46 protein-coding genes (1 of these 46 cut by a window edge) are annotated in these 57,671 nt (G+C 61.4%); 23 read left to right on the plus strand and 23 right to left on the minus strand.

Translation table 11 applies throughout. From position 1 onward, the window contains the following. Window positions 1–325: 325 nt before the first annotated feature. Together BLL36_RS03625 and BLL36_RS03630 are read left to right on the plus strand one after the other, a co-directional pair. Window positions 326–637 (plus strand): DUF2288 domain-containing protein, encoded by a 312-nt coding sequence (locus BLL36_RS03625; protein WP_076950086.1) that lies wholly within the window; start codon window positions 326–328, stop codon window positions 635–637. A 250-nt stretch (window positions 638–887) separates the two neighbouring features. After that, a complete protein-coding gene (locus BLL36_RS03630) occupies window positions 888–1,979 on the plus strand; it encodes a hypothetical protein (RefSeq protein ID WP_076950088.1) in 1,092 nt (363 codons plus the stop codon). A 36-nt stretch (window positions 1,980–2,015) separates the two neighbouring features. Here BLL36_RS03630 and BLL36_RS03635 read toward each other — a convergent pair whose 3' ends face one another. The 3 genes from BLL36_RS03635 to BLL36_RS03645 form a co-directional block, all read right to left on the minus strand. Continuing rightward, on the minus strand, window positions 2,016–4,193 hold the full coding sequence (locus tag BLL36_RS03635; protein WP_076950089.1) for a hypothetical protein: 2,178 nt from the start codon (window positions 4,191–4,193) through the stop codon (window positions 2,016–2,018). Window positions 4,194–4,398: 205 nt separating this feature from the next. After that, window positions 4,399–6,654: a putative bifunctional diguanylate cyclase/phosphodiesterase gene (locus tag BLL36_RS03640; protein ID WP_076950091.1), complete on the minus strand. Its 2,256-nt coding sequence runs from the start codon at window positions 6,652–6,654 to the stop codon at window positions 4,399–4,401. A 138-nt stretch (window positions 6,655–6,792) separates the two neighbouring features. Beyond that, window positions 6,793–7,158: a YkgJ family cysteine cluster protein gene (locus tag BLL36_RS03645; RefSeq protein WP_076950092.1), complete on the minus strand. Its 366-nt coding sequence runs from the start codon at window positions 7,156–7,158 to the stop codon at window positions 6,793–6,795. A 250-nt stretch (window positions 7,159–7,408) separates the two neighbouring features. Between BLL36_RS03645 and BLL36_RS03650 the strand changes: the two genes are divergently transcribed. Further along, window positions 7,409–8,755, plus strand: coding sequence for a spinster family MFS transporter (locus tag BLL36_RS03650; protein ID WP_076950093.1), 1,347 nt, complete (start codon window positions 7,409–7,411; stop codon window positions 8,753–8,755). Between the two features lie 357 nt (window positions 8,756–9,112). Here the strand turns inward: BLL36_RS03650 and rapA are convergent, their stop codons facing one another. After that, entirely contained in the window at window positions 9,113–11,959 is a 2,847-nt protein-coding gene (gene rapA / locus BLL36_RS03655; RefSeq protein ID WP_076950095.1) for an RNA polymerase-associated protein RapA, read from the minus strand. 219 nt (window positions 11,960–12,178) lie between these two features. Here rapA and BLL36_RS03660 point away from each other — a divergent pair, with 219 nt between their 5' ends. From BLL36_RS03660 to ccoM, 3 genes are all read left to right on the plus strand, one after another. Further along, the gene (locus tag BLL36_RS03660) at window positions 12,179–12,520 is read left to right on the plus strand and encodes an aspartate-semialdehyde dehydrogenase (protein WP_076950096.1); all 342 of its coding nucleotides are present in this window, start codon (window positions 12,179–12,181) and stop codon (window positions 12,518–12,520) included. A 102-nt stretch (window positions 12,521–12,622) separates the two neighbouring features. Next, window positions 12,623–12,784: a hypothetical protein gene (locus tag BLL36_RS30955; RefSeq protein WP_090219949.1), complete on the plus strand. Its 162-nt coding sequence runs from the start codon at window positions 12,623–12,625 to the stop codon at window positions 12,782–12,784. A gap of 143 nt (window positions 12,785–12,927) precedes the next feature. Beyond that, window positions 12,928–13,044: a cytochrome c oxidase subunit CcoM gene (gene ccoM, locus BLL36_RS31455; protein ID WP_003172387.1), complete on the plus strand. Its 117-nt coding sequence runs from the start codon at window positions 12,928–12,930 to the stop codon at window positions 13,042–13,044. 444 nt (window positions 13,045–13,488) lie between these two features. Here ccoM and BLL36_RS03665 read toward each other — a convergent pair whose 3' ends face one another. Both BLL36_RS03665 and BLL36_RS03670 read right to left on the minus strand, forming a co-directional pair. Further along, entirely contained in the window at window positions 13,489–14,964 is a 1,476-nt protein-coding gene (locus tag BLL36_RS03665) for an inorganic phosphate transporter (protein ID WP_076950098.1), read from the minus strand. Window positions 14,965–15,277: 313 nt separating this feature from the next. Beyond that, on the minus strand, window positions 15,278–15,478 hold the full coding sequence (locus BLL36_RS03670) for a hypothetical protein (protein WP_003189295.1): 201 nt from the start codon (window positions 15,476–15,478) through the stop codon (window positions 15,278–15,280). 550 nt (window positions 15,479–16,028) lie between these two features. Between BLL36_RS03670 and pcaR the strand changes: the two genes are divergently transcribed. The 11 genes from pcaR (at window position 16,029) to pcaC (ending at window position 26,730) form a co-directional block, all read left to right on the plus strand. Further along, window positions 16,029–16,871, plus strand: coding sequence for a pca regulon transcriptional regulator PcaR (gene pcaR / locus BLL36_RS03675; protein ID WP_076950100.1), 843 nt, complete (start codon window positions 16,029–16,031; stop codon window positions 16,869–16,871). A gap of 147 nt (window positions 16,872–17,018) precedes the next feature. Next, window positions 17,019–18,359 (plus strand): MFS transporter, encoded by a 1,341-nt coding sequence (locus tag BLL36_RS03680; RefSeq protein WP_076950102.1) that lies wholly within the window; start codon window positions 17,019–17,021, stop codon window positions 18,357–18,359. Between the two features lie 178 nt (window positions 18,360–18,537). Then, window positions 18,538–19,395 (plus strand): CoA transferase subunit A, encoded by an 858-nt coding sequence (locus BLL36_RS03685; protein ID WP_076950103.1) that lies wholly within the window; start codon window positions 18,538–18,540, stop codon window positions 19,393–19,395. Then, window positions 19,395–20,174, plus strand: coding sequence for a CoA-transferase subunit beta (locus BLL36_RS03690; protein ID WP_076950105.1), 780 nt, complete (start codon window positions 19,395–19,397; stop codon window positions 20,172–20,174). The genes BLL36_RS03685 and BLL36_RS03690 overlap by 1 nt, the downstream gene beginning before the upstream one ends. Then, window positions 20,171–21,373: a 3-oxoadipyl-CoA thiolase gene (gene pcaF / locus BLL36_RS03695; protein ID WP_197678476.1), complete on the plus strand. Its 1,203-nt coding sequence runs from the start codon at window positions 20,171–20,173 to the stop codon at window positions 21,371–21,373. The genes BLL36_RS03690 and pcaF overlap by 4 nt, the downstream gene beginning before the upstream one ends. A gap of 23 nt (window positions 21,374–21,396) precedes the next feature. Continuing rightward, the gene (gene pcaH / locus BLL36_RS03700; protein WP_076950107.1) at window positions 21,397–22,101 is read left to right on the plus strand and encodes a protocatechuate 3,4-dioxygenase subunit beta; all 705 of its coding nucleotides are present in this window, start codon (window positions 21,397–21,399) and stop codon (window positions 22,099–22,101) included. 1 nt (window position 22,102) lies between these two features. Further along, window positions 22,103–22,669, plus strand: coding sequence for a protocatechuate 3,4-dioxygenase subunit alpha (gene pcaG, locus BLL36_RS03705; protein WP_076950108.1), 567 nt, complete (start codon window positions 22,103–22,105; stop codon window positions 22,667–22,669). Window positions 22,670–22,857: 188 nt separating this feature from the next. Beyond that, window positions 22,858–24,153 (plus strand): MFS family transporter, encoded by a 1,296-nt coding sequence (locus BLL36_RS03710; RefSeq protein WP_076950110.1) that lies wholly within the window; start codon window positions 22,858–22,860, stop codon window positions 24,151–24,153. Window positions 24,154–24,163: 10 nt separating this feature from the next. Further along, a complete protein-coding gene (locus BLL36_RS03715; protein ID WP_076950112.1) occupies window positions 24,164–25,519 on the plus strand; it encodes a 3-carboxy-cis,cis-muconate cycloisomerase in 1,356 nt (451 codons plus the stop codon). Between the two features lie 10 nt (window positions 25,520–25,529). Beyond that, the gene (gene pcaD / locus BLL36_RS03720; protein WP_076950114.1) at window positions 25,530–26,321 is read left to right on the plus strand and encodes a 3-oxoadipate enol-lactonase; all 792 of its coding nucleotides are present in this window, start codon (window positions 25,530–25,532) and stop codon (window positions 26,319–26,321) included. Window positions 26,322–26,331: 10 nt separating this feature from the next. After that, window positions 26,332–26,730: a 4-carboxymuconolactone decarboxylase gene (pcaC, locus tag BLL36_RS03725; RefSeq protein WP_076950115.1), complete on the plus strand. Its 399-nt coding sequence runs from the start codon at window positions 26,332–26,334 to the stop codon at window positions 26,728–26,730. Window positions 26,731–26,920: 190 nt separating this feature from the next. Here pcaC and BLL36_RS03730 read toward each other — a convergent pair whose 3' ends face one another. The 10 genes from BLL36_RS03730 to BLL36_RS03775 all read right to left on the minus strand — a co-directional run bounded on the left by BLL36_RS03730 (window position 26,921) and on the right by BLL36_RS03775 (window position 43,679). Continuing rightward, complete coding sequence (locus BLL36_RS03730; protein ID WP_083735255.1) at window positions 26,921–28,438, minus strand: M91 family zinc metallopeptidase; 1,518 nt, start codon at window positions 28,436–28,438, stop codon at window positions 26,921–26,923. A gap of 132 nt (window positions 28,439–28,570) precedes the next feature. Then, window positions 28,571–30,058 carry a M91 family zinc metallopeptidase gene (locus BLL36_RS03735; RefSeq protein WP_083735256.1) on the minus strand — a complete coding sequence of 496 codons (1,488 nt, stop codon included), beginning with the start codon at window positions 30,056–30,058 and terminating at the stop codon, window positions 28,571–28,573. Between the two features lie 119 nt (window positions 30,059–30,177). Further along, window positions 30,178–31,077: a polysaccharide deacetylase family protein gene (locus BLL36_RS03740; RefSeq protein WP_076950116.1), complete on the minus strand. Its 900-nt coding sequence runs from the start codon at window positions 31,075–31,077 to the stop codon at window positions 30,178–30,180. Window positions 31,078–31,236: 159 nt separating this feature from the next. Then, the gene (locus tag BLL36_RS03745; protein ID WP_090219951.1) at window positions 31,237–32,652 is read right to left on the minus strand and encodes a M91 family zinc metallopeptidase; all 1,416 of its coding nucleotides are present in this window, start codon (window positions 32,650–32,652) and stop codon (window positions 31,237–31,239) included. A 219-nt stretch (window positions 32,653–32,871) separates the two neighbouring features. Next, entirely contained in the window at window positions 32,872–34,122 is a 1,251-nt protein-coding gene (locus tag BLL36_RS03750; protein WP_076950120.1) for an OprD family porin, read from the minus strand. Window positions 34,123–34,276: 154 nt separating this feature from the next. Then, entirely contained in the window at window positions 34,277–35,887 is a 1,611-nt protein-coding gene (locus tag BLL36_RS03755) for a J domain-containing protein (protein ID WP_076950122.1), read from the minus strand. 11 nt (window positions 35,888–35,898) lie between these two features. Further along, the gene (locus BLL36_RS03760; RefSeq protein ID WP_076950124.1) at window positions 35,899–37,596 is read right to left on the minus strand and encodes a molecular chaperone HscC; all 1,698 of its coding nucleotides are present in this window, start codon (window positions 37,594–37,596) and stop codon (window positions 35,899–35,901) included. 315 nt (window positions 37,597–37,911) lie between these two features. Continuing rightward, window positions 37,912–39,369, minus strand: a complete 1,458-nt coding sequence (gene adeC / locus BLL36_RS03765) for an AdeC/AdeK/OprM family multidrug efflux complex outer membrane factor (protein WP_076950125.1) — start codon at window positions 39,367–39,369, stop codon at window positions 37,912–37,914. Continuing rightward, window positions 39,366–42,527 carry an efflux RND transporter permease subunit gene (locus BLL36_RS03770; protein WP_076950127.1) on the minus strand — a complete coding sequence of 1,054 codons (3,162 nt, stop codon included), beginning with the start codon at window positions 42,525–42,527 and terminating at the stop codon, window positions 39,366–39,368. Before BLL36_RS03770 ends, adeC begins: the two co-directional genes overlap by 4 nt. Before the next feature lie 3 nt (window positions 42,528–42,530). Further along, window positions 42,531–43,679 carry an efflux RND transporter periplasmic adaptor subunit gene (locus BLL36_RS03775; protein WP_076950129.1) on the minus strand — a complete coding sequence of 383 codons (1,149 nt, stop codon included), beginning with the start codon at window positions 43,677–43,679 and terminating at the stop codon, window positions 42,531–42,533. A gap of 286 nt (window positions 43,680–43,965) precedes the next feature. Between BLL36_RS03775 and BLL36_RS03780 the strand changes: the two genes are divergently transcribed. Then, a complete protein-coding gene (locus BLL36_RS03780) occupies window positions 43,966–44,598 on the plus strand; it encodes a TetR family transcriptional regulator (RefSeq protein WP_076950130.1) in 633 nt (210 codons plus the stop codon). Between the two features lie 333 nt (window positions 44,599–44,931). On the opposite strand, the gene BLL36_RS03785 is transcribed toward BLL36_RS03780, so the two are convergent. From BLL36_RS03785 to BLL36_RS03795, 3 genes are read right to left on the minus strand one after another with little or no spacing between them, the layout of a single operon-like run. After that, window positions 44,932–45,987 (minus strand): alkene reductase, encoded by a 1,056-nt coding sequence (locus BLL36_RS03785; RefSeq protein WP_076950132.1) that lies wholly within the window; start codon window positions 45,985–45,987, stop codon window positions 44,932–44,934. A gap of 25 nt (window positions 45,988–46,012) precedes the next feature. Further along, complete coding sequence (locus BLL36_RS03790; RefSeq protein ID WP_076950134.1) at window positions 46,013–47,179, minus strand: MFS transporter; 1,167 nt, start codon at window positions 47,177–47,179, stop codon at window positions 46,013–46,015. Between the two features lie 14 nt (window positions 47,180–47,193). Then, on the minus strand, window positions 47,194–47,520 hold the full coding sequence (locus BLL36_RS03795) for an ArsR/SmtB family transcription factor (RefSeq protein ID WP_076950135.1): 327 nt from the start codon (window positions 47,518–47,520) through the stop codon (window positions 47,194–47,196). A gap of 154 nt (window positions 47,521–47,674) precedes the next feature. On the opposite strand from BLL36_RS03795, the gene BLL36_RS03800 reads away from it, so the two are divergent. After that, on the plus strand, window positions 47,675–48,259 hold the full coding sequence (locus BLL36_RS03800; protein ID WP_076950137.1) for an acyl carrier protein phosphodiesterase: 585 nt from the start codon (window positions 47,675–47,677) through the stop codon (window positions 48,257–48,259). A gap of 110 nt (window positions 48,260–48,369) precedes the next feature. Here BLL36_RS03800 and BLL36_RS03805 read toward each other — a convergent pair whose 3' ends face one another. Next, window positions 48,370–49,161, minus strand: coding sequence for a lysophospholipid acyltransferase family protein (locus BLL36_RS03805; protein ID WP_076950138.1), 792 nt, complete (start codon window positions 49,159–49,161; stop codon window positions 48,370–48,372). Next, complete coding sequence (gene olsB, locus BLL36_RS03810) at window positions 49,161–49,916, minus strand: L-ornithine N(alpha)-acyltransferase (protein WP_076950140.1); 756 nt, start codon at window positions 49,914–49,916, stop codon at window positions 49,161–49,163. The genes BLL36_RS03805 and olsB overlap by 1 nt, the downstream gene beginning before the upstream one ends. 186 nt (window positions 49,917–50,102) lie before the next feature. On the opposite strand from olsB, the gene BLL36_RS03815 reads away from it, so the two are divergent. The 4 genes from BLL36_RS03815 to BLL36_RS03830 all read left to right on the plus strand — a co-directional run bounded on the left by BLL36_RS03815 (window position 50,103) and on the right by BLL36_RS03830 (window position 53,408). Beyond that, window positions 50,103–51,176 carry a serine hydrolase domain-containing protein gene (locus BLL36_RS03815; RefSeq protein ID WP_076950141.1) on the plus strand — a complete coding sequence of 358 codons (1,074 nt, stop codon included), beginning with the start codon at window positions 50,103–50,105 and terminating at the stop codon, window positions 51,174–51,176. After that, window positions 51,173–51,487 carry an amidase gene (locus BLL36_RS03820; RefSeq protein ID WP_076950143.1) on the plus strand — a complete coding sequence of 105 codons (315 nt, stop codon included), beginning with the start codon at window positions 51,173–51,175 and terminating at the stop codon, window positions 51,485–51,487. Before BLL36_RS03815 ends, BLL36_RS03820 begins: the two co-directional genes overlap by 4 nt. A 171-nt stretch (window positions 51,488–51,658) precedes the next feature. Beyond that, window positions 51,659–52,249, plus strand: a complete 591-nt coding sequence (locus tag BLL36_RS03825; RefSeq protein WP_076950144.1) for a YceI family protein — start codon at window positions 51,659–51,661, stop codon at window positions 52,247–52,249. Window position 52,250: 1 nt separating this feature from the next. After that, window positions 52,251–53,408: a phospholipase D-like domain-containing protein gene (locus tag BLL36_RS03830; RefSeq protein ID WP_076950145.1), complete on the plus strand. Its 1,158-nt coding sequence runs from the start codon at window positions 52,251–52,253 to the stop codon at window positions 53,406–53,408. Between the two features lie 30 nt (window positions 53,409–53,438). Here the strand turns inward: BLL36_RS03830 and BLL36_RS03835 are convergent, their stop codons facing one another. Further along, entirely contained in the window at window positions 53,439–56,390 is a 2,952-nt protein-coding gene (locus BLL36_RS03835) for an autotransporter domain-containing protein (RefSeq protein ID WP_162279231.1), read from the minus strand. 240 nt (window positions 56,391–56,630) lie between these two features. Then, a protein-coding gene (gene bglX, locus BLL36_RS03840; protein ID WP_076950148.1) for a beta-glucosidase BglX crosses the window boundary here: on the minus strand, window positions 56,631–57,671 show its final stretch. 1,251 nt of this gene lie beyond the right edge of the window; only the last 1,041 of its 2,292 coding nucleotides appear in the window; the start codon falls outside the window, past its right edge — the gene reads right to left on this strand; the stop codon is at window positions 56,631–56,633.

Consider the following 57,671-nt stretch of genomic DNA (forward strand, 5'->3'; position numbering starts at 1 on the left):
GTTGTATTTTTTATAGTTCTAGCGGCCTTGTGAGCTGCAGAACCGGATCGGATATCCCGGATATCCCCCCGGCAGTGCCCTGGCAACTGTACCGGTACAGTGTAGAGCGCCGGTTGATCGCTTGAAAAGCTGGCTGCTGGGGGCAAAACCCGAGTGTGTCGCTTAAATGAAAGAAAAAGACAGAATTGCGGCGGGGTGATGCCAGAGTTCCAGGCAATCCTTGGCTTTGCTGACACTTTCTCTCGATGACTCAATTGCAACTGGGTTTTTCTACCTCGGCCGCGACGTTATGATTGCGCCGATTTTTTCCCAAGGTGAACTCCCCATGACGCAAGAACCTAGCACCCTCTATGCCAAGCTGCTCGGTGAAACCGCCGAAATATCCTGGAAGGAGCTTGAGCCGTTCTTTGCCAAGGGTGCCCTATTGTGGGTCGACGCCAGCCTGGATTTGATCGAGGCTGCCGAAGGAATGGCCGAAGACAACCGTGACAAAGTCGCTGCCTGGCTGGCCTCGGGCAACTTGGCTGAAGTGTCTGCCACGCGGGCGCTGGACCTGGTGGAGCGCGATCCGAGCTTATGGGCGGTGGTGGTTTCCCCGTGGATCCTGATCCAGGAAAGGGCAGTGCTCGCGCCATAAGCACTGAAATGGTGCGTGATGCTGCGCTTAAAAAGTGTGTAGCGGAGTAACCGCTGCAGCGGTGATGGCATCTTGCCGTGAAGAAAGGTCACAGCGGGGGGTGACGCGCACGTCATGGGAACAGTTTTCTCGTCGCCGAAAGCGCGGAAGAATTGTTTCGCGGTGTGAATATAAGCCGGCAATTGTCAGATCGCAGCGTAGGAAGGGCTGGAATCCGGTAGAGTTCGCCGCCTGTCATCCGGAGCTCGTCATGCCGTCAACGCTGCCCCTCTCAGCGAAACCCTCGCACCAGTTGCTTTACCTTATCTACGGTAAACAGGAAGTTTACCGGCGCGAAGCCAAGTTCAGCATTCTCACCGCCCTGGCGCAGCTCAAACGGGGCGAGTCGCTGTGCATCCGGGTCATGACTGACCGGCCCCAGGACTTCACCGGCTGGCCGGTGGAAACCCTGGCGTTGGACGAGCAGACCCTGGCCCGATGGCAGGGTGACAACGGTTATACCCACCGGCGCAAGGCCTGTGCGATCGCCGAAGGGTTGAAGCTTGCGGACAAGACGCTGTTTGTCGATACCGACACGCTGTTCCTCAAGTCCCCGCATCGTGTGTTCGAACTTATCGCGCCTGGCCAGTATGTGATGGACGAATTCGAGTACGACTGGAGCTATGTCTGCAAACGTCCGGATTACCTCAAGCTGGGCACGCACCTGCATGCCCATGGCGTGTCTGCGAGTAACGGCTTCAAGCTCTACAACAGTGGCTTGTGCGGCGTGTGTGACACGGATACGGCGCTGCTCGACACCGCGATCAGCCTGATCGACGCGTGGACCGAGGGCTCGTTCGATATCCACACCATCGAGCAAGTCGCGATTTCCTTTGCGATGCGTGGCAAGACGGTGCGCGAGTCCAGCAAGTGGGTTCATCACTATTATGCCGAGAAGCGCTTTTTCCACGCCATGCAGGCGCATTTTTTCGGTCTTCACGGCGAGACCTTCGGGCCTGAACTGGTTGCGCGTTGCCTCGACGTGCCCCAGGTCAAGCCTATGCCCAGCGCCTGGCAGCGGCTGCTGATCAAATGGAAGCTGCGTAATCAGCGCAAACATCTGAAAAGGGTTGGCCGCGACTTGCTCTACGGCAGCGCGGCGCCTGAGAACCCTTATTACGACGTGTGTCGACAGGGCTGGTGGGAATCGGCCTCGCGTGAAATCCGCGGCTGGGATGAGGCTGAGCAGAAAAAGTTCTTCGGTACCCACGAGGCTGCGTGGCCCAAGCAACTGCCCCGGCCGGCAAAGTCCGCAGATGAGCAGGCCATCGTCGCCTACCTGCACCAACGACGAGCCCAATAAGGCTGCGACGGCGCCGAAGGGCGCCGCCGCAGGGCTTCAGCCGGTCTTGCCGGTGTGGTTATTCAACGAAATAACCTTGGTCTTGCCGATGCGGTGACGGTAAATCTCCCGCAGGTACTTGATCGCCTTCTTCACGCAGTCCCGTGACAGGCGAATGTCATTGATCGACACAAACTTGTCTTTGTCGTTGATCAGCTCGCGGTACTTCTTCTCATACATCGGCTTGATCGCATACCAGTTGGTATCGAGGATCTTCGCCGGGTTCTCGAACTCGTTGAGCAATTCGTCGATGCGGTCTTCGTCGAAGTCCTCGTGGATGATGAAGTCCAGGATCGAGTTGTCCAGTGTGTCGTCGAAGCGGTACGGGTTGCGCGCAAAGCAGCGTTTGATAAACGCCACGATCAAGGTAAGGAAGTCATCCGACAGGCACGGGCTTTTCGCGATCAGGGTGGTCAGCGACAGGTTGGCCGAGGCGCCGATCACCAGGGCGTAGCGCTTGAGGGTGGTGTTGGGGAACAGGCTGTTGAGGTGAGTCTTGAGCCGGTTCAGGTCCATATAGGACAGCTTGTAGTCCTTGGGCAAGGACACGATGGACACCACCGACGAGCAGTTCTTGAAAAAGTGCAGGTCATGCAGCGCCGCTGCGTCGTAGCCGGAGTTCTTGTACTGCTCCAGGGACGCCTTGTAGCGCTTGGACTCGATCGGCAGCAGGCTGATGCCTTCGATGGCCTGGGTGACCTTGTTGAAGTGCGGCAGGTCGATGGAACGGAAGAACAGGTCATCGATATTCAGGCGCTGTGGCTCTTTTTCGAACACCTTGAATTTGTCGCTCGACGGTGTCGGCGTTTCGGGAACCACGGATTCGGCGTAGGCAATCGCCACTGGGCCGGCAAGGCTCATGAACAGGTCGTTGGCATCCAGGCGGATGGTTTCGCCGATGTCGATACCGGCGCGCCGGAAGTAGTTCTGGTCGTAGTCGGTGGTCACTGCCTGGGCGGTGAGGATGTTGAAGATCTGTTGGGAGATGTATTGGTTGGCGTGTTTTTCCATGGCATTGACATCAATGTTCTGGATGTTGCCGTCGTCGCTTTCTTCTGCATAACGCATGATGTCGTTGGAGATCAGCATCATCGCGTTCCACGGCCGGATACGCCCCTTCACACTGGCTTCACTGCTGTCTTCATTGTCGAAGTTGTATGAGAAATCCCATTCTTCCGAGAGGTATTTGCACAGCAGCCGCCCGGCGTTGATGTGCAGCGCTTCGGACATTTCGCTGCGATGGTCGGAAATATTCGGCAGCACGCAGATGCCGCTGGTGAAAATCGGCTCGAACACAAAGGCGTGGCCGCTCTTGCTGTCGTGCTCGTCGGCGGGCTTGGTGTCGAACGTCTTGTTCATGTACGAATGTTGCTGCGCCAGGCCGAATTCGGAGGCCATGCCCGAGCCGGTACCGCCGCCGGCGCTGAAGATCGAGAAGTACAGGCGCGACTGGTTGGCCTTGATGCCGCAGGAGTCGATCAGGTACGAGTGGATCATCTTCCAGTCGGGGCTGGAAAAACGCTGGGTATCTTTATTGAGGATAATCTTGGCCAGGTACTGGCCCAGGATCGGCGCGTTACCGGCGCCGCCGGCATGGACTTCCGACAGGTCCATGATTTTCATCTTGCTGTAGTCGCGCAGGAAACCGCTTTTTTCGCCCTTGCGCGAGAAGCGAATGCGCCCGGCGATGTCTTTGTCCAGGTCGCCCAGCATCACCAGCGGTTCCACCAGGAACACCGGTTTGCTCGCCTTGCCGCTGCCCAGCCGCAGGTTGTTGCGCAGCCACTGGGCCGGGCTGTAGCCCTTGTCCTGCGACTTGTCTTCGTTGCTGAATTCGTTCAAGTAGAACTTGCGCGCGTTGTACACCAGTTCCGCCACGTCCAGTGCGATGTTCGAGCCGCAACGGCCCAGGCCGATCAGGCATACCGAAGGGAATTCCTGCTCGCTGCGCGGATCGCTGTCGCCTTCCAGATGGGGTGGGCGCGGGAACACCATGTCGCGCAGGCCGTCGAGGTTGTCGAGGATGCGGTCGGTATTGGTTTCGGTGAAGTACAGGTATTGCTGGGTGGCCAGCGGGCGGGCGGTGCTCAATGACTTTGAACCTGAGGGTTTGTCCGCAGGAGCTTTGAGCAACACGTCGGATACCACGGTGGCAGAGTTATTTTTAGAAGTCATTGTGCGCCATGTGCCTGGGCGGATGGCTGAGGAAATCAAGGGGCCATCACGGAATGGGTGTTCGCGACTTTGCAGTGCGTCCTTGTCCTGGACGAGCGGCTTCACCCCTTGAAGTGTTCAGGGAAAAACCTGGCCGGACTCTGATGGATCGGCCGTTCGTCGGCGTTCTTTAGGCAAATGATGGCGAAATGCCAAAGTTTAGGCGTCAGCGAATTGGCCTTGCGATGGAAGTGGGGCTGTCGCGGCTTGGGGAGGACTCTTTTGCCGAGCTGCCGTCCTTGGCAGCCGCCCCGCCATGTGGGTCGCGCAGGTTGATACCCTGGATCACGCCGATGATGTCGTTGGCCGCCACCGCCGGGCTCAGCAGGTAGCCCTGGACGAAATCACAGCCATGCTTGAGCAGCAGCTCGAACTGCGCCTGGGTTTCCACACCTTCGGTAACCACTTGCAAGTGCAAGGTGTGGGCCATGCCGATAATCGCCTGGACGATCTCGATATCGGCAATCGACTTGGGAATATCCTGGATAAACGAGCGGTCGATCTTCAAGGTGTTGAGCGGCAGGCGCTTGAGGTAGGCGAGGGATGAGTAGCCGGTGCCAAAGTCGTCGATGGCCAGCGACACGCCCAGCGCGCGGATTTGCCGCAGCAGTGCCAGGGTGCTGCTGATGTTGCCCATCAGTGCATTTTCAGTCACTTCCAATTCCAGGCGGGTGGCGGCGATGCCACTCAAGCGCAGTGCATCTTCGATTTCGTCCGCCAGCTCATCGCGGGCCAGGTTCAGGGCCGAACAGTTCACCGACATGGTCAGTTCCGTATAACCACGGTCAGACAGCAGGCTCAGGTCATGACAGGCCTGGCGCAGTACCCAGTGATCCAACTCGGCGATCAGCCCGTTGCTTTCAGCAATGCCGATAAACCGATCCGGTCCCAGCAGCCCGTGCTGTGGATGTTGCCAGCGCACCAGGGCTTCCAGCCGCGTGACCTTGCCCTGCTTCATGTCGAAGATTGGCTGATAGAACAGCACCAGTTGATTGCGGGCGCGCAGGGCACCGCGCAGTTCTTCTTCCAATTGCAATTCGAGGGACGCGCGGGTTTTCAGGTTGGAGCTGAAGAAGTTCAGGCTGTTGCGCCCCATGTCCTTGGACTGGTAAAGCGCCAGGTCGGCGGTTTTCAGCAGCTCCTCGCAGGTCAGGCCGTCATCGGGGAACAGGCTGATGCCGATGCTGGTGGTCATCACCATGCGACGGCCGGCCAGTTCGATGGGTTCTTTCATCTGTTGCATGATGCGCTGGGCCAGGTGCCGGGCTTCGTCGCGGTGGTGAATGCTGATCAAAATGCAGAACTCATCGCCGCCAAACCGCGCGACCACATCGGCGTGGCTGCGCACCGAGCCTTTGATATGCCCGGCCAGGACCGTGAGCAACTGGTCGCCGGCGTCATGCCCGAGGCTGTCGTTGATGCGTTTGAAGTGGTCGATATCAAGGAAAATCACCGCCATCATGCCGTGGGAGGCGGTTTTCTCGGCGAGCTTCTCCGCAAAGATCTGGTTGAAGCCCCGCCGATTGAGCAGGCTGGTCAGGGCATCGTAGTGGGCCACTTGTTGCAGCGAGGCGCGAGCCTGGTCGAGTTCGCTGAGCAGGGCATTGACCCGGCGCAAATCGCGTTCCTTGTGTTGCAGCTTCTTGTCGGCCAAGGCGGCGCTGACGCTGCTGCCGATCACCAGCAGGGTGATGACGGCCACCGACAGGCCCAGTTGGATAGGGTTATTGCCCGTCGGTAACGACAGGTCCGCTCCGGTGGGGACGATCATTTGCATCGCCGCCATGCCGGTAAAATGCATGCTCAGAATGCCCGCGCCCAATACGAGGCTGGCGGCATATTTGAGCAGTTGGTGAAACACGCCGGTACCGGTGCGCAAGTAGCTCGACAGCAACAACGCCGCCAGGCTTGAGCCTATGGCGATACCCACCGAGGCCATGAACAGCCCGGGCTCAAAATACACCTGGGCCTGGGAATGCATGGCCGACATGCCCACATAGTGCATCAGGGCGATGCCGATCCCCATCCATACCGACGCGAGCAAATACTGGTGCAAGCGCAGGTTGGCATGACTGAGGGTTTGCATGGCGAACAACGAAGCGATCAGGGCGATCAGCAAGGACGCGAACGTCATTATCAGTTCGTAGTGGATCGCAACGGGCGCCTGGAAGGCCAGCATGCTGATGAAGTGGGTCGACCAGATTCCGCCCGCCAGGCAACCGGCGCCGAGCCAGCGCCAGTTGCGCCGCGCGGTGGGGTCCTCGACATGGCCGACGCGTTCAGCCATGTCCAGCGTACCGAAACCCGCCGCGCACGCGACCAGATAGGCCAACAGCACCAGGAACGGGTTATGACTGCAATTGAGTAATAAATGCCCGTGTTCCGGAAGCTCAGTAAAAAAATGCAGACCCAGCCATTCCATAGCATGCCCTGTCATAGCGTCACGTCACTGCCAGAGGCGATGACCTATGCGGTCGAGTATAGAAGCCTTGCGGGATTTGCCATCGCTAATGGCACTTTGCTTTGAATTATTTTGGCATGCCCGGCATCGCGTCTGGTGCTAAGCGCTGATGGGCAGTTCCAGCTCGAAAGGGGCTTCCAAGGGCGCCAGGCCGAAGGCGGCGCGAGCGGCATCACAGTCGATATTCTGCACGCCCTGGCTCCAGGACGAATCAAACTCGCGGCACACACTGGAGCGTTCATCGTAAATCGTGCAACGGGTCGCTTGGCCCACTTCACCCTCAAGGCTGCAGCAGCGCGCGGGTTTCTGGTCGGTGCCGATCATGGCCACGCGGGTGGGGTTGATCTGCACGACCAGGTCGTCGGGTACCGTGCCCCCTGACGAGGCGCACTCACCCCAGAAGAAAGACACACGAAAGTATGAACAGCAGGCACCGCAATTCAGACACGGACTGGCTTCGGACATGGGCGTCATCGATTAGGAAGGTAAGTAGGGGACTACGGGAAGGCTCGCCATTCTATCCGGGCCATGGCCGTTGGGAAGGGGGACGCGTACTTATATTTTCGTAGGCAAAGTGCCGTAGCGCCCGGTCAAATCATGCCCTATCAGCTTTACGAATCATTACAGACAAGCGCCGTGCGCCTGACTATGTTGCAGGTACCGGGCGGGATGCATCGGGCATCGCAGCTCTCATAACAATAAAAGAGACGGACCCATGCAGAACTCGACCCAAGCGGCGAATGCCTGGCGCATTCTGTTCCTGCTGTTCCTCGCCAACCTGTTCAACTTCTTCGACCGTACCATCCCGGCGATCATCATCGAGCCGATCCGCATGGAATGGCACCTGAGCGACTTCCAGCTCGGCATCATCGGCACCGCCTTTACCATCGTCTACGCCATTGCCGGCCTGCCGCTCGGGCGTTTGGCCGACACCGGCTCGCGCAGCAAACTGATGGGCTGGGGCCTGTTCGCCTGGAGCGGGCTGACGGCGGTCAACGGCCTGGTCGGCAGTTTCTGGACGTTCCTGCTGGTGCGCATGGGCATCGGCATTGGCGAAGCCAGCTACGCGCCGGCCGCCAACTCGCTGATTGGCGACCTGTTTCCCGCCCATCGCCGGGCGCGGGCCATGGGGATTTTCATGCTGGGCCTGCCGTTGGGCCTGTTGCTGGCGTTCTTCACCATCGGCTGGATGGTCAAGGCGTTCGACAGCTGGCGCGCGCCGTTTTTCATTGCCGCCGTGCCGGGGATGATCCTCGCGGTGTTCATGTTCTATATCAAGGAGCCCAAGCGCGGCGCGGCGGAAACCGTGCAAGTCTCCCAGGAACGCGTCGACCGCCCGATTCGCCGCGTGCTGGCGGTACCGACCTTTCTGTGGCTGGTGCTGGCCGGGTTGTGCTTCAACTTTGCAACCTATGCCTGCAACTCTTTCCTGGTGCCGATGTTGCAGCGTTACTTCCTGATGCCATTGCAGGACGCTGCGGTCGCCACCGGGGTGATTGTCGGCCTGACCGGCCTGGTGGGCCTGACCCTGGGTGGCTGGATCGCCGATAAGGTCCACCAGCGTGTCGCCAATGGCCGGCTGTTGTTTGCAGCGTTCAGCCTGATCATTTCCACCGTGACCACGGGTTGGGCGTTGCACGCAGGGCGCATCGAGATCGGGGTGTTTGTGGCGCTGTTCAGTGTGGGGTGGTTGTTTGCCTATAACTTCTATACCTGCGTGTACACGGCGATTCAGGACGTGGTTGAACCGCGTTTGCGGGCGACCGCAATGGCGTTGTTCTTTGCCGGGTTGTACTTGCTGGGCGGCGGGATGGGGCCGATTGTCGTGGGTGGTCTTTCCGATCATTTTGCGCACTCGGCGATGTACGCGGCAGGGGCCGAGCAGATGACCGAGGCTTACAAGGCAGTGGGTCTGCACGACGCCATGTACCTGATCCCGGTGGCGTTGTTCCTCACCATGCTGTTCCTGTTCCAGGCTTCGCGCAGTTTTGTGCGCGATGCCAAGCGGATGAAAGATGGGCTGGGGGCGGTGGAGGTGCCGGCGCAGGCGGTCACTGCTTGAGACCGGGCAGACCCCTTCGCGAGCAAGCCCGCTCCCACATTTTGAAATGCATTCACCCTGTGGGAGCGGGCTTGCTCGCGATGAGCATGGGTACCTACACATCTATGTAGTGAGCGGGCTTGTCCCGCGCTGGGTGGCGAAGCCGCCCCAATCAAGGCATCGCCGAACTAGAGGTAGAACCCGGCCGCCTGGTTTGGGGCCGCTTCGCAGCCCAGCGCGGGACAAGCCCGCTCACTACAGGGAGATTTTTCAGCCTTTAAAAATTGTGTAGATAGCTATGCCGCGATGAGGCCCGTGAAGCCTATAAAGAAGGCCCGCATTGCGCGGGCCTTCTTGTTCAGCAGGGCAGGGCGACAATCAACCCGCCACCAGCACCCGGATCGCTTCCAGCCGCAGCGCGGCCTTATCCAGCATGGCCAAGCCTTGCTCGCGCTGGTTGCGCAGGGCAACCAGCTCGCTGTCGCGCACGGTCGGGTTGACCGCTTGCAACGCGGTCAGGCGTGCCAGTTCCTCGTCGGTATCCGCAGCCAGGCGACGCTTGGCCTCGGCCACGCGCTCGGCGTGGCGCGGGGCGATCTTCTCTTCGCCGGCATTGATCCGTGGCGTCAGCTGGTCACGCTGAGCCTGGATGAACTTGTTGGCGCTGGCCCGTGGCACGCTTTCCAGCTGGTCGTTCAAGGTTTCGAACGACACGCGGCCCGACAGGTCGTTGCCATTGGTATCCAGCAGGCAGCGCAGGGCGGCCGGCGGCAGGTAGCGACCCAATTGCAGCGAGCGCGGCGCAACCACTTCGCTGACGTAGAGCAGTTCCAGCAATACAGTGCCGGGCTTGAGCGCCTTGTTCTTGATCAGCGCCACGGCGGTATTGCCCATCGAACCGGACAGCACCAGGTCCATGCCACCCTGTACCATCGGGTGTTCCCAGGTGATGAATTGCATGTCTTCGCGCGACAGCGCCTGGTTACGGTCGTAGGTGATGGTCACCCCTTCGTCGTCGCCCAGGGGGAAACTGGCGTCGAGCATTTTTTCGCTCGGCTTGAGGATCAGCGCGTTTTCCGAATGGTCTTCGCTGTCGATGCCGAACGCGTCGAACAGGGTTTCCATGTAGATCGGCAAGGCGAACTGGTCGTCCTGCTCGAGAATATCCTCGACCAATGCATCGCCTTCACCCGCGCCGCCGGAATTGAGTTCCAGCAGGCGGTCACGACCGGTGTGCAGTTCCTGTTCCAGGCGCTCGCGCTCGGCACGGGCCTCGTCGATCAGGGCTTGCCACTCGCCGTCGTCGGCGTTTTCCAGCAGCGGCAGCAGGCGCGGGCCGAACTGATGCTGCAAGGCGTTGCCGGTCGGGCAGGTGTTGAGGAAGGCGTTCAGCGCTTCGTGATACCACTGGAACAGGCGCTCCTGCGGGCTGGTTTCCAGGTACGGCACGTGCAGTTCGATCACATGTTTCTGGCCGATCCGGTCCAGACGGCCGATGCGCTGTTCCAGCAGGTCCGGGTGGGACGGCAGGTCGAACAGCACCAGGTGGTGGGAGAACTGGAAATTGCGACCTTCACTGCCGATTTCCGAGCAGATCAGCACTTGGGCGCCGAACTCTTCATCGGCGAAGTAGGCGGCGGCGCGGTCACGCTCGAGGATGTTCATGCCCTCGTGGAACACCGTGGCCGGAATGCCGGAGCGCACGCGCAGGGCGTCCTCCAGGTCCATGGCGGTTTCGGCGTGGGCGCAGATCACCAGCACCTTGGTGCGCTTGAGCATCTTCAACTGGTCGATCAGCCACTCGACCCGTGGGTCGAAGCGCCACCAGCGATTCTCTTCTTCGATATCCGGCTGCGACTGGAAGCTGACTTCCGGATACAGCTCGGCGTGTTCGCCGAGCGGCAATTCCAGGTATTCGTCCGGGTTCGGCAGCGGGTAGGCGTGCAGCTTGCGCTCGGGGAAGCCTTGCACGGCGGCGCGGGTATTGCGGAACAGCACGCGGCCGGTACCATGGCGGTCGAGCAGCTCGCGGACCAGGCGTGCGCTGGCTTCGGTATCGCCATCGTTGACGGCGGTGAGCAGGGCTTCACCTTCGTTGCCGAGGAAACCCTGGATGGTCTTGTGCGCGGCGGGCGACAAGCGGCCTTTGTCCAACAGCTCCTGCACGGCTTCGGCCACCGGGCGATAGTTCTCGCTTTCGGCGCGGAAGGCTTGCAGGTCGTGGAAGCGGTTCGGGTCCAGCAGGCGCAGGCGTGCGAAGTGGCTGTCCTGGCCCAGTTGTTCCGGGGTGGCGGTGAGCAGCAGCACGCCGGGGATCACTTCGGCCAGTTGCTCGACCAGCGAATACTGCGCACTGGCTTTGTCTTCATGCCACACCAAATGGTGGGCTTCGTCGACAACCAACAGGTCCCAACCCGCGGCAAACAGCGCGTCCTGGGCCTTCTCGTCGTCCACCAGCCATTCCAGCGCAACCAAGGCGAGCTGGGTGTCTTCGAACGGGTTGGTGGCATCGCTCTCGATAAAACGTTCTTCGTCGAACAGCGCAACCTGCAGGTTGAAACGGCGGCGCATTTCCACCAGCCATTGGTGCTGCAGGTTTTCCGGAACCAGGATCAGCACGCGGTTGGCGCGGCCCGACAGCAGCTGGCGATGGATCACCAGGCCGGCTTCGATGGTCTTGCCCAGGCCCACTTCGTCGGCCAGCAGTACCCGTGGTGCGATACGGTCAGCGACTTCGCGGGCAATATGCAATTGGTGCGCGATGGGCTGCGCACGCACGCCGCCCAGGCCCCACAACGCGGACTGCAACTGGCGGCTGGTGTGTTCCAAGGTGTGGTAGCGCAGCGAGAACCAGGCCAGCGGGTCGATCTGCCCGGCGAACAGGCGGTCGCTGGCCAGGCGGAACTGGATGAAGTTGGAGAGTTGGGTTTCCGGCAGGGTGACCTGTTCGTTCTGCCCATTGAGGCCGTGGTAAACCAGCAGGCCGTCGACGTCGTCGACTTCCTGCACGGTCATCTTCCAGCCTTCGAAATGGGTGATGCTGTCACCTGGCGAAAACCTCACGCGGGTGAGGGGCGCATTCCGTAGCGCATACTGGCGAGTGTCGCCAGTGGCCGGATAGAGCACGGTCAACAAGCGGCCGTCCTGTGCCAGAACGGTGCCTAACCCCAGCTCCGCTTCGCTGTCACTAATCCAGCGTTGCCCCGGTTGATACTGCTGCGCCATGCTGCCTGACTCCCGCCGTGAAAAAGCCGACTATGTTAACGGAACAAGGCCCCACGCCCAAGGACTCTGACAAAAACTACTGCCTTCGGGGCGCGTATGCAGCGGTGGATCGACGGGCGGCGGGCACTTGCGAGTGTCGACTGGGTCACAGCTTGGCAAGCCTGCGCTCAAGTCGCCCTGGCACCCGCCGACAGCCTGTTGATCAGGAGAATAACCATTATGCTGCCACCCATGCTGCCCGTCAGCGTTGTGCCGGTCACGTCACAACTTGATCCGGTGCGCCAGAAGCCGGATATCCCGCCGGTGGTGCCCGTTCAGCCGGGCTCCAACGAAAGCACCATTGACCTTAAGAAGGGCGATGCCGAGACTTCTACGTTTTTGCTGCGCGAAGAACAGCGCCGCCAGCAGGAACAGCAGAAACGCCGGCGTGAAGCCGATGACGACCCGGAGCAGCACCTGGCTATTCCCGGGGATATGCTCAATGCCGACAATACCGTTCCGGTTATCCCCTTGATCGAAGACGCACCGCGCCAGGGCTTGTGGGTAGACGTCGAAGTTTAGTCGCACACAACGCCCTCACCTGCCTTTTGTCGCTCGCTGATTTGCCGTTGAACGGAGCAGGCCGCATTATTGGGCTATCTCCTCCACGACGTAAGCCAAGCCATGAGTGAAGACGACAAGCTGATCGACCTGAATGCCGAACGCGCCAAGCGCGTGCATGACCTCAATGACAAACGCCTGAATGAAGTACGCCAGGCGTTTGAGCAGGCGATGCCGCTGGGCAAGGCGAAGAAGAAATCGAAGAACAAGCCAAAAAAGCGTTGAAACAACCTGCATCCCTTGATGCAGGTCAGTTATTGCCCTTCTTTACGCCCTGTCGTGGGCGACATTGACCCCGGTCAATTTTCCAATCCGCCTTCTCTATTAACTTAGCCCTATCGCAACAGGGCAAGTGCAGGAGGCCGGTCATGTTCATCGATAATGTGGTATTTGCCGGGGTGCTGACTGTAAGCCTCATGGTGTTGTTTTTTGTAGGATTTGGAATTTTTATCTGGAAAGACGCGAACAAGCGTAAAAAACCTTAGGTTTTTCCAGGTTGCACGGGCACGCAAGGCATTTTGGGCGACTTCGGTCGCCTTTTTTTTCGACTGCTATTTGATAGATGAAAATCAAAGTGTGGGAGTCGGGCTTGCCCTAATGCCAGTCAGTTAAGGTTTTTCGTAGGAGCGAGGGGGGCGCCTAGCTCTTGCTCGCGAAGAACTCACAGGCGCCGCGTTCACTCAGGAAATACGCGTTATCGTTGACGTTTTTCGCGAGCAAGCTCGCTCCTACAGAGGGCGATGTACGCTTAACTGACTGGCATTGGGGCTTGCCCGCGATAGCGGAGTGTCAGTGTATGAATGCAGTGGCCGACCCACCGTAATCGCAGGCAAGCCAGCTCCCACATTCTGACTGCGGTGCTTTTGAGACCGGCATAAAAAAAGGTGCGACCCTCGCGGATCGCACCTTTTTTTGTTGCAGTCGGCTTATCAGCTGCCGAGTGCCATCGACGCCAACCAGAACAACCCGGCCGACAGGGCCACGGTGGCGGGCAGGGTCAGCACCCAGGCCATCAGAATGGTCTTCACGGTGCCGCCTTGCAGGCCGCTCTTGTTCGCGACCATGGTGCCGGCCACGCCCGAAGACAGCACGTGGGTAGTGGATACCGGCAGCGCGAAGATATTGGCAAAGCCAATCATGGTGGCGGTGGTGATCTGCGCCGACATGCCTTGGGCATAGGTCATGCCCTGCTTGCCGATCTTCTCGCCGATGGTCAGCACCACGCGCTTCCAGCCCACCATGGTGCCCAGGCCCAAGGCCAGTGCGACGGCGAGGATCACCCAGAACGGTGCGTATTCGGTGGTGGCGGTCAGGTCTTTGCGCAGCTTGTCGAGGTCGGACTTTTCACGTGCCGGCAAGCCTGGCAGTTTGCCGACTTTTTTCGCGGTGTCGTCGAGGCAGAGCAGGTAGCGACGCACTTCGATGCGATGATCGGCCGTCAGCGAATGGTAGTCGGAGACGCCTTTCAAGGTGCCCAGCAGTGCGTTGATGGTCGGTTCGGTCTGTTGCGGGTTGCAACGGAACTTGCCCGGCAGATCGTCCTTTACGCTCTTGCCCAGGGACAGGAACTCACCGAGGGTCTCGTGGTTGCGCTGGTAGAACTGGTTCAAATGCAAGGTGGCGTCGCGGGTACGTTCGATCTGGTAGGTGGTGCTGCCCAGGTCGAGTACGAACTGCGCCGGCACGATACCGATCAGCACCAGCATGATCAGGCCGATGCCTTTCTGGCCATCATTGGAGCCGTGCACGAAACTCACGGCCATGGCGGAAATCACCAGCACCAGGCGGTTCCAGAACGGCGGGTGTTTCTTGTCGTCGAGCTTGCGGCGCTGGTCCGGGGTCTTGTGCATCTTCGACAACGGGCGCCACCACTTCAGGCCGAGCAGCACCAGGGCAGCGACCAGGAAGCCGGCCATTGGCGAGAACACCAGGGAGGCGCCGATATCCACCGCTTTCTGCCAGTTCACACCGTCAGCCAGGGGGATGTCGTTGATCAAGGCGTTGGCCAGGCCGACACCGAGGATCGAGCCGATCAAGGTGTGGGAGCTGGAGGCGGGGATACCGAAGTACCAGGTGCCGAGGTTCCAGGTGATCGCCGCCGCCAATAACGAGAACACCATCGCCAGGCCATGGCCGGTGTTCACATTGATCAGCAACTCCACCGGCAGCAAGTGCACGATGGCGTAGGCGACACCGACACCACCGAGCAACACGCCGAGGAAGTTGAACACCCCGGAGAAGAACACGGCCAGGTGCGGCGGCATGGCTTTGGTATAGATGACTGTGGCCACCGCGTTAGCGGTGTCATGAAAGCCATTGATGAACTCGAAGGCGAGGACAAAGGCCAGGGCGAGCAACAGGCTCACTAGAACCCACGCATCCAGTCCGCTGAATAAATCGATCATGAAGGTTTTCTGACCCGGTCGTAAGGGGGCGCGATTATGCCAGAAAACCTCGGTAATCGATGCACTAGCTGCTCATCGGTCACAATCTTCCCGGAAAAAAACACTGGCATCGGGGCGCATCCCAGGGTTTACGGGGCTTTGGCAAGTCTTTGATTTATAAAGCGCAGGCTGCTTGCGGCGGGGTATTGTCACAAAACTGTCACCCCTGAAACATTTGTATGAAATTTTACCGCTGATGGTGCGATGCAAGCTGGCCGGATGCTAGCTATGCGCCAGCAGCCGGAGCCGAACCTGAGATTCAAACCCAATCCGCTTATGGCTCTTCGGTCTTGAGTTCCTGTTCGATTTTTTGGATTTCCTGGGCAAATGCCTGGTCGAGGAGGCTGGCTCGCTTGCGCCATGGCTTGCGTTCAGGTTCAGGCTGGGCGGCGTAGGTGGTGACTTCCCCGCCGTAAACGTCCTTGTAACGTTGCTCCTGGCGCTCGAGTTCTGCGCGCAGTTCATCTTTCGTCACATTGTTACCTAATTGAGTTGAGTGTAAATACGTTGCAGCGTTGTGCCGGAATGCGCCCTCGGGCATTTCAAAGTTGAACTGCAGAAACGTTCAAGTTTGGAGCAGGCAAAGGCAGCCACTTATTGAGTGCCGTGATTCCAGGCAGTAGTTCCGATAGGCAACGCACGGCTCGTGCATTACCTGGCGAGATCCGGTTCCGATGATCAAACCGGGTGGACCCGCGCATAGCGTGCATTATAGCGGCGCATTTGAATAACACTATCTGTATAAAGTTAAAAACAGTCAACTTGTGTGAGCATTGCGTTACGCGCGCCTGTGGGTGATTGCGGGGTTTGCGACCTCATAAAATGCAAGCAAACTTCAGCCGTTAATCAAGCCGTTATTTGCACAGTACGGTACGCCCGCGGTTGGCAGCGCAAATTGCGATAATCGAATGTTCGTCCGATAATCGCCCAACGTTGTCGGCGCTGCCTTGTGCATCCAGGCCGACGCGGCTTGTAATACCCGCCAAACCTTCCCTGCGGTTGACAATAAGACAAAGGATCCCGACATGAACGATCAATTGCGCAACTCTTTCGCGTCAGTGGCGCCACCGATCGTCGCTTCCCCGGCCAAGCGTATCCAGGCATTTACCGGTGATCCCGACTTCATGACCTCTCTGGCCCGTGGCCTGGCTGTGGTGCAGGCCTTCCAGGAACGCAAGCGCCACCTCACCATCGCCCAGATCAGCCACCGTACGGAAATCCCCCGCGCCGCCGTGCGCCGTTGCCTGCATACCTTGATCAAGCTCGGCTATGCCACCACTGACGGGCGTACCTATTCGCTGTTGCCCAAGGTCCTGACCCTTGGGCATGCGTACCTGTCGTCCACGCCACTGGCGGTGTCGGCCCAACCTTACCTGGACCGCATGAGCGAGCAGCTCCATGAAGCGTGCAACATGGCCACCCTCGAAGGCGACGACATCCTGTACATCGCCCGTTCGGCCACCACCCAGCGCCTGATTTCCGTGGACCTGTCGGTGGGCGGGCGGTTACCCGCCTATTGCACCTCCATGGGCCGCATTTTGCTTGCAGCGCTGGATGATGCCTCGCTGCAGGATTACCTCGACCACGCCGACCTGCAAACCAAGACGAGCCGCACCCTCACGACGCCCGAGGCGCTGTTCGAATGCCTGCAACAGGTGCGCGGGCAGGGCTGGTGCATCGTCGACCAGGAGCTCGAGCAAGGCCTGCGCTCCATTGCCGTGCCGGTGTATGACGCGTCGGGCCAGGTGCTGGCCGCGCTGAACGTCAGCACCCACGCCGCACGGGTCAGCCGCAGCGAACTGGAGCAGCGCTTCCTGCCGAGCATGCTCAGTGCCAGCCGCGAGCTGAGTGCGCAGCTGTTCGCCTAAGCTGTTCGGTGACCGCACAGATCCTGGTCTGATCAATTGACGGTGTTTCCCCTGGCTTATTAATGTGCGGCAGCGCTGTGAGCGCCACCAAAATAATAAACGACGTCCCCAGGCCGTCAGCCCGCCATCGGTGTGGAAATAAAAATAATGAATCAGCCCTCTGTCGGCACCCCGCTGGACGTCCAGTCCTTCATCAACGCCCAACCATTGTCACGTTACCAGTGGCGCGTGGTGGTCCTGTGTTTCCTGATTGTATTCCTCGATGGCCTCGACACTGCCGCCATGGGCTTCATCGCGCCGGCGCTGTCCCAGGACTGGGGCATCGACCGCGCCAGCCTTGGCCCGGTGATGAGCGCCGCGTTGATCGGCATGGTCTTCGGCGCACTGGGCTCCGGCCCGCTGGCGGATCGCTTCGGGCGCAAAGGGGTGCTGGTAGGCGCGGTGCTGGTGTTTGGCGCGTTCAGCCTGGCGTCTGCCTACAGCAGCAATGTCGACCAGTTGCTGGTGCTGCGCTTCCTGACCGGGCTGGGCCTGGGGGCCGGCATGCCGAACGCGACGACGCTGCTGTCTGAATACACGCCCGAGCGCCACAAGTCGTTGCTGGTGACGAGCATGTTCTGCGGCTTCAACCTGGGCATGGCCGGCGGCGGGTTTATTTCCGCCAAGCTGATCCCGGCGTTCGGCTGGCACAGCCTGCTGCTGATCGGCGGCATCCTGCCGTTGATCCTGGCGCTGGTACTGCTGGTGTGGCTGCCGGAATCGGCGCGTTACCTGGTGGTGCGCAATCGGGGTAGCGACAAGGTGCGCAAGGCCTTGTCACCCATCGAACCGACCATCGTGGCCCAGGCCACCGGCTTCAGCGTGCCCGAGCAAAAAACCGTCAAGGCCCGCAATGTGTTCGCGGTGATCTTCTCCGGTACCTACAGCGCCGGCACCTTATTGCTGTGGCTGACTTATTTCATGGGCCTGGTGATTGTGTACCTGCTCACCAGTTGGCTCCCAACGCTGATGCGCGACAGCGGTGCCAGCATGGAGCAGGCCGCGTTTATCGGCGCGTTGTTTCAGTTTGGCGGCGTCTTGAGCGCGGTGGGGGTGGGCTGGGCGATGGATCGGTTCAACCCCCACAAAGTCATCGGTACTTTCTACCTGTTGGCCGGGGTGTTTGCCTATGCGGTCGGGCAGAGCCTGGGCAATATCACCGTGCTCGCAACCTTGGTGCTGATCGCCGGGATGTGCGTCAACGGCGCGCAATCGGCCATGCCGTCCCTGGCTGCACGCTTCTACCCGACGCAGGGTCGCGCCACCGGCGTGTCATGGATGCTCGGCATCGGCCGTTTCGGCGCAATCCTCGGTGCGTGGATGGGCGCCACCTTGCTGGGCCTGGGCTGGAACTTCGAGCAGGTACTCACGGCGTTGGTGATACCGGCGGCGTTGGCGACGGCAGCAGTCGTCATCAAAGGCATGGTCAGCCACGCCGATGCCACCTGAGGCAAGCCAGCTCCCACATTGACCGAGTGGGGCTGAATGATAGCCAGACAACAATTGGTTCGGTAATCGAACACTCAGTCGATTATCGGATTGTTTGGCTCATTGCCCCGGCTTAATCTCCAAGCACTTCGGCGCCACCTCAGCGCCTTTTTCGATCCACACCGGGAGCCCGAACCCCATGGCTGAAATTCTTGCGCTGCGTGACGCGGTGAAGCAATTTGTGAACGACGGCGATACCGTCGCGCTGGAAGGCTTCACCCATCTGATCCCTACGGCAGCGGGTCATGAAATCATTCGTCAGGGCAAGAAAGACCTGACGCTGGTGCGTATGACGCCTGACCTGGTCTACGACCAGTTGATCGGTGCCGGTTGCGCTCGCAAGCTGATTTTCTCCTGGGGCGGCAACCCGGGCGTGGGCTCCCTGCATCGCCTGCGCGACGCGGTCGAGAAGCAATGGCCACAACCGCTGGAAATCGAAGAACACAGCCACGCCGACCTGGCCAATGCCTACGTCGCCGGTGCCTCGGGCCTGCCGTTCGCCGTATTGCGTGCCTACGCGGGTTCCGACCTGCCCAAGGTCAACCCGCTGATCAAGACCGTGACCTGCCCGTTCACCGGCGAAGTGCTGGCGGCGGTGCCGTCGGTGCGTCCGGATGTCACCGTCATCCACGCACAAAAGGCCGATCGCAAAGGCAACGTCTTGTTGTGGGGCATTCTTGGGGTGCAGAAAGAGGCGGCCCTGGCGGCCAAGCGCTGCATCGTCACCGTCGAAGAGATCGTCGATGACCTCAACGCGCCGATGAACAGCTGTGTGTTGCCGACCTGGGCCCTGACTGCGGTGTGCCATGTACCGGGCGGCGCACACCCGTCCTACGCCCACGGCTACAACGAACGCGACAACCGCTTCTATCAAGCGTGGGACCCAATCGCCCGCGACCGTGGGACCTTTACCGCCTGGATCGATGAATACATCCACGGCACCGCCGACTTCACTGAATTCCAGGCCAAGCTGGCCAGCGCGCAGGAGGCCAAGTAATGGCTTACTCGACCAATGAAATGATGACCGTCGCCGCCGCGCGCCGCCTCAAGAATGGCGCCGTATGCTTTGTCGGCATCGGCCTGCCGTCCAAGGCGGCCAACCTGGCGCGCCTGACTTCGTCGCCGGACGTAGTGCTGATCTACGAGTCCGGCCCGATAGGCGCCAAGCCGTCGGTGCTGCCACTGTCCATCGGCGACGGCGAACTGGCGGAAACTGCTGACACCGTGGTGCCCACCGGAGAGATCTTTCGCTACTGGCTACAGGGCGGGCGCATTGACGTGGGCTTTCTCGGCGCGGCCCAGGTTGACCGCTTCGGCAACATCAACACCACCGTGGTCGGTGATTACCACCAGCCCAAAGTGCGCCTGCCGGGTGCGGGTGGCGCGCCGGAGATCGCAGGTTCCGCCAAGAGCGTGTTGATTATCCTCAAGCAATCGGCGCGTTCGTTTGTCGACAAGCTGGACTTCATCACCTCGGTGGGCCACGGCGAAGGCGGCGACTCGCGCAAACGCCTGGGCCTGCCGGGTGCCGGGCCGGTTGGGATTATTACCGACCTGTGCATCATGGAGCCGGAAGAGGGCACCCATGAATTCGTGGTCACTGCGCTGCACCCTGGTGTGACCCGTGAACAAGTGGCGGCCGCCACCGGTTGGGCGATTCGTTTTGCCGACCAGGTCCACACCACCGCCGCACCGACTGATGTTGAGCTGACCGCCTTGCGTGACCTTGAAGCACGCACCGCGGCCGCCCATGGCCAAGCGCCCGGAGAAGCCTGATGCGTGATGTGTTTATCTGCGATGCCATTCGCACCCCCATCGGCCGTTTTGGCGGCGGCCTGTCCACCGTGCGGGCCGATGACCTGGCGGCCCTGCCGATCAAAGCGCTGATCGAGCGCAACCCGTCGGTGGATTGGGCCGCGGTCGACGAAGTGTTCCTCGGCTGCGCCAACCAGGCCGGTGAAGACAACCGCAACGTGGCGCGCATGGCACTGTTGCTGGCGGGCCTGCCGGAAAGCATTCCGGGCGTGACCCTCAATCGCTTGTGCGCCTCGGGTATGGACGCCATTGGCACGGCCTTTCGCGCCATTGCCAGCGGCGAGATGGAGCTGGCGATTGCCGGTGGCGTCGAGTCGATGTCCCGCGCGCCGTTCGTGATGGGCAAGGCTGACGCGGCGTTCTCGCGCAACATGAAACTGGAAGACACCACCATCGGCTGGCGTTTTATCAACCCGTTGATGAAGGCGCAGTACGGCGTAGACGCGATGCCGCAGACCGGCGATAACGTCGCCGACGATTACACGATCTCCCGCGCCGACCAGGACGCCTTCGCCCTGCGCAGCCAGCAACGTACCGCTGCGGCGCAAGCTGCGGGCTTTTTCGCCGAGGAAATCGTGCCGGTGCGGGTGGCCCATAAAAAAGGCGAAACCGTGGTGGAGCACGATGAGCATCCGCGGGACACCAGCCTGGAAGCCCTCGCCAGACTCAAACCGGTCAACGGTCCCGACAAAACCGTCACCGCCGGCAATGCCTCGGGGGTGAATGACGGCGCGGCGGCGCTGATCCTGGCGTCCGCCGAAGCCGTCAAGCAGCATGGCCTGACTGCCCGCGCCCGGGTATTGGGCATGGCCAGCGCCGCTGTCGCGCCGCGGGTGATGGGCATCGGCCCGGTGCCGGCGGTACGCAAGCTGGTGGAGCGCCTTGGCCTGGCGGTCACCGACTTTGACGTGATCGAACTCAACGAAGCCTTCGCCAGCCAAGGCCTGGCGGTGCTGCGTGAACTGGGCATCGCCGACGACGCGCCGCAGGTCAACCCGAACGGCGGTGCCATTGCTCTTGGTCACCCGCTGGGCATGAGCGGCGCGCGCCTGGTGCTGACCGCCCTGCATCAGCTTGAAAAAACCGGCGGCCGCAAAGGTCTGGCGACCATGTGCGTGGGTGTCGGCCAAGGCTTGGCCCTGGCGATCGAACGCGTCTAAGTCTAATAAGAGAGGATGGCTCCATGAGTGACAAGCCTGGATACCGGCGCCCGCAAGCGGGTACACAACCGGATTACCTGCACCCGGCCTACCAGTCGACGAACCTGCGTTCGCCGTCCAAGCCCTTGGTGTTTCTGCCGCATTCCTTGTCGGAAATCACCGGCCCGACCATCGGTGCCGAGCGTATCAATGCGACGGATAACGACCTGACCGCCCAGCACGAGGGTGAGCCCCAGGGCGAACGCATCATTATTCACGGCCGTGTGCTGGATGAAGACGGCCTGCCGGTCCCCGGCATCCTGGTGGAAATCTGGCAGGCCAATGCGGCCGGGCGCTACAACCATCCGCGTGACCTGCACGACGCGCCGCTGGACCCCAACTTCACCGGCACCGGTCGCACCGTCACCGACGCCGAAGGTTGGTACCAGTTCCAGACCATCAAGCCCGGCGCCTACCCGTGGGGCAACCATCCCAATGCGTGGCGCCCGGCGCATATCCACTTTTCGCTGTTCGGGCCGAGCGTGCTGACGCGGCTGGTCACGCAGATGTACTTCCCCGGCGACCCGCTGCTGGCCTACGACCCGATCTACAACTGCGTGCCGGACACCTCGGCCAAGGAACGTTTGATCGCCCGTTTCGACCTGGAAAAAACCATTCCTTCCTATGCCCTCGGCTACCGCTGGGACATCGTCCTGCGCGGCCGCGACGCCACGCCGATGGAGAAATGAGATGACACTCAATGCGACCACATCCCACACCGTCGGGCCGTATTACCACATTGGCCTGACCTGGCTGAACCGCGAAGACTTGACCGTGGCCGCCACCCTTGGCGAACGCGTGGCGATCAGCGGGCAGGTGGTGGATGGCAACGGCGACGTCGTCAACGACGCCATGCTGGAAGTCTGGCAGGCCAACGCCGCCGGCAAGTATGACCACCCGGAAGATCAGCAGGACAAAGCGCTGGACCCGAACTTCGAAGGGTTCGGCCGGGTGCCGGTGGATGCGCAGGGGCGGTTTCGCTTTACCACCATCAAGCCGGGCGCCGTGCCGGGATTGAAAGGCACGACCCAGGCGCCGCACCTGGTGGTGCTGGTGTTTGCGCGGGGGCTGGTGAAGCATTTGCTGACGCGGATTTATTTTGACGGCGAAGCGCTGAATGGGGATGACCCGTTGTTGGCGTGTGTGCCGGGCGAACGCCGTGGAACCTTGATTGCAAAGCAGGATGCGCAGGGTGTGTATCAGTGGGATGTGGTTTTGCAGGGAACAGATAGAGAAACGGTATTTTTCGATTATTGAGCTGGCCGTGAAGGCCCTATCGCAGGCAAGCCAGCTCCCACATTTTGAATTGTGAACACCGTAAAATGTGGGAGCTGGCTTGCCTGCGATGAGGCCCTCCCAGTCGATGCATACCCAAAAGTCTGCTTGCGGAACGAGCCTGTTGCAAAGTATGTCTAGGCTATAACCGTTCCCACTGAGTAAAAACCATGACAACAAAAACCAGTCATTACACCGGAGAAGAACGCAGCAAGCGGATTTTTGCCATCGTCGGCGCGTCCTCCGGCAACTTGGTCGAATGGTTCGACTTCTACGTCTACGCCTTCTGCGCCATCTACTTTGCCCCGGCGTTTTTCCCCTCGGATAACCCCACCGTCCAGTTGGTGAACACCGCCGGTGTGTTCGCCGCCGGGTTCCTGATGCGGCCCATCGGCGGCTGGCTGTTCGGTCGAGTGGCCGACAAGCATGGTCGCAAGAATTCCATGATGATTTCGGTGCTGATGATGTGCGCCGGTTCCCTGGTGATCGCCTTTCTGCCGACTTACAACGACATCGGCGTGTGGGCGCCGATCCTGCTGCTGATCGCCCGCCTGTTCCAGGGCTTGTCCGTGGGCGGCGAGTACGGCACCACCGCGACCTACATGAGCGAAGTGGCGCTCAAGGGCCAGCGCGGTTTCTTCGCCTCGTTCCAGTACCTGACTCTGATCGGCGGGCAGTTGCTGGCTGTGCTGGTGGTGGTGATCCTGCAACAGATTCTCACCGAAGAAGAACTGCGGGCATGGGGCTGGCGAATTCCGTTCGTGATCGGCGCCGTCGCCGCGGTGATCTCCCTGCTGCTGCGGCGCACCCTGAAAGAAACCACCAGCAAGGAAATGCGCGAAGACAAGGACGCCGGCAGCATCGCCGCGCTGTTTCGTGACCACAAGGCCGCGTTCTTCACCGTGCTGGGCTACACCGCCGGCGGTTCGCTGATTTTCTACACCTTCACCACCTACATGCAGAAGTACTTGGTCAACACCGTGGGCATGCACGCCAAGACCTCAAGCTACATCATGACCGGCGCCTTGTTTCTCTACATGTGCATGCAGCCGCTGTTCGGCATGTTGGCGGACAAGATCGGTCGGCGTAACTCAATGTTGTGGTTTGCAGGCCTCGGCACGTTGTTCACCGTGCCGATCCTGCTGACCCTGAAAACCGTCAGCAGCCCGTTCCTGGCCTTTGTGCTGATCACCCTGGCGCTGGCGATTGTCAGCTTCTATACCTCCATCAGCGGCCTGGTCAAAGCGGAGATGTTCCCGCCTCAGGTACGTGCCTTGGGCGTGGGCCTGGCGTATGCGGTGGCCAATGCGATCTTTGGCGGTTCGGCGGAGTTCGTCGCGTTGAGCCTCAAATCCATCGGCATGGAAAACAGCTTCTATTGGTACGTCACGGCGATGATGGCGATCGCTTTTCTGTTCAGCTTGCGCTTGCCGAAACAGGCGGCGTATTTGCATCACGATCTGTAAGGGATGAGCTATGACACTGCGCACGAGCAACCAACTGTTCGACGCTTACTTCACGGCCGACAGCATGGCGCAGGTATTTTGCGACCAGGGGCGCCTGCAGGGCATGCTCGATTTTGAAGCGGCACTGGCCCGGGCGCAGGCCCAGGTCGGGTTGATTCCCCAGGCCGCCGTGGCACCGATTGCCCAGGCGTGCCTGGCGTCGTTGTACGACGTGGACGCCCTCGGCGTGGCGATCGCTACGGCGGGGAACTCCGCGATCCCGCTGGTGAAGGCGCTGGGCAAGTTGATTGCCGCCCAAGACCCGGGGGCCGAGCGTTATGTGCACTTGGGTGCGACCAGCCAGGACGTGATGGACACCGGCCTGGTGTTGCAGGCGTGGCGGGCGGTAGAGTTGATCGAAGCGGACCTGGCGCGCCTGGGCGGCGTTCTTGCCACGCAGGCCCAGCGTTATGCTGGCGTGCCACTCGCGGGGCGGACCTGGTTGCAACAGGCAACGCCCGTTACCTTGGGGATGAAAATCGCCGGTTGGTTGGGGGCGGTAACCCGCAGTCGCCAACGTCTGAATGAACTGAAGCCGCGCCTGCTGGTGCTGCAGTTCGGCGGGGCATCCGGCACCCTCGCGGCGCTCGGCGAGCAGGCAATGCCGGTGGCCGAAGCGCTGGCAAAAGAGTTGCAGCTGACCTTGCCCGAACAACCCTGGCACACCCAACGAGATCGCCTGGTGGAGTTCGCCAGTGTGCTCGGGCTGATCGCCGGCAGCCTCGGCAAACTGGGCCGTGACATCAGCCTGCTGATGCAGACCGAAGCGGCGGAAGTGTTCGAGCCGTCCGCGCCGGGCAAGGGCGGCTCATCCACCATGCCGCATAAACGCAACCCGGTGGGCGCGGCGGTGCTGATCAGCGCCGCCACCCGCGTGCCGGGCCTGGTGGCGACGATGTTCAGCGCCATGCCCCAGGAACACGAGCGCAGCCTGGGTTTGTGGCATGCCGAATGGGAAACCCTGCCGCAGATTTGCCGCCTGGTCTCCGGCGCGTTGCAGCAGGCCGTGCTGGTCAGCGAAGGCTTGGAAATTGACCCGCAGCGCATGGCGCAAAACCTCGACCTGACCCAAGGCCTGGTGCTGGCCGAAGCCGTCAGCAGCGTGCTCGCCCAGCGCCTGGGTCGTGAAACGGCGCACCACTTGCTGGAGCAATGCTGCAAACGCGCCGTCGCAGAGGGGCGGCACCTGCGCGCGGTATTGGCCGATGAACCGCAAGTCACCGCCGAGCTGTCGGCGGCTGAGCTGGACCGCTTGCTCGACCCCGCGCATTACCTGGGCCAAGCTCAAACCTGGGTCACCCGCGCCGTAGCCGAACACTTTGCTTGAGGAGACCTCCGTGGCATTCGTACAACTCGCCGAAGGCGAACTGCATTACCAACTGGACGGACCTGTGGAGGCGCCGGTGCTGGTGCTTTCCAACTCGTTGGGTACCGACCTGCACATGTGGGACATCCAGATCCCGGCATTCACCCGGCACTTTCGCGTGCTGCGCCTGGACACCCGGGGCCATGGCAAATCCCTGGTCACGCCAGGGCCGTACAGCATCGAGCAACTGGGTCGCGATGTGATCGCTCTGCTGGATGCGCTGGGCATTGCGCGCGCGCACTTCTGCGGCTTGTCCATGGGCGGCTTGATCGGCCAATGGCTGGGGATCAACGCGGGCCAGCGCCTGCACCGCCTGGTGGTGTGCAACACTGCCGCCAGGATCGGCACGCCCGAGGTGTGGAACCCGCGTATCGAGACGGTCCTGCGCGATGGCGCAGCGGCAATGGTGGCCCTGCGCGACGCGTCGATTGCACGCTGGTTCACCGCTGATTTTGCAGCCGCCAATCCGCACCAGGCCAAGCTGATTACCGACATGCTCGCGGCGACATCGCCTGAGGGTTACGCCGCCAACTGCGCGGCCGTGCGTGACGCCGACCTGCGTGACCAACTGGCCTCGATCAAGGTGCCGACCCTGGTGATTGCCGGCACTGAAGATGCCGTAACGCCGCCGGCTGGCGGCCACTTTATCCAGAACCATGTAAAGGGGGCCGAGTACGCCGAGTTCTATGCGGCGCACCTGTCCAACGTCCAGGCCGGGGCCGCGTTCAGCGACCGTGTGCTGGAATTCCTGCTGACCCGCTAAGGAGCTTTTCGTGGACGAGAAACAACGTTACGCCGACGGCCTGCACGTGCGCCGCGAAGTGCTGGGTGACGCCCATGTCGAGCGCAGCCTCAACGCCCTGACCGAGTTCAACAGCGAATTCCAGGAAATGATCACCCGCCACGCCTGGGGTGATATCTGGACCCGCCCCGGCCTGCCGAGGCACACCCGCAGCCTCATCACCATCGCCATGCTGATCGGCATGAACCGCAACGAAGAACTCAAGCTGCACCTGCGCGCCGCCGCCAGCAACGGCGTGACCCGTGCCGAGATCAAGGAAGTGCTGATGCAAAGCGCCATCTATTGCGGGATTCCGGCGGCGAATGCGACGTTTCACTTGGCCGAGTCGGTGTGGGATGAGTTGGGCGTGGAGTCGCGCCAGCAGACCTGACCTGAAATGCAGTCAATGTGGGAGCTGGCTTGCCTGCGATAGCGGTGGCGAATTCACCACCGCTATCGCAGGCAAGCCAGCTCCCACGGGAAACCCGATTCTGCTGTCTGGATCAGCAGCGGCAGGCGCGCACCATACCGCAAGACGGTGGCCGTTAGGTTTGCGGCTGGCAAACGAGCGCTGACAGAGATCAGCCAACGTATTGGCTGCGCAGCGGCTTGCCCATTTCTTCATTCAAGGCGTTTTCAGTGAGCGATTTGGGGTTAGGGGGCGTCGCTGGTGTGGTGGGCAGCCCCACGGCTTGAAGTTCGCTGTTGGACGTCTCGTAGAACTTGCCATCAAGCGCCTCGATGGTCGAACCCGCCAATGCAGTGCCATGACCTGCGTTATAGGCATGCACCATTTCGTGATAGAGCGCTGTGATCGGCGAGTAAGTCACGCCGGCCAGCACGTCCAGGTCGGAGCGGTTGTAGACGATTTCAGCTCGGTCAGCGCGTGACCCCGGCACGCCGTCGACCATAAAACCCCACTTGGGGTCGCCGCCGACTATCGGTGGGCGTTCGTGGTGCAGCAATGTCTTGAGTTCCTGGCTGCCATAGACGTACTGGCTGCCCGTGTCGACCAGGTCCTCCACAACGGTTACCGGCGCGCCGTTACGTTGGGCCAGCGCACTCATCTCGGCAAGCATTTGCTTGCCGTGTGGCGAGCTGCGCAGCAAGGCCAGATCGTCTTCAACCCGTTGGATAAATTCGGCCGAGCCCTTTATGACAAAGCCCTCAAGCGGCGACAGGTCGGCCGTCACGGTGGTCAACACTGAGCCGTTAGGGCGCTTGATCGAATCGCCGGCTTGCGCGTAGATCAGGTCGCCAGGCCGATTGGCAATCACCGTATCGCTGCCGCTGCCGGTATAGAACGTGCTGCGGTCGTAGCCCACCAGGCGGTCATCGCCAGCGCCGCCATGCAACACGGTATGACCGTTGCCGGCAGACAGCCGGTCATTGCCGTTACCGCCATCCAGGTAGCTCGTTTTGCTTTCTGGCCCCGCACCTGCGTAGAGGCGGTCATTGTCATTGTTGCCATAGAGAACGTTATCGCCGCTGCCGCCTATGATCAGGTCATCGCCGTCGTTGCCTTCGGCGTAACCCACGCCGCTGCCAAGGCGCAGGACGTCATTACCCTCGCCACCAAACAGGCGCGTATAACCACCACCGGCGCGCACCCGGTCATCGCCGTCCCCGGCATCCACCGTGATGGGCTGAATCACGTTGGCGTCAATGCGGATATTATCGTTACCCCCGTGCGTCTTGATGTGGAAGGCCAATGGCTGGCCGTTTCTATCTTCGCTGTCGAAACGATACAACTGACCGTTGACCTGGACATCCAACTGGCCGGGGAGTGTCTGGCTGATATGGATCTGATCTGCCCTGTCCTTGGTTTCAAGGATCAAGCTGTTCTTCAGGCTGAAGGGGTTGTCCAGCTCCCAGACCGACTGGCCGCTGGCTTTCAAGTTGCCATCATCCAAGAGCAGTTGCAGGTGCGCCTGGACGGGTTGGTCAATAGATAGCGCCAGGAGCGGCTTTTTGGCGGGCCCGTAGTCCTCCCTGGCAAACGTTGCCACCGGAGCGGGGAATGGCCGCGCAGCTGTTTCGCGGTGCTGGGTGTCGATCTGATATGAAGTAGCAGAGGTAAGGCTGTTTATGTCGTCCATTTTTGCGGTCCTTAATCCAAGAGCCAGAATTTGGCTCTGACCCTTGAGATGTGACCGTAGCGGTCAGGACGTTCCGCTTAATTTGTAATCGGTTTTTACGGCCATGTAGGCCGCCAGCCTTGGATCGGACTTTTATATCGGCGTGTACCGTTCGCGCAGTGGAACATCCATCTCCTCACGCAAGGCGTTCTCGTAAAAGGGGTAGGGGTGGACTGTGGTGGGGGGCGTGCTTGGGTCATTGTCGAAATCGAACGGGGTTCCCAAGTTGGAAAGTCCGACCGTCTGAAGTTCGTTAATGGGTTCTTGAACAACCTTTGCGTCCCAAACAAGCGGTGTGCCATTGCTGTTTATCACCGGTTGCTCACCCGGAAGTCGGGTTCCGGTCGCGCCATGGTAAGCGTGGATGACTTCATGGAAAAAGCTGACGAGGGGCGTCAGACCGTGCTCGCCAATAAAGTGATTGGATGCAAGAGTGATTTTCGCTTGTGTCGAGGGGGCGCCAGGCACGTCATTAACGATATACCCTGCAGACGCGCCCCAATAGTGCTGTCCATTAGGAGGTGATGGCATCAAGAAGGGGCCAAAATTATAGGTGTCCAGGGTGCCATGTTCAGGTTGCGAAGCGATGACCACTGGACTGCCGAGCTTGTCGGCCAGCTTGTCCATTTCTTCAAGGACCTTTTGCCCGGCCGGCGAACCTCTCAGTTCCTCCAGCTTGTCCTCGACCCTGGCGATGAACGCTGCGGAGCCGACGATGTTGAAAGCACGCCTTCCGGCGTTGCTGGGCTGAGTCTCAGTGATCCTGGCATCTTTTTGATTGTGAACCTGGTCGGTCTTCTTGGCGTAGATGCGGTCGTCGGCGTCGTAGGCGTAAACCTTGTCGTTCCCGTTGCCGGTATACATCGTGGTGCGCTTGTGACCGACCAAGGTGTCATCGCCCAGGCCACCGTTCAGGACGACTTTTCCTGCACCCCCGTAGAGCCTGTCGCTGCCGGCATCCCCGCTTATGTGCAGTAAGCGATTCGCAGGGCCAAAGCCTGCATACATCCGGTCATTACCGTTGCCCCCTGACATAACAGCATTGCCGGTGCCTGCCAGCATCAGGTCGTCGCCATCCTCACCAAAGGCCAAGCCTTTTCCACTGCCCAGCTTAATGAAATCATTGCCGGCGCCACCGAAAACCCGAGTGTAACCACTGCCCTGCGCCGTGACTCGATCGTCACCGTCTCCTGTCGAGACGTACACATCGACATTCACATCCGGATCGACGATCACCTTGTCATCGCCGCCGTTCGTTCTGATAACCAAGGACCTGTTCGGACCGCCCTGGTCGAAGGGTAGCTCATAGAACATCCCGTTCACATTGGCATTGATCTTACCGTCGGCGCCGGCATGAATTCTGATTTGGTCGGCTTTGTTCTTAGTCGTAATTCGCACCTCGTCTGTTCCAATATACTTTACGCCGTTTATGGTTATTGGCTCTAAGACGTCCTCGATTTTGACATCCGCGTTGTCGGCCAGCACCAGGATCGGTTCGTCGTCGACCTGTGGCTGATTGGCAGGCGAGGGGGATGGCGAAGGTAAAGGCAGAGGTGCCTGATGGATTGCTGTCACTGTCATGAATTTATCTTCTCAATGGGAGCTCGCTTGAAATAGCGATCATTGAGTGGCCTGGACTCGCTTGCGATTCCGATGTATCAGGCGGCTTTTTGTTAACAAAGCTTGAGTCCGCTTGGCTATCAGCGCGAATCAGCATCCCACAGCCAGTTCCATACGCCCGGCAGATGCACCGGCTGGTTCACATCCTTCACCGTCCGCGCCAGCGCGGCGCGCTGAAGCCCGGCGGTGTCGGTGTAGAACGGCTCGGCGGCGGTCTTCATGCCGTTGATCCGGGCGCTGTCCAGCAGGATCTGCAAGTACTCCTGCATATGGATTGCGGTGTAGCGGTTGATGTCGTGGAAGGTCACCACCACCGGAATCACCCCGTCCACGGTTGGCAATTCGCCCAGGGCGATACGCTCGCGCACCACCGACAGTTGCCGATACAGGTTGGCGCGGCGGCGTGGGCTGGCGTTGAAACCCCAGATCTTGCCGTCGTTGGCGCTCAAGTCGGTCAGCAACACCTGCATGCCATGGCGCCGGTAGGCGGCGAAAGTGCGCCGGTCGTAGTTCCAGAACGGCGGGCGGACCAGCACGGGCGGGCTGCCCGTGATCGCGGCAATATCCGCCGCGCCCTGGGTGAGGGTGCGTTCCAGTTCGGCGTCGCTCAGCCAGCGGTGGTTGGTATGGAACGCGGTGGCCGTGTGGAACGCCAGGATATGCCCGCCGGCGTATTCACGCTCCATGGTCTTGCGCCCGCGTGAACTGCCGCCGGAGCGGGCGGCTTCGGTCTGCAGGAAGAACACCGCCTTGATTCCCGGCAGCACCGGGTTCTGCGCCAGGTCAGCCACCACCGAACGGCTCGGGTTGTTGTAGCCCGAGGCGCTCGGGCCGTCATCGAAAGTCAGCAAAAAGCGGATCGGCGCCTGGGCTTGCAGGCGCTGTTCGGTCTGTGGTGTCAGGGCGATAGGCGAACCAATGCAGCCGCCAAGGCTCAAGGCGAGCGTCAGCACAGTGATTGCAAGGGCGTAGAGTTTCATGGTGTGCGCGGGCTCGAATTGAAGCCGCTGCTGGGCAGATCAGCAGGGGGGCAGGCGCGCACGATACAGCAAGATCATCGACGAAAGTTCATGCGCTGATAGACGCAACGTCGGATGGGCCAGGATGCGGCGGGCTGCCGCGTCAGCCCGCCGTCAGGTTCAGGCGTACTTGGTCCGAGCCGGCCTGCCCATTTCTGCTCTCAAGGCGTTCTCGGTGAACGGCGCAGGGTTGGTCGAGGTCGGCGGGGTGGAGGGGTCGTTATCGAAGTCGAAGGGCGGTGCGTCAGTGGGCAGGCCGACAGCTTGTAGTTCCATATTAGGCGGGCCAGGGCGCTCCGGGTGGTCGGGTGATGGCTTGCTGGTGCCTTCCAGGAGTGTACCGTTGGCGCCGTTCCAGGCATGCGCCATCTCGTGGTAGAACTGGACGATAGGGGATGTGAGCTCCGGGGCGGTCGGGTCAGGTTTTACATGAATGAGGCTCGGGTTATAAAAAAGTCGGCCTTGATCTGCACGGGCGCCGGGCACTCCATCTTTCAATCCGCCAACTTTCGGGTCGTCCAGCTTGATCTTGTTCCGGTCCTCCATGCTCAACGTATTCAGCTCACGGGTATTGAAGCGGTACATATTGGCTTCAGACTGTTCGATAGTGACTGGCGCGCCATTGTTCTGAGCGGCGTTATCCATCTCCTCCAGCATCTTCCTCCCCGCAGGCGAAGCTCGGAGCAACTCCAGGTCATCTTCGACCCGCTGTTTGAACGCATCCGTGCCTTGGATTTTAAACGCTTTGCGTCCCGCATCGCTCGGCGCCTGCCGGGTGATGGTCGAGTGTTCTGTGCCTAACAGACGGTCGCCACCTTTTGCATAAATGCGCGCTTTGCTGCCGTTGGCCCACACCGTATCGGATCCCTTGCCGGTGTAGATGACCGTGTCGTCGTGAGCGATTATCCGGTCGTTGCCGCGGCCTCCGTTTATCACGGTATGCCCATTGCCCGCGTACAGCTGGTCGTCGCCATCGCCGCCATCCAAGTGGCTGGTCTTACTGGCAGCCCCGGCCCCCGCATATAAACGATCCTTGCCCTGGTTTCCGTACATCACCGAATCCCCGGTGCCGCCGATCATCGTGTCGTCACCCTCGTTGCCTTCGGCGTAACTGATCCCACGGCCAAGACGAATATGGTCATTGCCGCGCCCGCCATAAATGTCGGTAACGCCTCCTCCGGCCTGAATGGTGTCATCGCCGTCCCCCGCTTCGATCTTCACGGTGACGCTCACATTCGGGTCCAGGGTTATGGTGTCGTTACCCCCCGCGGTTTTAATGTTCAGGGAGAAGGGTGGGGAGGGCTTGTCCTTGGATGAAGACGGGGCTGAGGCGGATTTATCGCCGTCGAAGCTGTACTCCTTGTCATTAACTTTGACGCTCAGCTTGCCGTCGGGACGCTGGCTAATATGGATCCGGTCCGCAGCGTCGCCCGTCTCGAGCGTCAAGTTTGAGCCCAGGTGCTCGGTTTTTTTTGGATCTAAAAGAAATTCGTCAATTTTTACCGTGGCCTTCAGATTGCCGTCGTCCACCAGCACTAGTGTTCGTGAGCGAAAATTGCTGTCGGACGCAGGCGCTGGTTGGGGGGGAGGGGACATGGTTGTTATAGGTGTTTGCGTGGGTATTGTATTCATCGGGGGGTTACCTGCTCGCTTCGATGTTGATCGGCATTCATCAGTCGTGCGCTGTTGGCAACCGTTCCCGATTGAATTGAGGCGCCATGTTAAAGGCGCCCTCTTGAACGATGTTATTGGGTTTCACAACAGGCTGATCGGATAGCTGACGATCAACCGGTTCTCGTCGAACTCATTGTTGCTGTAGTCGCGGCGCATGCTGGAATTGCGCCAGCGCACCGTGAGGTTTTTGACCGCGCCACTTTGCACGGTGTAACCCAATTCGCTTTCGCGGCCCCATTCCTTGCCGTCGGTGATCGAGCCTGTGTGCACATTGCTGCCGCTGATATAGCGGTTCATCAGGGTCAGGCCGGGTACGCCGAGGGCGACGAAGTTGTAGTCGTGGCGTATCTGCCAGGATTTCTCCTGGGCATTGTCGTAGCTGGCGTTGTAGCTGTCATTGGCAAGGGTGCCGCCGCTGGTGCCGTTGACACGCATCCAGGCGCTGTTGCCGGTGAGTTTCTGCAGGCCGATGTAAAAGGTGTTGCCGCCGTATCGGGCGGAGAACAGGCCGGACCAGGTCTTGTTGTCCAGCTCGCCCGCACGCGCGCCGCCGTCATCCTTGCCGTAGAAGAAACCGAGGTTGGCGCCCAGGGTCCAGTCGCCGATCGGCTGGCTGTGGGTCAGGTTGATGAACTGCTGGCTGTAGATGTTCTTGAGCTGGGCGTTCCACAGGCCGACCTGGGTGCGCTTGTCGTTGAAGGCATATTCGCCGCCCTGGAAGTTGAAGCGGTCGGAGGTGAAGGCGGTTCTGCCCGACATTGACAGGTCGGTCATGCTGCTGTCGTCACGCGGGCTGTTGGCGCGAAATTGGCCGCCGTAGAGGGTCAGGCCGTCTATTTCCCTGGACGTGACCTGCCCGCCGCGCAGGGTTTGCGGCAAGGAACGGCCATCGTCCGCGCGCAGGATCGGCAGCACCGGCATCCATTCGCCGACCTTGACTTCTGTGTTGGAAACCCGCGCCTTGAACGCCACGCCCAGGCGCCCGAATTCATCCGCGGGGCGCCCATCCTGGTCCAACGGCAACAACTGGGTCCCACCGGTGCCGCGCCCGCCGTCGAGCTTCAGCGCGTACAGCCCCAGCACATCCACGCCAAAGCCCACGGTGCCCTGGGTAAAGCCGGACTTGGCATCGAGGATGAAACTTTGCGTCCACTCCTGCGCGCCGCCCTGGGTTTTGGTGGAGTTGGTGTAGTTGCGGTTGAAGAAGAAATTACGCAGGTTCAGGTTGGCGCTCGCGTCTTCAAAAAAGCCGTGTTCTTCGGCGACAACGGGCAGGGCAAGGCTGGCGACAGCGGTGGCCAGCAAAAGCTGGCGCGGGTAGAAAGTGCTCATGGCGTAAGGACCTGTTGTTATTGGGTTTATGCAGGTGGCGGCCATGGTGCGGGGCGGTGCGGGGGCGATGAAAGTAGGGACGGGCGGGTTGTGGGCGATGATCGAACGCAAGTTGCGGGGCCGGACTCATGAGGTCCGGCCCGGTTTCCGGCGCTTAGTGCAGGGTGTTCAAACTGGTCCACGGGATGGCGGGCAGAAATTTCTGGCAGGCGAGGGTTGCGGCCACCATTGCTATCAAGAACACCACTTGCAGCGGGCTCCAATAAGCCCAATGCAACCCTTTGATCCACGGGATCCTGGCATTGAAATTTTCGTTGACCTTGCCGATTCGCCGCGAGTGAAACAGGCTGATCAGGATCATGCCCAGGTAGGTCAGCATGCCCATGATCCCGAGAATGTAGCCGAACACCAGTAGCAACACCAATTGGGGAATACCATGGCGTAGCACGAGCCTGAACTGGTCGACGCAGAGCCGTTCGGGCAACAGGCGTTCGCTGAGCCGCAGGTCCTGGACAATCAAGCGTGAGGTGAAGTCGGCCCATAATTGGGCGCCGCGCAGGGCGCAGAGCGCGGGAATGACCGACAGCAGGATAAACAAAAAGAATTTGGCCGGCAGCGAGGTGTCGAGGACTTGATGAAAGGCCAGGCCGTTCGCCAGGGCTAATCCGGCCCAGACTCTGATCCAGCTATCAAGGGTCACCCCACGAGGCAGGAATTTTCGCCAGAAAAAAACGTGCGAATCCGGCAGTCGTTCGAGCAAGTCCGGGTAGCGCCAGGTCAGCACCTCAGACAGGTGTCGAGTGGCGTTCCACGCATTCTCATCAAAGCCTGCGACCAAGCGGTTTTGTTCCTTCACGCTCATCGGCGTAAGCAACAGGCGCGCCGCCAAAGCATCGGCAGAGGTGCGGCGGGTGTCGTTGGCCTTGTCCTGCAGGTTGACGAAGAAACTTTCCTGCTCGCAACGCGACACCAGCTCGCGCCACATCCAGGCCGGTTCCGGGTATACGCCTTTCTGGTCGTCCCAGCCGAACACCTGACACACCCGCTCGAACAGCGGCACGCTCCAGGTGGTGTCGTGGAGCAGCTGCAGGATAAGGCGTTGCCACTGCTGTTGCAGGTCGAACACCCGCAGCCACGGCTGGCTGTTGTACTGCGTGAGCTCGATGATGAACTCGCGCTCGGCCTTTTGCTCCAGCAGCGCCTGCAAACCGGCGCGGTAGTCCTGCAGCAGCTCGCCGCTGAGCACGTCGTGCTGCCACGGCGTCATGGCAACCTGTTGCCAGGGCGTCAGCCATTCCAGGTGGTTCGCTGCCCAACGGGCGATCGCAACGCGCTCGCCCGGATGCTCGAAGCAATGACGCAACAAGCCCGCCTGGTAGGCGTCGGTGCAGTCCTGTTGAATGGCCAGGGCCCAGCGTTCGATGAAGTTGTTGGCATTGAGGCCGCTGAGCAGTGCCTGCGCGGGGTCAGCCTTGGGCGCTTCCACGGGGGCAGGTTGCAGGACGCTGACGTTCATCAGCTCGGCGAGGTCGTTGAGGTTGGCGTAGGCGGGTTCGGCAATCGGCGTTGCAGCGGCGGGTTGCTCCTCTTGCGCGTCGGCTCGCCAGCGTGCGTAGGCCAGTGCTTCTTCATAGGCCTCACGCAGTCGCTGGAAGCCTGCCGCGTCGTCATCCGGCCGGCAGTTTTTGAGCAGGCGCGCATAGCTGCGCTTGATGGTGCGCTCGTCGGCGTCGTCGGGCAGTTGCAGCAGGGTCCAACATTCCATGTGGTGGTCTCTCAGCGCCAGAACCCGTTGTCGAGTTGCTCAAGTTGACGGGTCAATTCACTGCGCGCTTCGCGAATGCGCCGTTCATCCTGGGTGTCGAGCACTTGCTGGAACTGCCCGGCCCAATGCCCAAGCTGCTCGCGAAGTTCACCCAGGCTTTCCTGATAGAGCCGTTCCAGGCGTGCAATGAGCACGGTGTTGACCTGCTGGTCGCGCGGGTGAATCTTCAACAGCGCCAAGGCTTGCAGGCGTTGCTGGATTTGATCCGGGCTGAGCACGCCAGGGGTGTTCTCGATCACCAGCGAGTGCTGCTCGCCGGTCAGCGGAATGCTGACCTGGGCTTCCAGCAGGCCGTTGTTGTCGTAAGTGAAGCGCACGTCCAGCGAGACTTCCCCGGCCTTGCGTTTGGGCACGGGAATGTCCAGTTGGCCCAGTTCGATGTTGTCTTTGACCAGGCGGCTTTCGCCCTGGTAGATCTTCAGCAGCACGTGCTGCTGGTCATCATGCAAGGTGACCACGCTTTTGACCCGGCTCACCGGCACGCTGCTGTTGCGCTCGATCAACGGCAGGTAGTGGCCGCTTTCGATATGGCTGCCGTACTGGTTCGAGGTTTCGATGCCCAAGGTGTAGGGGCACACGTCGGTCAGCACCACTTCCTCGAGCGCGGCGGAGCGGGCCTTGAGCGCAGCCTGGATCGCGGCGCCGTGGGCGACCACCTGGTCCGGGTCGAGGCTGATGGACGGGAAGCGTCCGAACAGACCGGCGGCGAGTTTGCGCACCAGCGGCATGCGCGTGGTGCCGCCCACCAGCAGGATCTCATCGAGGTCGCCGACCCGAATCCGCGCATCGCGCAGGGCCCGTTCGATGGGCGCGCGCAGGCGTTCGAGCAACGGCGTGTAGAGCTTGGCCAGTTCCTGTTGGGTGATGGTTTTCACCCATTGCTGGCCGTCGACGCGCAGGGCGAAGTCGGCGCTCTCGTCCTGGCCCAAGGCCTTGCGCACGCGCTCGGCTTCGCGGCGCAGGGCTTGCAGCACGCTGCGGGTGGGCGGGAAGCCTTGGGCGTTGCGCTGGCTGTCAACGAAGTGCTCCAGCAACAGGGTGTCGAAGTCTTCGCCACCGAGGAAGTTGTCGCCCGCGCTGGCGCGCACTTCCATCACGCCGTCGAACAGCTCGATGATCGACACGTCGAACGTACCGCCACCCAGGTCGAAGACCAGGAACGAGGTTTCCTTGTCGCGCTGATGCAGGCCGTAGGCGAGGGCGGCGGCCGTGGGTTCGTTGATCAGCTTTTCGACCTTGAGCCCGGCCAGTTCACCGGCGATGCGCGTGGCCTTGCGTTGCCCGTCGCTGAAGTAGGCGGGCACGCTGATCACGGCTTCGATGACGGCCTGGCCGTAGGTGCGCTCGATGTCTTCCTTGAGGCTTTTGAGCACCAGCGCGGACAGTTCTTCCGGACGGAACGAGCGGTCGCCCAGACGAACTTCGGTGGCGCTGCCCATGTAGCGCTTGAACAGCGAAGTGGTCAGGTGCGGATGGGTGTGCAGGCGCTCTTTGGCGGCCTGGCCTACCAGCACACGGCCCTGATCATCCAGCCCGACCACGCTTGGGGTCAGCAGTTGGCCAAGGGCATTGGGCACCATTTCGGCGGCATCACCGCGCCAGACGGCAGCGAGACTGTTGGTGGTCCCCAGGTCGATTCCTACGATCATTACGACAAGCTCCCTCTGTGGTCTGTAAGAATCTGTTACCAATTTTACCCCGAAAGGTTGAAGGAAAAGCAAGGCAACTGACGTTGCATGGATCACAGATTTGTAGTGAGCGGGCTTGCCCCGCGCTGGGCTGCAAGCGGCCCTAATCCAGGCGCCTCAAATTAACCTGATACCCCTACGTGATCCTATTGGGGCGGCTTCGCCACCCAGCGCGGGGCAAGCCCGCTCACTACAGCCGGTAAGTCAGGCATAAAAAAACCGCTTCCGGTGAGGGAAGCGGTTTTGTTTGCAACGGCGTTACTTTTTACAACCGCATCAGAACAACTTCAGCGCCGGCGCTTCTTGTTTCGACTGCTCGTTCTGCGCGGTCTGCTCGTTCCAGCCACCGCCGAGGGCCTTGTACAGGTTGACCTCGCTGGTCAGCTGGGCCAGGCGGTCGGTGATCAGCGACTGCTGGGCACTGAACAACTGGCGCTGGGCATCGAGGAACGTCAGGTTGCTGTCGACACCGATGCGGTAGCGACGCTCGGCCAGGCGGTAGTAATCCTGGTTGGCCGCGACGAAACCACGCTGGGCCTCCAGTTGCTGCTGGTAGGTCTCACGCGCGGCGAGGCCGTCGGAGACTTCCTGGAAGCCGGTCTGGATCGCCTTTTCGTAGTTCGCCACGTTGATCTCTTTCTGGATCTTGGAGTAATCCAGGCTGGCGCGCAGGCTGCCGGCGTTGAAGATCGGGATGTTGATCTGCGGCGCGAACGACCAGGTGCCCGAGCCGCCTTTGAACAGGCCGCCCAGGTCCGGGCTCAGGGTGCCGGCGTTGGCCGTCAAGCTGATGCTCGGGAAGAACGCGGCACGGGCCGCGCCGATGTTGGCGTTGGCCGCCTTGAGGTTGTACTCGGCCTGCATGATGTCGGGACGACGTTGCAGCAGGTCCGAGGGCAACCCGGCCGGTACTTCGCTGAGCAGGTCATCCGACAGCGGCTTGCTGGCGATATTCGCCGGCAGGCCTGTGCCCAGCAGCAGGGTCAGGCTGTTTTCGTCCTGGGCGACCTGGCGCGTATACCGGGCCAGCTGCACGCGGGCGTTTTCCACCGAGGTGCGCGCCTGGCTCAGGTCGAGGGCCGACGCCACGCCGACTTCGTTGCTGCGCGAGGTGAGCTTGAAGCTCTGCTCGAACGCGCCCAGGGTGTCCTGGGTGAGCTTGAGCAGTTCCTTGTCGGCCTGCCAGGTCAGGTAGGCATTGGCCACGTTTGCCACCAGGCTGATCTGGGTGCTGCGGCGCGCTTCTTCAGTCGCAAAGTACTGTTGCAGCGCTTGCTCGCTCAGGCTGCGCACGCGGCCGAACAGGTCCAGCTCGTAAGAGCTGATCCCTAGGGTGGCCGAGTACTGGCTGGTGATGCCGGCTTCACCGGTCTGCGAGGCACGCGCCGGGACCCGCTGGCGGCTGCCGCTGCCCGTGGCCGAAATGGCCGGAAACAGGTCGGCGCGCTGGATGCGGTACTGCGCCGCGTAAGCGTCGATGTTCAGGGCCGCGACGCGCAGGTCACGGTTGTTCACCAGCGCGGTCTGGATCAGCTGTTGCAGGGCTGGGTCGTGGAAAAACTGCTTCCAGCCCTGCTCGGCAGCGGCCTGGTTCGGCGCCTGGGCCGACGAATACGCCGGGCCCTGCGGGAACTGTGCCGCCACCGGCGCTTCGGGGCGCTGGTAGTCAGGTATCAGCGAGCAGCCACTGAGCACGAAGGCGGTGACGGCTAGGGAGAGTAGCGACTTGCTCATTGGCCAGCCTCTTTAGGAGTTTGCTTGGTTTCTTTCGGTTTGCGGTCGCCGATGGCGGACACGGTTGCAAAGAACAACGGCACCCAGAAGATCGCCAGTACAGTGGCCGTGATCATACCGCCAATCACGCCGGTACCGATGGCGTGCTGGCTGCCTGAACCCGCGCCCGAGGAGATCGCCAGCGGCAGTACGCCGAGGATGAACGCCATGGACGTCATGATGATCGGGCGCAGACGCATCCTCGAGGCTTCGATGGCGGCTTCGACGATGCCCTTGCCTTGTTCGTGGAGCTCTTTGGCGAACTCCACGATCAGGATGGCGTTTTTCGCCGCCAGGCCCACCGTCACCAACAGGCCCACCTGGAAGAACACGTCGTTGGACAACCCGCGCATGCTGGTGGCGATCAACGCACCCACCACGCCCAACGGCACGACCAGCACCACCGCGATCGGGATCGACCAGCTTTCGTACAGCGCCGCCAGGCACAGGAACACCACCAGCAGCGACAGGGCGTACAGCGCAGGCGCCTGGGAGCCGGAGAGGCGTTCTTCGTACGACAGGCCCGTCCAGGCGTAGCCGACACCCGCCGGCAGTTGCTTGGCGATACGTTCGACTTCGGCCATGGCGTCACCGGTGCTGTAGCCCGGTGCCGGGGTGCCGAGGATTTCCATCGCAGCCACACCGTTATAGCGCGAGAGCTTGGGCGAGCCGTAGATCCACTTGCCGGAGGCGATGGCCGACAACGGCACCATCTTCCCGGAGTCGCTGCGCACGTACCATTTGTTCAAGTCTTCGGGCGACATGCGGCTGGCCGCTTCACCTTGCACGTAGACTTTCTTCACGCGGCCACGGTCGATGAAGTCGTTGACGTAGCTGCCACCCAGGGCAATCGCCAGGGTCTGGTTGATGTTGGACAGCGTGATGCCTTGGGCGCTGGCCTTTTCGTCGTCCACGGTGAGCTCGTATTGCGGCTCATCGTTCACGCCGTTGGGGCGCACACCGGCCAGGATCTTGCTCTGCGCCGCCATGCCCAGGAACTGGTTACGCGCCGCCATCAACTTCTCATGGCCGACACCGCCCTGGTCTTGCAGGAACACGTCGAAACCGGTGGCGTTACCCAGCTCCAGTACGGACGGCGGCACGATGGCAAACACCATGGCGTCCTGGAAGGTCTGCATGAAGTAGCCTTGGGCACGCTTGGCGATTTCGAATACTGACGTGGACGCATCACGCTCATCCCACGGCTTGAGCATCACGAACGCCAGGCCCGAGCTTTGGCCACGACCGGCGAAGTTGAAGCCGTTCACGGTGAACACCGATTTCACGCCTTTGCCTTCGCCTGGCTCGCCTTCCTTGTCGTTGAGCAGGTAGATACGCATGTCGTCGATGACTTTTTGCGTACGCTCGGCCGTCGAACCGACCGGTGTCTGCACCTGGGCAAAGATCACACCCTGGTCTTCATCGGGCAGGAACGCGGCGGGGATGCGCATGAACAGCCAGATCATGCCGGCGAAGATCAGCAGATACACCAGGAACGCCGGGATCTTGTGCTTGATCATGTTGCCCACGCCGCGCTCGTAGCTCAGTACGCCACGGTCGAAGGTGCGGTTGAACCAGCCGAAGAAGCCGCGCTTGGGTTGGCCGTGCTTTTGCGGGTCGATCGGCTTGAGCATGGTGGCGCACAGCGCCGGGGTGAAGATCAGCGCAACCAGTACCGACAACGCCATGGCCGAAACGATGGTGATGGAGAACTGTTTGTAGATCACCCCGGTGGAACCGCCGAAGAACGCCATCGGCAGCAGTACCGCCGACAGCACCAGCGCAATACCCACCAGGGCGCCCTGGATCTGGCCCATGGACTTGACCGTCGCCTCCTTGGGCGACAGGTGTTCCTCGGCCATCACCCGCTCGACGTTTTCCACCACCACGATGGCATCGTCCACCAGCAGGCCGATGGCCAGGATCATGCCGAACATGGTCAGGGTGTTGATGGTGAAGCCGAACGCGGCCAGGATCCCGAAGGTACCCAGCAAGACCACCGGCACCGTCATGGTGGTGATGATGGTGGCGCGGAAGTTCTGCAGGAACAGGAACATCACCAGGAACACCAGCACGATCGCTTCGACCAGGGTGTGAACCACACCGGAGATCGATTCGGTCACCACGGGGGTGGTGTCATACGGCACCACCGCCTTCATGCCAGGCGGGAAGAACGGCTCCAGCGACGCCACGGTGGCACGGATGGCCTTGGCGGTGTCCAGGGCGTTGGCGCCGGACGCGAGCTTGATCGCCATGCCGGATGCCGGGTTGCCGTTGAACTGCGCGCTGATGCTGTAGTTCTGGCCGCCCAGTTCGATGCGGGCCACGTCACGCAGGCGAACCTGGGAGCCGTCGGCATTCACCTTCATCAGGATATTGCCGAATTGCTCCGCCGTTTGCAGACGCGTCTTGCCGATGATGGTTGCGTTCAGCTGGTTGCCGGGCAGGGCAGGCAGGCCGCCCAATTGACCGGTGGCCACCTGGACGTTCTGCGCGGCAATCGCCGTGCTGACATCGACTGGCGTCAACTGGAAGTTGTTCAGCTTGGCCGGGTCCAGCCAGATACGCATCGCGTACTGCGAGCCGAACACCTGGAAGTCACCGACGCCCGGAGTCCGGGAAATCGGGTCCTGGATGTTGGAAACGATGTAGTTGGAGAGGTCGTCCTTGGTCATGCTGCCGTCTTCCGACACCAGACCGATCACCATCAGGAAGTTCTTCACCGACTTTGTCACGCGGATACCCTGCTGCTGCACTTCTTGCGGCAGCAGTGGGGTCGCCAGGTTCAGCTTGTTCTGCACCTGAACCTGGGCGATGTCCGGGTTGGTACCCTGGTTGAACGTCGCGGTGATGGTCATGCTGCCGTCGGAGTTACTGTCCGAGGCCACATACCGCAGGTTGTCGATACCGTTGAGCTGTTGCTCGATGACCTGCACCACGGTGTCCTGCACGGTTTGTGCGGACGCGCCTGGGTAGGTTACCTGGATGTCGATGGCGGTTGGCGCGATGGCCGGGTATTGGTTGATGGGCAACTTCAGGATCGACAGTGCCCCGACCAGCATGATCACCAGGGCAATTACCCAGGCGAAAATGGGACGGTCGATAAAAAATTTCGACATGAATTACTCCCCTTTGCCCGTAGTGGCAGCAGGAGCAGCAACCGTTCCGGCAGGCTTGGCGTTGTCAGCGTCCTTGACCTTGACCTCCACACCCGGCTTCACGTACTGCAGGCCTTCAGTGATCACGCGGTCACCGGCGTTGAGGCCTTTTTCCACCAACCAATAGGCGCCGGCGGTGCGATTGGCCACCAGTACACGCTGCTCGACCTTGTTGTCGGCGTTGACCACCAGCGCCGTTGGAATGCCCTTGAGGTCGCGGGTCACGCCTTGCTGCGGCGCCAGGATGGCCTTGCTGTTCACGCCAGCCTGCAACTGGGCGTGCACGAACATGCCCGGCAGCAGGGTGTGGTCAGGGTTGGGGAACACGGCGCGCAGGGTCACGGAGCCGGTGGTCTGGTCGACCGACACTTCGGAGAACTCCAGCTTGCCGTCCTGGCCGTAGTCACTGCCGTCTTCCAGCGTCAGCTTGACCTTGGCGGCATTCGCGCCGGCTTTCTCCAGCTGGCCGCTTTCCAGGTCGCGGCGCAGCTTCAGCATTTCGGCCGAAGACTGCGTGACGTCGACGTAGATCGGGTCCAGTTGCTGGATCACGGCCATGGAGTCGGCCTGGCCGTTGCTGACCAGCGCGCCTTCGGTCACCGAAGAACGGCCGATACGCCCGGAGATCGGCGCGTACACCTTGGTGTACCGCACGTTGATCTGCGCGGTTTGAACGTTGGCTTCCGCCGTCATGCGGTTGGCCACGGCGGTGTCGTATTCCTGACGGCTCACGGCTTGCTCATCGACCAGCTGCTTGTAGCGGTCGGTGATGGATTTGGTCTGGGTCAGGGTGGCTTGCGCGCTTTTCAGGGTGGCTTCGTACACCGACGGGTCGATCTGGTAGAGCTGTTGCCCTTCCTTCACGTCCGCGCCTTCCTTGAACAGGCGCTTGAGAATGATGCCATTGACCTGCGGGCGAACTTCCGCGATGCGGTAGGCGGTGGTGCGGCCCGGCAGCTCGGTGGTCAGGGTAAAGGCTTGCGGTTGAATAGTGACCACGCCGACCTGAGGGGCTTGAGCGGGCGGAGCCGCTTCTTCCTTTTTACATCCGCTGAGCAGCGATGCCAGGGCGACGGCAGTGACCAGAGCGGTAACAGCTGGCTTAAGTTGCATGAAGATCCTCGGGTCAGGCGCGCAGGGTGCGCACAAGAAGTGTGGAAGGGTAAAAAACAAACGGCGAGTAGATAAGTAGCTTGCTACGCAATATACTTACGTTCATGGTTGTTTGTAAACTCTTGACAGGCTTCGCGCAATGTTGACAAAGCAACGCGCAACGCCTCGATTCCATTACGTTCGGCACCCATGACGGTGTCGTCCCACAAATATTCAGATGATCGTGACCGGGCATTAATGCTGCGTTAACGATTGTCTCAAGTGCCCTGATTGAGGTTTTACTGCCATGGTTCGTCGTACCAAAGAGGAAGCTCAGGAAACGCGCAACCAGATTCTCGATGCCGCCGAGCAAGCCTTCTATGCGCGCGGCGTTGCGCGCACGACGCTGGCGGACATCGCCGCGCTGGCCGGCGTGACGCGGGGCGCTATCTATTGGCATTTCAGCAATAAATCCGATCTGCTGCAGGCGCTGCTCGACACGCTGCATGAGCCGTTGGACGAGCTCGCCAGGGCAAGTGAGAGCGAGGATGAGCTCGATCCGCTGGGCTGCATGCGCAAACTGTTGATTCATTTGTTCCATCAAGTGGCCCTGGACCCGAAAACCCGGCGCATCAACGAGATCCTGTTTCATAAGTGCGAATTCACCGATGAAATGTGTGACATGCGCCGCCAGCGCCAGACCCACACCCTGGAATGCAACCTGCGCATCGGCCTGACATTGCGTAACGCGGTCCATCGCGGGCAGCTTCCTGAAAATCTCGATACCACCCGCGGCGCGGTGTGCATTCACGCGTACATCAACGGGCTGATCGGCCAGTGGCTGTTGGTTCCCGACAGTTTCCAGCTGCATCAGGATGCCGAACGCTGGGTGGACGCAGGGCTGGACATGCTGCGCTGGAGCCCCAGCCTGCGCAATTGAGACAAAATGCGTAATTGCATCAGGTTGTGTCAACAGTAAAGCCCAAGGACAGTCAATCGTCCTTCTGCCTGATAGGTGGGGTGACTTTATATATGGGCTGGCGGGCGGTTGGTAGGTAGCCGCCTAAGTATTTTGTAGCGATTTTGTTTCGGTTCTGTGAAGCAATGTTACCTGGCCGAGCACATTACAAATGTGGGAGCGGGCTTGTGTGGGAGCTGGCTTGCCTGCGATGCAAGCACTGAGGTGTATCTGTCACACCTCGGTGATGCTATCGCGGGCAAGCCCGGCTCCCACACAAGCCCGCTCCCACATTTGGTTCAGCGTTTCAGGCGATTACAGCGCCAGCGTCGGATAGTCGATATAACCCACCGGGCCCTTGGCGTAGAACGTCTCCGGGTGCGCTTCGTTCAGCGGCGCATCCGCCTTCAAGCGCGCCGGCAGGTCCGGGTTGGCGATGAACGGCACGCCAAAGGCCACTGCGTCCGCCTTGCCTTCGGCCAGCCAGGCATTGGCGCTGTCCTTGGTGAAACGTTCGTTGGCGATGTACACGCCGCCGAAAGCCTTCTTCAGTTGTGGGCCAAGGCTGTCCGCACCTTCCTTTTCACGCGAGCAGATGAAGGCAATGCCGCGCTTGCCCAGTTCGCGGGCGACGTAGGTGAAGGTTTCGGCCGGATTGTCATCGCCCATGTCGTGGGCGTCAGCGCGCGGTGCCAGGTGCACGCCCACGCGGCCGGCGCCCCAGACTTCGATGGCGGCGTCGGTCACTTCCAACAGCAGGCGCGCACGGTTTTCCAGGGAACCGCCGTATTGGTCGGTGCGCTGGTTGGTGCTGCTCTGCAGGAACTGGTCCAGCAGGTAGCCGTTGGCGCCGTGGATTTCCACGCCATCGAAACCGGCGGCCTTGGCGTTCTCGGCGCCGGTGCGGTAGGCGTCGACGATGTCGGCGATTTCAGCGGTTTCCAGGGCGCGTGGGGTCGGGTAGTCAGCCAGTGGGCGAACCAGGCTGACGTGGCCTTTGGGCTGGATCGCACTCGGAGCCACCGGGGTTTCGCCGTTCAGGTAGGACTCATGGGAGATGCGGCCCACATGCCACAGTTGCAGGAAGATCTTGCCGCCCGCGCCATGTACTGCCTTGGTGATGTTGGCCCAGCCGCGTACCTGGTCGTTGGACCAGATGCCTGGCGTGTCGGGGTAGCCCACGCCCATTGGCGTCACCGAGGTGGCTTCGCTGAGGATCAGCCCGGCGGAAGCGCGTTGCACGTAGTACTCGGCCATCAGCGCATTGGGTACGCGACCGGCATCGGCACGGCAGCGGGTCAGCGGCGCCATGATGATGCGGTTCGACAGTTCCAGGTCGCCCAGTGTGATCGGATCGAAAATAGTCGTCATGGGATGCACCTTTCTTTGAGTTTGATCAGTTAGTCACAGGGGCCAGGTCGGCATTGCCGCCCTGACGGAAGGTAATCAAGGTCACCACCAGCGCCAGGATCGCCAGGGCCGCCGCGGCCAACGGCACGCTGGTCAAGCCGAAACCGTGGGCGATCACACTGCCGCCGACCCAGGCGCCGAGGGCGTTGCCGATGTTGAAGGCGCCGATATTGAGGGTCGACACCAGGTTCGGCGCGGCCTTGCCGAAGGTCACCACGTTGATCTGCAGCGCAGGCACGGCGGCGAACGAGGCGGTGGCCCAGAGGAACAGGGTGATTTCGGTGGGGATCACGGCGATGCTGGTCCAGCTCAACGCCGTGGACACCACCGCCATGCTGATGAACACGCCGATCAGGGTGGCGGCCAGGCGTTTGTCCGCCAGCTTGCCGCCAATGATGTTGCCCACGGTGAGGCCCAGGCCGATCAGCAGCAGCGTCCAGGTCACGCCCTTGGGCGACACGCCGGTGACATCGCCCAGCAGCGGCGCGACATAGGTAAAAAGGGTGAACATGGACGCGGCGAACAGCGCGGTCATGCTCAGCGACAGCCAGATGCCCGCGCCCTTGAGGGCGGCGAGTTCGGCGCGCATATTGAGTTTTTCTTCATCGCGCTTGGCCGGCAGGAAGCGGATCAGGCCGATCAAGGCGATCACGCCAATCACCGTCACCGCCCAGAAGGTCGAGCGCCAGCCGGCTTCCTGGCCCAGTGCGGTACCCAGCGGAACGCCGAGCACGTTGGCCAGGGTCAGGCCGGTGAACATCAAGGCCACCGCCGATGCGCGCTTGTTGGCCGGCACCAGGTTGGCCGCTACGACTGAACCAATACCGAAGAAAGCGCCGTGGCACAGCGCGGTGACGACACGCGCAAACATCAACACGTTGTAGTCACTGGCCAGGGCGCACAGCAGGTTGCCGACAATGAAGATTCCCATCAACGCTACCAGGGCCGCCTTGCGTGGCAGTTTGGCGGTGGCCAGCGCCATGAAGGGTGCGCCGATGGCCACGCCCAGGGCGTAGCCGGTCACCAGCCAGCCGGCGCCGGGAATCGACACGCCCAGGTCCGCCGCCACATCGGGCAGCAAGCCCATGATGACGAATTCGGTGGTGCCGATGGCGAAGGCGCTGAGGGCCAGTATGAGTAGCGAGAGGGGCATTATCATTTCCTTGCTTACGGCGCCGCGGTGTCGTCAGCGCCGAGTTCAGTGATGAGCGCCGCGAGGAAGGCCTGGATGGTCGCCTCGTTGCGTTTGAAAAAGTGCCACTGGCCGGCCTTCTGGCTGCTGATCAATCCCGCCCGTTGCAAGGTGGCCAAGTGGGCCGACACGGTCGACTGGGACAAGCCGCAGCGCTGGTCGATCTGCCCGGCGCAGATGCCGTATTCGTGGTTGTGCAGTTGCTCGGGAAACTGCACTTTCGGGTCTTTGAGCCAGGTGAGGATGTCTCGCCGTACTGGGTGCGCCAGGGCTTTTATTATTTCGTCGAGGTCGATGGACATGGCAGGTGCTCGGTGTCGTACAGCGTTATATCGCGATGAGGCGAACTTTAAATCGGTCTATCCCGATATACCAATATGATTTTGATCTGAAATCAGACTGAATCGGTATATCGGGTTATAACGATACGTCGTCGGCAGTGCTAGACTGCGCGCCATGAATTATCTCGCACATCTGCACCTGGGCGGCCACCTTCCTGCGCAACTGCTGGGCAGCCTGTATGGCGATTTCGTCAAAGGCCGCCTGCAGGGCCAGTTCAGCCCGCCAATCGAAGCGGCGATTCAACTGCACCGCTCGATCGACCGCTTCACCGACAGCCACCCGTTGGTCGGGGAGGCGTTGTCACGCTTCAGCCTGACCCGCAGGCGCTATGCCGGGATCGTCCTCGATGTGTTTTTCGACCACTGCCTGGCGCGGGACTGGGCACAGTATGCCGACCAGCCCTTGGAGTGCTTCACTGCGCAGGTGTACCGCGTGCTGGCGGCCGAGCCGCAATTGCCCGGGCGGCTGGCGCAGATTGCACCGTATATGGCGGCGGATGATTGGTTGGGTTCGTACCGCGAGTTCGCGGTGATGGAGCAGGTGTTGCGGGGGATTTCGCGGCGGCTGACGCAGCCGGAGGAGCTGGGGTTTGCGATGCAGGAATTGCGCGTTTTGTATGAGCCGTTGAGTGAAGACTTTCGGGTGTTCTATCCCGAACTGCAGGCCTTTGCCAAAACCCAACTGATCACAAAGGTCTAAATGTGGGAGCTGGCTTGCCTGCGATAGCGGTCTGCCAGTTGATGATTTTTTTGCTGACCCACCGCCATCGCAGGCAAGCCAGCTCCCACATTTTTTCAACCGTGCCCGCTTTACGCCGCGAATGCCGGTCGAACCGCGATCTGCTCCGCCTCCGGCACCGGCCCGAACAGCGCCTTCTGCACCGCCTGCTGCGCCTGATACGCCAGCGCCGCGCGCTCCTGCCCGGCGCAGGCAATCGGCTTGAGCACATGGATCTCCACGTCACCCTGATCATTGGCGAACAAACGCATCAGGTGCGAGAGCAAATCATCATCGCCGATAAAGGGTGCCAACGGGTCCACCTGCCCATCGCGCAGGTAACGGATCGCCACCGGTTGCAGCGACACATCCGCATCGATTGCACTGGCCAGCAAACGCCCGTGGAAGGTGCGCAGGCTGCGCCCGTCGGTGGTGGTGCCTTCCGGAAACATCAGCAACGGATGCGCGTGTTCCAGGTGGCGGGTCATCTGCTTGCGGATCAACTGGCTGTCGCCCGAACCGCGGCGGATAAACAGGCTGCCGGCCTTGGCCGCCAGCCAGCCCGCGACCGGCCAGGTGCGCACTTCGGCCTTGGACAGGAACGACATCGGCGTGACCATGCCCAGCAGTGGAATGTCGGTCCACGACACGTGATTGCTTACCCACAGCATCGGCGTTTGCGGCAGTTCACCGTGCACCGTCACGCGAAAGGGCAGGGCGTTGGTCAGCCGCGCCATGAAAAAACGCGACCAGCGCTGACGCCGCGCCATCGAGTTGGCGATGCCCATGCGCTCGAACACCCCAAACACACTGGCCATGCTCAGGCCCAGCGCCACCACCACCAGGACGCGGGCGATGCGCCCGTACACACGCAGGCGGCCCATCACATGGCCGCCTTGAAGTGGCGGGCATAGCGGGGGCACAACTCATCACGCTTGAGCAGGATGAACACGTCGGCCACCTGGAAATCTTCATCCCAGCACGGCTCGCCGCAGATCTTCGCGCCCAGGCGCATATAGGCCTTGAGCAGCGGCGGCATTTCGGCGATCACGTTGGACGGCAGGTCCAGCGCCGGCAGCGGTTTTTTCGGCTCGGCGCGCAAGTGTTCGTTGCACAGGTAGCGTTCGCGCAGGCGTTGCATGATCGCGTGGGCCTGGATGCCGCCGTCGTGCATCGGAATGCTCGCGCAACCCATCAAGTAGCTGTAGCCGCCCTGGTTGAGCACTTCGGCCAACTCGCCCCACAACACGGCGATGGTGCCGCCATTGCGGTAGGCCGGGTCGACGCAGGTGCGGCCGATCTCCAGGATCGGGCCTTGCAAGTGCCGTAGACCGTGCAGGCTGAACTCTTCCTCGCTGTAGAACCGGCCCAGGGTGCTGGCGGCCTGGTGGTCGAGCAAACGGGTGGTGGCGACGAGTCGACCGCTGTTCAAGTCCCGCACGCCGATGTGGCTGCAGTGAACATCATAGTCATCCATGTCCAGGCCCAGCTCAGCGCCTTTCAGCTTGGCGTTGAACTCGCCGCTGAACACGTTGAACCGCAGGGCCTGGGCTTCCTGCAACGCCTGTGCGCCGATCAGGCGTTCGGCTTGCAGGCGGCGTTCATTGCCGGTGTCGCTGATGCGGGCGATCTGAGTCATGGCGAGTCTCCGAGTGCCGGCCACGATTTCGGCCGGTCGACTTTGTTGTCCAAAGTCAGGCTATGGAGGCCCGGTGTCATCTCCGTGAAGTTATGGTGACGCTTGGATGACAGCCTGCCATGTCGCAAATCTGTCATCGGCGCAGGCTACGCTCGCGGGCTTGAATGCCCCCTTGAGTTTGCGTCCATGGTCAGAGGCCTGCTGTGCGTTGTGCTGCTGTTCGTCACCGTTACCGCCCATGCCGAAGCCTGGCCCGATAAGGACTGGGCCAAGGGCGCACCGCTCACGGGTCCCGCTGTCGATGCCTTGGAGGCCTACGCTTTCCCCGCCCGGGACGACGCCACCCGCCAAGGCATTCGCACCGACGCGTTGCTGGTGATTCGCGACGGCGTGGTGGTCTATGAACGTTATGCCGCGCCCACCACCGCCAGCACGCCGCACCTGACCTGGTCCATCAGCAAAAGCCTGATGGCCACCTTGCTGGGCGTGGCCTACGGCGATAATCGCTTCAAGTTGACCGACCCGGTGGCGCGGTTTTACCCGCCGATGAAGCAGCACCCGACGGTGACCATGGCCGACCTGCTGCACTGGGCCTCGGGCCTGGACTGGCAGGAAGACTACGAATACGCGCCGCTGAAATCCTCAGTGGTGGCGATGCTGTATACCCGTGGCCGCGCCGACATGGCGGAGTTCACCGCCGGCATGGGCACCTTCGGTGCACCGGGCCAGGCCTTTCGCTACTCCAGTGGCGACAGCAACCTGGTGTCCGCCGCGCTCAAGGGCATGCTCGGCCTCAAGGCCTACCTGAGCTACCCCTGGGATGCGCTGTTCAAACCCCTGGGTATCCGCAGCGCCACGTGGGAAACCGACGCCGACGAAACCTTTGTTGCTTCGTCCTACGCCTACCTCACCGCCCGCGATCTGGCGCGTGTCGGCCTGCTGATGGCACGGGACGGACGCTGGGGCGATCAACAATTGCTGCCCAAGGCATGGGTCGCCTTCAACCGCCAACCATTCGCCAGATACAAAACCGGCCAGGACGAAGCCGTCCCCGGCGGCCATTGGTGGCTCAACCAGGGCACCCCGAGGCCCTGGCCCGACGCACCCGCCGACACCTTCGCCGCCCTCGGCCACTGGGGCCAGGCGCTGTACGTGATGCCCGATGAACGCCTGGTGATCGTGCGCTACGGCGACGACCGCGACGGCACGTATCGCCATAACGAACTGCTCAAACGCGTGCTCGCGGCGGTGCAACCATGATCCGCCGTCGCCCCTTTACCTGCCTGTTTCTTGTGCTGCTGCTCGCCTTGCTGGGCTGGATCTGGCATGAGCGCGTCAACCTGCAAGCGTTCCCCGACATCATCGCGGCGTACACGGCCAAGGAATATTGCTCGTGCCGGTATGTGATGAATAATCCGGCGGAGTATTGTCGGGGTTATGTGAAGCAGTACGTGCCGACCAGTGCGTTCAGCGATAACCCGGAGCGCAGTGAAGTGACTGCCAGCGGGTTGGGGCGTACCCATTCCGCACGCTGGCTGGGCGACCGCCAAGGTTGCCGCTTGAATCCTTGAAACACCCCAGAACCCCTGTGGGAGCGGGCTTGCTCGCGAATGCGGTGGATCAGTTACCTATACTTGGCTGACCCACTGCATTCGCGAGCAAGCCCGCTCCCACATTTGGATTTGCACCGTTCATTCGATTGCGCTTAAGGTTCGTGCAGGTTTTTCGCCCTCCGAGTCTTTATGTTCAACGCTTCTCTATTCAAGCCGCTGGCTTTTTCACTGCTGGCCGCCGTCGCCGTGCCTGCCCACGCCGACTGGTACCTGGATAACGAATCCTCACGCCTGTCGTTCGTCACCACCAAAAACACCGAAATCGCCGAGGTCCACCGCTTCCTGGTGCTGCACGGCAAGGTCGACGGCAAGGGCGCGGCGCACGTGGAGGTGGAGCTGGAGTCGGTCAACAGCGGCATCCCGCTGCGCGATGAACGTATGCGTAATCAGCTGTTCGACATCAAGACCTTCCCCGAAGCGCTGATCAGCGCGCAGATCAATCTGCAGCCAATCAATGACCTGGCTCCCGGTGCGCAATTGGAGTTGCGCCTTCCGCTTTCAGTGACATTGCACGGCAAGACCCAGACCTACAGCGCCGAGCTACTTGCGACGCGCCTGGACGACCGCCGCTTCCAAGTGGTGACCCTGGAGCCGGTGGTGCTGCATGCCGAGGATTTCGACCTCGCGCCAGGCGTGGCCACGCTGCGCAAGGCCGCAGGGCTTAAATCGATCAGTTTGTCGGTGCCGGTGGGTGCGGTGCTGATTTTCACGGCGCGCTGACATGGGCGGCGCGGTGTTTCCGTGGCGCAGCGCCAATCGTTTCGAGTTGCTGATCGACGGGCCGAGTTTCTTTCCGCAGATGTTGGTGGGCATAGCGCGGGCTGAGCGCCAGGTCGATCTTGAGCTGTACCTGGTGGAAGCCGGCGCCTGTGCCGAGGCGATGGTGCAGGCGTTGGTACTCGCCGCCGAGCGCGGGGTGCGGGTGCGTTGCCTGTTCGATGATTACGGCAGCCTCGCGTTCACCCTCGGGCTGCGCAAGCGCCTGACCGACGCGGGTGTGGAGCTGCGGTTCTACAACCGTCTGAGCTGGCGGCGCTGGATGCGCAATCTGTACCGTGATCACCGCAAGGTGTTGCTGATCGACCAGGGTATCGCGGTGGTTGGCGGCACCGGTGTGACAGATGAGTTCTGGACGCCGGGCCAGGACACCGCCGACTGGCATGAAGTGATGGTGCAGATCAGCGGCCCGCTGGTGCTGGATTGGCAGGCGCTATTCGATCGCCAATGGCACGCCAACGCCGCCCGTCGCGAGTGGAAACCCGCCACCCACTTTGGTTTGCCGCGTTTGCCCAAGGTGCCCGCGACCGGGCCTGGCCTGGGTCGGGTTGCCTATGCCGACGCCCGTCAGCATCGCGACATCCTGCAATCGCTGATCCGCGCCTTGAACAGCAGCCAGCAGCGTATCTGGCTGGCCACCCCATACTTCCTGCCGACCTGGAGCGTGCGTCGCGCGTTACGCCGGGCGGCGGGGCGCGGCGTCGATGTACGCCTGCTGCTCACCGGCCCGCGTACCGATCACCCGTCGGTGCGTTACGCCGGGCACCGTTATTACCCGCGGTTGCTGCGTTCGGGGGTGCGGATCTTTGAATACCAGCCGTGCTTTTTGCACCTGAAGATGGTGCTGGTGGACGATTGGGTCAGCATCGGTTCGTGCAATTTCGACCATTGGAATTTGCGCTTCAACCTGGAAGCCAATCTGGAAGCGTTGGACCCTGAGTTGACGCGGGCAGTGGCGGGCAGTTTCGAGCGCGATTTTGCCCAAAGCCAGGCGGTGAGCCTGGAGGCTTGGAAGTCGCGGCCGCTGTGGCGGCGGGTGAAGCAGAGGTTGTGGGGGTGGGTCGATAGGTTGGTGGTCAACCTGTTGGATCGGCGAGGGTAGGGTGCCCCCGCCTTTGGTTACTTACGCGGTTTAGAACTGCAACGAATACTGCGCCGTGATGTTCTGGTCCCGTGAACGCTCGCCGCGCTGTTGGCTGAAACCCAGGTCCAGCGCGCTGTTGCGGCTCAGGCGCGCGGTGGCGCCCAGCTCCAGTCGGGTGCTGAGCCGATCCAACGGGGCGCCGCTGACCTTGAAGGCGTGGCCGCCATCCCAGGCCGCTTGAGTGGCCGATTGTCGGTCGCCGCCGGCATGGGTATAGGCCAGGCCGCCACGCAGGCTCAACCATGACGGGCCGGTCTGTGCCTGGGCCAGGTCGAGGTTCACGCGCACACCGCCAGTAGTCAGGTTGACGGTGTCTTTCGAGCGTTGGCCGCGCAGTGACGCCATGCCGCCGCGTTCGGTGAAGCCGTCGCTGCGCTGTTGCACAGTGGCCAGTTGCAGGTAGGGCTGCCAATCCCAGAAACCGTGATTAAAGCGATAGTTGGCCTCGGCGAACGCCTGCACGGTACGGCTGGTGTAGTCGGCAGACAGCCGATTCTCCACGCCTGGGAAGCTGACTCGGCGCTTGGTTGCGATCTGATGCTGCGCGTAGGCGATGCCGCCGTACAGGCCCAGAGCGTCCCAGCTGTGCCCCACGTGCAGGCCCAATTGGTAGCTGTCGACACTCGCTTTGCCGCGAGCGCCGGCCTTCACTTCGCCTGTGCTGCTGCCCGCAATCACCCCCACGCGTGTGCCTTGTTCCAGCCGGTGATCGAACCCGACCAACAGGCCCGTGCTGCTGTGGGACGCGCGGGCGGTGTTGCTATCGCCTTGCAGCTGGCCGGTCTGGCGCGGCAGTTGCACCCAGGCGCCCTCGTTCAGTGCTTCGGCCTCGGTAGCGCTACGGCCATGGGCGTTACGCTGCCGGTCGAGTACGGCTTCACGCACTACCCGGCTGTTTTCGATCAGTGCCGCTTGGGTACTGGCATGCAGCTCGCCGCTCAGTTGGTCCAGGGCCGAGGGGGCCTGCTCGGGGAACAGTGCGGTGAGGCGCTGCAGCAGCGGGGTCGGCGCGGCTTGAGCGTCGGCGGCCGTGGCGACGGCACGTTGGTTGGCGGTGTTTGCCGCAGAAGCCAGTGGCCTTCCACGGGCAAACTCGACCAGCAGGTTATTGGCTTGCTTGACTTGGGAAACGCTGAGGAAGGGCGAGAACTCTCGATGGTCGATCGCGGCAAACTCGCCGCTCACTGCACCTTTTGCCTGGAGGATGCTGTATTGCTGGCCCAGTGGGTAGGTGCCGGGCTGTGCGCTCAGGTACAGCGTGCCGCCGTTGACAGTGGCCTGGTTATCGACCTGCAGTTTTGCCGGCCGGTCCTGGGCGACCAGCCCAGTCATCAAGGTGGCGCCGGGCGCTTGGCGGTAGTCACCCTCGACGGCCAGGGAGCCGTTCAGGCGCAGAACGCCGCCTTCGAGGTTCACATCGCCCTTGAGGCTGTTATTGCCGTCCAGCTCCAGAATGCCTGCGTTGAGCGTGGCCCCGGCAAAACTGTTGTTGCCGCTCAGGCGCAACCAACCGGCGCCGCTTTTTTCCAGGCGCCCGGGGCCGCTGATATCGTTGCGCCAGTCGTCCCATGCGCCGCCTTGCCATACCACCGCGCCGCCGGCGGGGCGGTCCATGTTTACCTGCGTGTCCACCCGCAGCTGGCCGGGCCCGTCGATGGCTTTTTTCAGGTCTACCAGGCCCCAGCCGTACACATCGTCGACGCCAGGCTCACCCAGGTCGGTAGCGGTGGTCAGCAGCACGTCGCGGATTTGCGGGTTGTCGAGGTAAGGGAAGCGCTCGATCAGCAGAGCCAGCGCACCGGTTACGTGAGGCGCGGCGAACGAGGTGCCGGAAGCGGTGAAGTCTGTAAATTCGGGTCTGTCGCCGGTCACTTTGAAACCGTCGGCGTTGTCTTCTTTGTCGTAGTGGGTTTCGGTGTTTATGGCGCCTGTGACCCAGGCCGAGCTGATGTCCGTTCCCGGCGCCGCCAGGCACCAGTCCTTACTGAAGCCACAGCGGAACGAGCGATCGCTCAAGGTCAGCGCCTGATTGACGTTGACCACGCTCAACCAATAGCGCTCGAGTTCGGCGACCGCGCGCGGCATGCTGGGAAGAAACCCGGCAAAGGGTGCTGCTTGCGGCGTTGCGTTGGGGGTGAGTGTATTGCCCGCTGCCCATACTTGGAGTATCCCGTATTTGACGGCTGCGTCGGCGATGGCCTTTGGTTCGACATAGCCCCGGTTCAATTCCATGTCCAGCTCAGCTTCATCCGCCACTGGGTTGCGAGGCCCCCAGCTATGGTTGACCACTCGCACATTTTGCTCGTGCAGTTGGGCATAGGCGGCCTTGACTGCCTCTGGCGTAGGATTATCAACACTGTACGGCCGCACACCGGGGCCGTCCTGGTAAGTGTTGCTGAACCTGCGCAGCGCACTCAGGTTGGCTGCGAAGGCTACGCCATGGGCCCCGGCGCCATTTCGGTTGGCGAGTATGTTGGCGGCCACGAAGGTGCCATGCGAATCATAGCGGGCCCCTTGTTTTATAAGGTAGGCATCCACTTGTTCGCGGGTGAAATCACCGTTGGCAATTCCCTCCTCCACTGCAAGCAAAGCCTCAGGCGGTAGTGTCTCAAGCAGCTCCACGGCGGAACGATCACCCTCACTGAAGAAGCAGCCACCGAACAGTACCGTATCGCTTTTGCATCCAGGGTCTGCCAGGCGCACGCCGGAATGCGGTTTGCCGGCAAACTCGTCATGGCGCAAGTCGCTGCCGGAATCGTAGACCCCCACGTGTACCCCGGCGCCACTCAACCCCCTGGCATAGGCGTAATCGGCACCGATGGCGCCCAGCCCCCAGCTTTTTTTGAACTCATCGCTGCGCCAGCTGGCGGCGTCGTGCAGCTTCCCCTGTTCGCTGTAGTTCGCGGCTTCAACGGGTATGCCCGGCAAACTTGCGAGCATGCACAGCGCGAGTGAATAAAAGGGGGCTTTGTTAATGGCCCGTGGGGCGTTTTTCGTCGACGACATAGTGCACCTGCACACTGATTCAGGGTGGACAGGGTGTTCGAGCAGGCGGGGGGTGAGATGTAGGCAGCAGCTTAGGGGGAGAAGGAAACGTGACTTTGTGCTGACAGAAACAGGCGCGAGGCGATGCGGCGACCCGACAAGCCCCCTCTTCAACGCAAGAGGGGGCTGCGTGGGTTACAGCAACTCGAAAGTCTGCTGCTGCACATCCTGGGAATCCAGCCCGATCTGCACATTGAACTCGCCCGGCTCCGCGGCGAACTTGAGCTGGGTGTTGTAGAACTTCAAGTCGTCCTCGGTGATGGTGAAGTGCAGCGTGCGCTCCTCGCCGGCCTTGAGCATGACTTTCTGGAAGTTCTTCAGCTCCTTGATCGGGCGGATCATCGAGCCTGACACGTCCTGGATATACAACTGCACGACCGTTTCACCGTCCACCTTGCCGGTGTTGGTCACCGTCACACTGGCGTCGAGCTTGCCGGTCTTGTTCAGGGTGGTGGACGACAGCGCCATGTCCGACAGGCTGAACGTGGTGTAGCTCAAGCCATACCCGAACGGAAACAGGGGGCCGGTGGTGTCGTCGAAATACTGCGACGTGTAGTTGCCCGGCTTGCCTGGGGTGAACGGCCGGCCGATGGTCAGGTGGTTGTAGTAGGTCGGAATCTGCCCCACCGAGCGTGGGAATGTGATCGGCAGCTTGCCCGACGGGTTGTAGTCACCAAACAGCACGTCGGCGATGGCGTTGCCGCCTTCGGTGCCGGCGAACCAGGTCTCCAGGATCGCGTCCGCCTGTTGGTTCTCTTCGAGAATCGACAGCGGGCGGCCGTTCATCAGCACCAGTACCAGCGGCTTGCCGGTGGCTTTGAGGGCCTTGATCAGGTCGCGCTGGCTTTGCGGGATGTTCAGGTCGGTGCGGCTGGAGGATTCGTGGGACATGCCACGGGATTCACCCACGGCGGCCACCACCACATCGGCATCCTTGGCGACCTTGACGGCCTCGTCGATCATCACTTGGGCGGGGCGGGTGTCATCCACCACTTCCGGGGCATCGAAGTTGAGGAAGTTCAGGTAGTCGACCACGGCCTTGTCATTGGTGATGTTGGCGCCACGGGCATAGATGATCTTGCCTTTTTCGCCGATCACCGCGTTCAAGCCGTCGAGCAGGGTGACCGATTGTTCCGGTTTGCCGGCGGCGGCCCAACTGCCCATCATGTCGATCGG

Source organism: Pseudomonas cedrina subsp. cedrina (assembly GCF_001983175.1).
Taxonomy (GTDB): Bacteria; Pseudomonadota; Gammaproteobacteria; order Pseudomonadales; family Pseudomonadaceae; genus Aquipseudomonas; species Aquipseudomonas cedrina.

Coding starts and splice junctions, on each gene's coding strand:
- BLL36_RS03625 (WP_076950086.1), top strand. CDS start 326: ATGACGCAAGAACCTAGCACCCTCTATGCCAAGCTGCTCGGTGAAACC.
- BLL36_RS03630 (WP_076950088.1), top strand. CDS start 888: ATGCCGTCAACGCTGCCCCTCTCAGCGAAACCCTCGCACCAGTTGCTT.
- BLL36_RS03635 (WP_076950089.1), bottom strand. CDS start 4,193: ATGACTTCTAAAAATAACTCTGCCACCGTGGTATCCGACGTGTTGCTC.
- BLL36_RS03640 (WP_076950091.1), bottom strand. CDS start 6,654: ATGGAATGGCTGGGTCTGCATTTTTTTACTGAGCTTCCGGAACACGGG.
- BLL36_RS03645 (WP_076950092.1), bottom strand. CDS start 7,158: ATGTCCGAAGCCAGTCCGTGTCTGAATTGCGGTGCCTGCTGTTCATAC.
- BLL36_RS03650 (WP_076950093.1), top strand. CDS start 7,409: ATGCAGAACTCGACCCAAGCGGCGAATGCCTGGCGCATTCTGTTCCTG.
- rapA (WP_076950095.1), bottom strand. CDS start 11,959: ATGGCGCAGCAGTATCAACCGGGGCAACGCTGGATTAGTGACAGCGAA.
- BLL36_RS03660 (WP_076950096.1), top strand. CDS start 12,179: ATGCTGCCACCCATGCTGCCCGTCAGCGTTGTGCCGGTCACGTCACAA.
- BLL36_RS30955 (WP_090219949.1), top strand. CDS start 12,623: ATGAGTGAAGACGACAAGCTGATCGACCTGAATGCCGAACGCGCCAAG.
- ccoM (WP_003172387.1), top strand. CDS start 12,928: ATGTTCATCGATAATGTGGTATTTGCCGGGGTGCTGACTGTAAGCCTC.
- BLL36_RS03665 (WP_076950098.1), bottom strand. CDS start 14,964: ATGATCGATTTATTCAGCGGACTGGATGCGTGGGTTCTAGTGAGCCTG.
- pcaR (WP_076950100.1), top strand. CDS start 16,029: ATGAACGATCAATTGCGCAACTCTTTCGCGTCAGTGGCGCCACCGATC.
- BLL36_RS03680 (WP_076950102.1), top strand. CDS start 17,019: ATGAATCAGCCCTCTGTCGGCACCCCGCTGGACGTCCAGTCCTTCATC.
- BLL36_RS03685 (WP_076950103.1), top strand. CDS start 18,538: ATGGCTGAAATTCTTGCGCTGCGTGACGCGGTGAAGCAATTTGTGAAC.
- BLL36_RS03690 (WP_076950105.1), top strand. CDS start 19,395: ATGGCTTACTCGACCAATGAAATGATGACCGTCGCCGCCGCGCGCCGC.
- pcaH (WP_076950107.1), top strand. CDS start 21,397: ATGAGTGACAAGCCTGGATACCGGCGCCCGCAAGCGGGTACACAACCG.
- pcaG (WP_076950108.1), top strand. CDS start 22,103: ATGACACTCAATGCGACCACATCCCACACCGTCGGGCCGTATTACCAC.
- BLL36_RS03710 (WP_076950110.1), top strand. CDS start 22,858: ATGACAACAAAAACCAGTCATTACACCGGAGAAGAACGCAGCAAGCGG.
- BLL36_RS03715 (WP_076950112.1), top strand. CDS start 24,164: ATGACACTGCGCACGAGCAACCAACTGTTCGACGCTTACTTCACGGCC.
- BLL36_RS03730 (WP_083735255.1), bottom strand. CDS start 28,438: ATGGACGACATAAACAGCCTTACCTCTGCTACTTCATATCAGATCGAC.
- BLL36_RS03735 (WP_083735256.1), bottom strand. CDS start 30,058: ATGACAGTGACAGCAATCCATCAGGCACCTCTGCCTTTACCTTCGCCA.
- BLL36_RS03740 (WP_076950116.1), bottom strand. CDS start 31,077: ATGAAACTCTACGCCCTTGCAATCACTGTGCTGACGCTCGCCTTGAGC.
- BLL36_RS03750 (WP_076950120.1), bottom strand. CDS start 34,122: ATGAGCACTTTCTACCCGCGCCAGCTTTTGCTGGCCACCGCTGTCGCC.
- BLL36_RS03755 (WP_076950122.1), bottom strand. CDS start 35,887: ATGGAATGTTGGACCCTGCTGCAACTGCCCGACGACGCCGACGAGCGC.
- BLL36_RS03760 (WP_076950124.1), bottom strand. CDS start 37,596: ATGATCGTAGGAATCGACCTGGGGACCACCAACAGTCTCGCTGCCGTC.
- adeC (WP_076950125.1), bottom strand. CDS start 39,369: ATGAGCAAGTCGCTACTCTCCCTAGCCGTCACCGCCTTCGTGCTCAGT.
- BLL36_RS03770 (WP_076950127.1), bottom strand. CDS start 42,527: ATGTCGAAATTTTTTATCGACCGTCCCATTTTCGCCTGGGTAATTGCC.
- BLL36_RS03775 (WP_076950129.1), bottom strand. CDS start 43,679: ATGCAACTTAAGCCAGCTGTTACCGCTCTGGTCACTGCCGTCGCCCTG.
- BLL36_RS03780 (WP_076950130.1), top strand. CDS start 43,966: ATGGTTCGTCGTACCAAAGAGGAAGCTCAGGAAACGCGCAACCAGATT.
- BLL36_RS03785 (WP_076950132.1), bottom strand. CDS start 45,987: ATGACGACTATTTTCGATCCGATCACACTGGGCGACCTGGAACTGTCG.
- BLL36_RS03790 (WP_076950134.1), bottom strand. CDS start 47,179: ATGCCCCTCTCGCTACTCATACTGGCCCTCAGCGCCTTCGCCATCGGC.
- BLL36_RS03795 (WP_076950135.1), bottom strand. CDS start 47,520: ATGTCCATCGACCTCGACGAAATAATAAAAGCCCTGGCGCACCCAGTA.
- BLL36_RS03800 (WP_076950137.1), top strand. CDS start 47,675: ATGAATTATCTCGCACATCTGCACCTGGGCGGCCACCTTCCTGCGCAA.
- BLL36_RS03805 (WP_076950138.1), bottom strand. CDS start 49,161: ATGGGCCGCCTGCGTGTGTACGGGCGCATCGCCCGCGTCCTGGTGGTG.
- olsB (WP_076950140.1), bottom strand. CDS start 49,916: ATGACTCAGATCGCCCGCATCAGCGACACCGGCAATGAACGCCGCCTG.
- BLL36_RS03815 (WP_076950141.1), top strand. CDS start 50,103: ATGGTCAGAGGCCTGCTGTGCGTTGTGCTGCTGTTCGTCACCGTTACC.
- BLL36_RS03820 (WP_076950143.1), top strand. CDS start 51,173: ATGATCCGCCGTCGCCCCTTTACCTGCCTGTTTCTTGTGCTGCTGCTC.
- BLL36_RS03825 (WP_076950144.1), top strand. CDS start 51,659: ATGTTCAACGCTTCTCTATTCAAGCCGCTGGCTTTTTCACTGCTGGCC.
- BLL36_RS03830 (WP_076950145.1), top strand. CDS start 52,251: ATGGGCGGCGCGGTGTTTCCGTGGCGCAGCGCCAATCGTTTCGAGTTG.
- BLL36_RS03835 (WP_162279231.1), bottom strand. CDS start 56,390: ATGCTCGCAAGTTTGCCGGGCATACCCGTTGAAGCCGCGAACTACAGC.